Origin of the sequence: Pseudomonas sp. SJZ080 (assembly GCF_007828295.1) — a bacterium.
GTDB classification, from domain to species: Bacteria; Pseudomonadota; Gammaproteobacteria; order Pseudomonadales; family Pseudomonadaceae; genus Aquipseudomonas; species Aquipseudomonas migulae_A.
This window is the reverse complement of sequence record NZ_VIUK01000006.1, coordinates 229979-287375: the sequence shown is the minus strand read 5'-3', so window position 1 is coordinate 287375 and position 57397 is coordinate 229979. Positions and strand designations below refer to the sequence as shown.

The 57397-nt window shown below is 58.7% G+C and carries 50 protein-coding genes and 1 pseudogene (1 of these 51 only partly in view); 22 read left to right on the top strand and 29 right to left on the bottom strand.

What is annotated here, in order from left to right:
* Nucleotides 1-343: 343 nt before the first annotated feature.
* Together FBY04_RS11665 and FBY04_RS11660 are read left to right on the top strand one after the other, a co-directional pair.
* Nucleotides 344-898, top strand: a complete 555-nt coding sequence (locus FBY04_RS11665; RefSeq protein WP_256666857.1) for a hypothetical protein — start codon at nucleotides 344-346, stop codon at nucleotides 896-898.
* A 395-nt stretch (nucleotides 899-1293) separates the two neighbouring features.
* Nucleotides 1294-3154, top strand: a pseudogene (locus FBY04_RS11660) (DAHL domain-containing protein).
* Here FBY04_RS11660 and FBY04_RS11655 read toward each other — a convergent pair.
* From FBY04_RS11655 to FBY04_RS32675, 3 genes are all read right to left on the bottom strand, one after another.
* On the bottom strand, nucleotides 3114-3908 hold the full coding sequence (locus tag FBY04_RS11655; RefSeq protein ID WP_145315281.1) for a DNA adenine methylase: 795 nt from the start codon (nucleotides 3906-3908) through the stop codon (nucleotides 3114-3116). The pseudogene FBY04_RS11660 and the gene FBY04_RS11655 overlap by 41 nt on opposite strands.
* A 150-nt stretch (nucleotides 3909-4058) precedes the next feature.
* Nucleotides 4059-4601, bottom strand: a complete 543-nt coding sequence (locus FBY04_RS11650) for a lysis system i-spanin subunit Rz (RefSeq protein WP_145315280.1) — start codon at nucleotides 4599-4601, stop codon at nucleotides 4059-4061.
* Complete coding sequence (locus tag FBY04_RS32675) at nucleotides 4583-5389, bottom strand: contractile injection system protein, VgrG/Pvc8 family (protein ID WP_145315279.1); 807 nt, start codon at nucleotides 5387-5389, stop codon at nucleotides 4583-4585. The genes FBY04_RS11650 and FBY04_RS32675 overlap by 19 nt, the downstream gene beginning before the upstream one ends.
* Before the next feature lie 38 nt (nucleotides 5390-5427).
* On the opposite strand from FBY04_RS32675, the gene FBY04_RS11640 reads away from it, so the two are divergent.
* Nucleotides 5428-5697, top strand: a complete 270-nt coding sequence (locus FBY04_RS11640; protein ID WP_145315278.1) for a pyocin activator PrtN family protein — start codon at nucleotides 5428-5430, stop codon at nucleotides 5695-5697.
* A 52-nt stretch (nucleotides 5698-5749) separates the two neighbouring features.
* On the opposite strand, the gene FBY04_RS11635 is transcribed toward FBY04_RS11640, so the two are convergent.
* Both FBY04_RS11635 and FBY04_RS11630 read right to left on the bottom strand, forming a co-directional pair.
* Nucleotides 5750-6574 (bottom strand): hypothetical protein, encoded by an 825-nt coding sequence (locus tag FBY04_RS11635; protein WP_145315277.1) that lies wholly within the window; start codon nucleotides 6572-6574, stop codon nucleotides 5750-5752.
* Nucleotides 6575-7666, bottom strand: a complete 1092-nt coding sequence (locus FBY04_RS11630; protein ID WP_145315276.1) for a site-specific integrase — start codon at nucleotides 7664-7666, stop codon at nucleotides 6575-6577.
* A gap of 102 nt (nucleotides 7667-7768) precedes the next feature.
* Between FBY04_RS11630 and dusA the strand changes: the two genes are divergently transcribed.
* Nucleotides 7769-8788, top strand: a complete 1020-nt coding sequence (dusA, locus tag FBY04_RS11625; RefSeq protein ID WP_145315275.1) for a tRNA dihydrouridine(20/20a) synthase DusA — start codon at nucleotides 7769-7771, stop codon at nucleotides 8786-8788.
* Between the two features lie 178 nt (nucleotides 8789-8966).
* A complete protein-coding gene (gene tal / locus FBY04_RS11620; RefSeq protein ID WP_145315274.1) occupies nucleotides 8967-9893 on the top strand; it encodes a transaldolase in 927 nt (308 codons plus the stop codon).
* A gap of 213 nt (nucleotides 9894-10106) precedes the next feature.
* Here tal and rssC read toward each other — a convergent pair whose 3' ends face one another.
* Entirely contained in the window at nucleotides 10107-10589 is a 483-nt protein-coding gene (gene rssC / locus FBY04_RS11615) for an anti-sigma factor antagonist RssC (protein WP_007935262.1), read from the bottom strand.
* On the bottom strand, nucleotides 10589-11770 hold the full coding sequence (rssB, locus tag FBY04_RS11610) for a two-component system response regulator RssB (protein ID WP_084323765.1): 1182 nt from the start codon (nucleotides 11768-11770) through the stop codon (nucleotides 10589-10591). The genes rssC and rssB overlap by 1 nt, the downstream gene beginning before the upstream one ends.
* Nucleotides 11771-12046: 276 nt before the next feature.
* Here rssB and FBY04_RS11605 point away from each other — a divergent pair, with 276 nt between their 5' ends.
* A complete protein-coding gene (locus FBY04_RS11605; RefSeq protein WP_084323766.1) occupies nucleotides 12047-12346 on the top strand; it encodes a PilZ domain-containing protein in 300 nt (99 codons plus the stop codon).
* A 61-nt stretch (nucleotides 12347-12407) separates the two neighbouring features.
* Here the strand turns inward: FBY04_RS11605 and FBY04_RS11600 are convergent, their stop codons facing one another.
* Entirely contained in the window at nucleotides 12408-13097 is a 690-nt protein-coding gene (locus FBY04_RS11600) for a VacJ family lipoprotein (protein ID WP_145315273.1), read from the bottom strand.
* A gap of 200 nt (nucleotides 13098-13297) precedes the next feature.
* Here FBY04_RS11600 and FBY04_RS11595 point away from each other — a divergent pair, with 200 nt between their 5' ends.
* Together FBY04_RS11595 and FBY04_RS11590 are read left to right on the top strand one after the other, a co-directional pair.
* Nucleotides 13298-13918 (top strand): phosphatase, encoded by a 621-nt coding sequence (locus FBY04_RS11595; RefSeq protein ID WP_084323768.1) that lies wholly within the window; start codon nucleotides 13298-13300, stop codon nucleotides 13916-13918.
* A gap of 109 nt (nucleotides 13919-14027) precedes the next feature.
* Nucleotides 14028-14291 (top strand): DUF4404 family protein, encoded by a 264-nt coding sequence (locus FBY04_RS11590; protein WP_145315272.1) that lies wholly within the window; start codon nucleotides 14028-14030, stop codon nucleotides 14289-14291.
* A 172-nt stretch (nucleotides 14292-14463) separates the two neighbouring features.
* Here the strand turns inward: FBY04_RS11590 and queF are convergent, their stop codons facing one another.
* Both queF and FBY04_RS11580 read right to left on the bottom strand, forming a co-directional pair.
* Complete coding sequence (gene queF, locus FBY04_RS11585) at nucleotides 14464-15294, bottom strand: NADPH-dependent 7-cyano-7-deazaguanine reductase QueF (protein ID WP_084323770.1); 831 nt, start codon at nucleotides 15292-15294, stop codon at nucleotides 14464-14466.
* 111 nt (nucleotides 15295-15405) lie between these two features.
* Entirely contained in the window at nucleotides 15406-15936 is a 531-nt protein-coding gene (locus tag FBY04_RS11580; RefSeq protein WP_145315271.1) for a plastocyanin/azurin family copper-binding protein, read from the bottom strand.
* A 155-nt stretch (nucleotides 15937-16091) separates the two neighbouring features.
* Between FBY04_RS11580 and FBY04_RS11575 the strand changes: the two genes are divergently transcribed.
* Together FBY04_RS11575 and FBY04_RS11570 are read left to right on the top strand one after the other, a co-directional pair.
* Nucleotides 16092-16772, top strand: coding sequence for a heavy metal response regulator transcription factor (locus tag FBY04_RS11575; RefSeq protein ID WP_084323772.1), 681 nt, complete (start codon nucleotides 16092-16094; stop codon nucleotides 16770-16772).
* Nucleotides 16772-18121 (top strand): heavy metal sensor histidine kinase, encoded by a 1350-nt coding sequence (locus FBY04_RS11570; RefSeq protein WP_145315270.1) that lies wholly within the window; start codon nucleotides 16772-16774, stop codon nucleotides 18119-18121. Before FBY04_RS11575 ends, FBY04_RS11570 begins: the two co-directional genes overlap by 1 nt.
* Before the next feature lie 126 nt (nucleotides 18122-18247).
* Here the strand turns inward: FBY04_RS11570 and FBY04_RS11565 are convergent, their stop codons facing one another.
* From FBY04_RS11565 to FBY04_RS11555, 3 genes are all read right to left on the bottom strand, one after another.
* Nucleotides 18248-19492, bottom strand: a complete 1245-nt coding sequence (locus FBY04_RS11565; RefSeq protein WP_145315269.1) for a lipoprotein-releasing ABC transporter permease subunit — start codon at nucleotides 19490-19492, stop codon at nucleotides 18248-18250.
* A 64-nt stretch (nucleotides 19493-19556) separates the two neighbouring features.
* On the bottom strand, nucleotides 19557-20240 hold the full coding sequence (gene lolD / locus FBY04_RS11560) for a lipoprotein-releasing ABC transporter ATP-binding protein LolD (protein ID WP_178118272.1): 684 nt from the start codon (nucleotides 20238-20240) through the stop codon (nucleotides 19557-19559).
* 7 nt (nucleotides 20241-20247) lie between these two features.
* The gene (locus FBY04_RS11555; RefSeq protein WP_145315267.1) at nucleotides 20248-21498 is read right to left on the bottom strand and encodes a lipoprotein-releasing ABC transporter permease subunit; all 1251 of its coding nucleotides are present in this window, start codon (nucleotides 21496-21498) and stop codon (nucleotides 20248-20250) included.
* A gap of 94 nt (nucleotides 21499-21592) precedes the next feature.
* Between FBY04_RS11555 and FBY04_RS11550 the strand changes: the two genes are divergently transcribed.
* Both FBY04_RS11550 and FBY04_RS11545 read left to right on the top strand, forming a co-directional pair.
* Entirely contained in the window at nucleotides 21593-22171 is a 579-nt protein-coding gene (locus FBY04_RS11550; RefSeq protein ID WP_084323776.1) for a PilZ domain-containing protein, read from the top strand.
* A 14-nt stretch (nucleotides 22172-22185) separates the two neighbouring features.
* Entirely contained in the window at nucleotides 22186-22908 is a 723-nt protein-coding gene (locus FBY04_RS11545) for a glycerophosphodiester phosphodiesterase family protein (protein ID WP_084323777.1), read from the top strand.
* Nucleotides 22909-22950: 42 nt separating this feature from the next.
* Here FBY04_RS11545 and sthA read toward each other — a convergent pair whose 3' ends face one another.
* Complete coding sequence (sthA, locus tag FBY04_RS11540; protein WP_007907752.1) at nucleotides 22951-24345, bottom strand: Si-specific NAD(P)(+) transhydrogenase; 1395 nt, start codon at nucleotides 24343-24345, stop codon at nucleotides 22951-22953.
* Between the two features lie 207 nt (nucleotides 24346-24552).
* The gene (locus tag FBY04_RS11535; protein ID WP_145315266.1) at nucleotides 24553-25602 is read right to left on the bottom strand and encodes an FAD:protein FMN transferase; all 1050 of its coding nucleotides are present in this window, start codon (nucleotides 25600-25602) and stop codon (nucleotides 24553-24555) included.
* 134 nt (nucleotides 25603-25736) lie between these two features.
* On the opposite strand from FBY04_RS11535, the gene FBY04_RS11530 reads away from it, so the two are divergent.
* Nucleotides 25737-27035 carry an MFS transporter gene (locus FBY04_RS11530; protein WP_090473892.1) on the top strand — a complete coding sequence of 433 codons (1299 nt, stop codon included), beginning with the start codon at nucleotides 25737-25739 and terminating at the stop codon, nucleotides 27033-27035.
* Between the two features lie 193 nt (nucleotides 27036-27228).
* Here the strand turns inward: FBY04_RS11530 and FBY04_RS11525 are convergent, their stop codons facing one another.
* A complete protein-coding gene (locus FBY04_RS11525; RefSeq protein WP_084318574.1) occupies nucleotides 27229-28692 on the bottom strand; it encodes a glyceraldehyde-3-phosphate dehydrogenase in 1464 nt (487 codons plus the stop codon).
* Between the two features lie 364 nt (nucleotides 28693-29056).
* Here FBY04_RS11525 and mfd point away from each other — a divergent pair, with 364 nt between their 5' ends.
* The 3 genes from mfd to FBY04_RS11510 are packed head-to-tail and all read left to right on the top strand — an operon-like array spanning nucleotide 29057 to nucleotide 35788.
* Nucleotides 29057-32506, top strand: a complete 3450-nt coding sequence (gene mfd / locus FBY04_RS11520) for a transcription-repair coupling factor (protein WP_084318576.1) — start codon at nucleotides 29057-29059, stop codon at nucleotides 32504-32506.
* 10 nt (nucleotides 32507-32516) lie between these two features.
* Nucleotides 32517-33083, top strand: a complete 567-nt coding sequence (locus tag FBY04_RS11515) for a CsiV family protein (protein ID WP_145315265.1) — start codon at nucleotides 32517-32519, stop codon at nucleotides 33081-33083.
* 11 nt (nucleotides 33084-33094) lie between these two features.
* On the top strand, nucleotides 33095-35788 hold the full coding sequence (locus FBY04_RS11510; RefSeq protein ID WP_145315264.1) for a DEAD/DEAH box helicase: 2694 nt from the start codon (nucleotides 33095-33097) through the stop codon (nucleotides 35786-35788).
* Between the two features lie 143 nt (nucleotides 35789-35931).
* On the opposite strand, the gene FBY04_RS11505 is transcribed toward FBY04_RS11510, so the two are convergent.
* From FBY04_RS11505 to FBY04_RS11495, 3 genes are all read right to left on the bottom strand, one after another.
* Nucleotides 35932-36669 carry an S-methyl-5'-thioinosine phosphorylase gene (locus FBY04_RS11505; protein ID WP_084318582.1) on the bottom strand — a complete coding sequence of 246 codons (738 nt, stop codon included), beginning with the start codon at nucleotides 36667-36669 and terminating at the stop codon, nucleotides 35932-35934.
* Between the two features lie 12 nt (nucleotides 36670-36681).
* On the bottom strand, nucleotides 36682-37680 hold the full coding sequence (gene nagZ, locus FBY04_RS11500) for a beta-N-acetylhexosaminidase (protein WP_174602651.1): 999 nt from the start codon (nucleotides 37678-37680) through the stop codon (nucleotides 36682-36684).
* A gap of 170 nt (nucleotides 37681-37850) precedes the next feature.
* Complete coding sequence (locus FBY04_RS11495) at nucleotides 37851-38558, bottom strand: TetR/AcrR family transcriptional regulator (protein WP_008028474.1); 708 nt, start codon at nucleotides 38556-38558, stop codon at nucleotides 37851-37853.
* Between the two features lie 229 nt (nucleotides 38559-38787).
* Between FBY04_RS11495 and lexA the strand changes: the two genes are divergently transcribed.
* Both lexA and sulA read left to right on the top strand, forming a co-directional pair.
* Nucleotides 38788-39396: a transcriptional repressor LexA gene (gene lexA / locus FBY04_RS11490; RefSeq protein WP_145315263.1), complete on the top strand. Its 609-nt coding sequence runs from the start codon at nucleotides 38788-38790 to the stop codon at nucleotides 39394-39396.
* A 10-nt stretch (nucleotides 39397-39406) separates the two neighbouring features.
* Nucleotides 39407-39880 (top strand): SOS-induced cell division inhibitor SulA, encoded by a 474-nt coding sequence (gene sulA, locus FBY04_RS11485; protein WP_084318584.1) that lies wholly within the window; start codon nucleotides 39407-39409, stop codon nucleotides 39878-39880.
* Nucleotides 39881-39967: 87 nt separating this feature from the next.
* Here the strand turns inward: sulA and FBY04_RS11480 are convergent, their stop codons facing one another.
* The 7 genes from FBY04_RS11480 to FBY04_RS11450 form a co-directional block, all read right to left on the bottom strand.
* On the bottom strand, nucleotides 39968-40201 hold the full coding sequence (locus FBY04_RS11480) for a hypothetical protein (RefSeq protein ID WP_084318586.1): 234 nt from the start codon (nucleotides 40199-40201) through the stop codon (nucleotides 39968-39970).
* 154 nt (nucleotides 40202-40355) lie between these two features.
* Nucleotides 40356-40880 carry a DUF6586 family protein gene (locus FBY04_RS11475; protein WP_084318588.1) on the bottom strand — a complete coding sequence of 175 codons (525 nt, stop codon included), beginning with the start codon at nucleotides 40878-40880 and terminating at the stop codon, nucleotides 40356-40358.
* Between the two features lie 141 nt (nucleotides 40881-41021).
* Nucleotides 41022-43649, bottom strand: a complete 2628-nt coding sequence (gene topA, locus FBY04_RS11470; protein WP_145315262.1) for a type I DNA topoisomerase — start codon at nucleotides 43647-43649, stop codon at nucleotides 41022-41024.
* A gap of 114 nt (nucleotides 43650-43763) precedes the next feature.
* Nucleotides 43764-44000 carry a DUF1653 domain-containing protein gene (locus FBY04_RS11465; protein WP_046047845.1) on the bottom strand — a complete coding sequence of 79 codons (237 nt, stop codon included), beginning with the start codon at nucleotides 43998-44000 and terminating at the stop codon, nucleotides 43764-43766.
* A gap of 99 nt (nucleotides 44001-44099) precedes the next feature.
* Nucleotides 44100-45275 carry an acetyl-CoA C-acyltransferase FadA gene (fadA, locus tag FBY04_RS11460; protein ID WP_008028488.1) on the bottom strand — a complete coding sequence of 392 codons (1176 nt, stop codon included), beginning with the start codon at nucleotides 45273-45275 and terminating at the stop codon, nucleotides 44100-44102.
* Nucleotides 45276-45304: 29 nt separating this feature from the next.
* Nucleotides 45305-47452: a fatty acid oxidation complex subunit alpha FadB gene (gene fadB / locus FBY04_RS11455; protein WP_084318593.1), complete on the bottom strand. Its 2148-nt coding sequence runs from the start codon at nucleotides 47450-47452 to the stop codon at nucleotides 45305-45307.
* Nucleotides 47453-48061: 609 nt separating this feature from the next.
* Entirely contained in the window at nucleotides 48062-48499 is a 438-nt protein-coding gene (locus FBY04_RS11450) for a hypothetical protein (RefSeq protein ID WP_017337555.1), read from the bottom strand.
* 103 nt (nucleotides 48500-48602) lie between these two features.
* Here FBY04_RS11450 and FBY04_RS11445 point away from each other — a divergent pair, with 103 nt between their 5' ends.
* Nucleotides 48603-49043 (top strand): universal stress protein, encoded by a 441-nt coding sequence (locus FBY04_RS11445; protein ID WP_008028495.1) that lies wholly within the window; start codon nucleotides 48603-48605, stop codon nucleotides 49041-49043.
* Nucleotides 49044-49209: 166 nt separating this feature from the next.
* Here FBY04_RS11445 and FBY04_RS11440 read toward each other — a convergent pair whose 3' ends face one another.
* Nucleotides 49210-51138 (bottom strand): ATP-binding cassette domain-containing protein, encoded by a 1929-nt coding sequence (locus FBY04_RS11440; RefSeq protein ID WP_084318595.1) that lies wholly within the window; start codon nucleotides 51136-51138, stop codon nucleotides 49210-49212.
* A gap of 213 nt (nucleotides 51139-51351) precedes the next feature.
* On the opposite strand from FBY04_RS11440, the gene FBY04_RS11435 reads away from it, so the two are divergent.
* Nucleotides 51352-53280, top strand: coding sequence for a transglycosylase SLT domain-containing protein (locus FBY04_RS11435; RefSeq protein WP_084318596.1), 1929 nt, complete (start codon nucleotides 51352-51354; stop codon nucleotides 53278-53280).
* A gap of 176 nt (nucleotides 53281-53456) precedes the next feature.
* On the opposite strand, the gene FBY04_RS11430 is transcribed toward FBY04_RS11435, so the two are convergent.
* The gene (locus FBY04_RS11430; protein ID WP_145315261.1) at nucleotides 53457-55253 is read right to left on the bottom strand and encodes an ABC transporter transmembrane domain-containing protein; all 1797 of its coding nucleotides are present in this window, start codon (nucleotides 55251-55253) and stop codon (nucleotides 53457-53459) included.
* 253 nt (nucleotides 55254-55506) lie between these two features.
* Here FBY04_RS11430 and FBY04_RS11425 point away from each other — a divergent pair, with 253 nt between their 5' ends.
* Nucleotides 55507-55686 carry a PA1571 family protein gene (locus FBY04_RS11425; RefSeq protein ID WP_145315260.1) on the top strand — a complete coding sequence of 60 codons (180 nt, stop codon included), beginning with the start codon at nucleotides 55507-55509 and terminating at the stop codon, nucleotides 55684-55686.
* Between the two features lie 186 nt (nucleotides 55687-55872).
* On the opposite strand, the gene pdxB is transcribed toward FBY04_RS11425, so the two are convergent.
* Nucleotides 55873-57015, bottom strand: coding sequence for a 4-phosphoerythronate dehydrogenase PdxB (gene pdxB / locus FBY04_RS11420; protein WP_145315259.1), 1143 nt, complete (start codon nucleotides 57013-57015; stop codon nucleotides 55873-55875).
* A gap of 250 nt (nucleotides 57016-57265) precedes the next feature.
* Between pdxB and FBY04_RS11415 the strand changes: the two genes are divergently transcribed.
* Nucleotides 57266-57397: the start of an MATE family efflux transporter gene (locus FBY04_RS11415; RefSeq protein ID WP_145315258.1), read on the top strand. 1272 nt of this gene lie beyond the right edge of the window; only the first 132 of its 1404 coding nucleotides appear in the window; it begins with the start codon at nucleotides 57266-57268; its stop codon lies off the right edge, out of view.

The following is a 57397-nucleotide window of genomic DNA, read 5'->3' as shown; positions in this document are numbered from 1 at the left end:
AAATTGTGATCGATAGAAATGCCCTTAGCGTGCGCCGTTGGGCCAATGGCGTTGATGACCCAGCACCGCCTTGACCTCCAGCGCCTGCTCGTCGCCTTATCCTAGCCTGAGTCCCGTAGCTATATTACTGTGCATACAACCAGTTTTTTTGTACAGCGAACCCGTTCCAATGAATTTCGACCAGGCTAAGGCGCTAAGACTTCAGCAGTGGCGCTCGACCCTCGACGACCACGACTTTAGAATGCAGAACCCCGAGGCCCACCGACAGACCCTTCATTCAATGAGCGCCACCCTTGTCACCGAGGGGTTGATCGATGAGCTCCAACGGTTCGACCTGAACTAGATGGCAAACGCTGCCTACTGGCACGCCTTGGAGGAATTGCAGACCGCGTCGGGCCGCTACTGCGGCGCCTCTGCCTACGACGTCATGCTGCACGGAAGCACCGAGCTGTTCGGCAAGATTGGGCGTTCGATTTTCTATGCCGCGAGCTCGCTTGCCGACGGTGCGCGAACGTCCTACGACGGGAAGATTTACCGCGATGCAGTTGGAGCGAACTTGGTGTTTAGCCCGTCCGGGGCTGTGGCGAGAATCATCGGGCTTACCTTGACCCTGCCGGATGGGCAGCAGTACGACCTTATAGAAACTGGAAGAACAGTCGAAGGCGTCACCTTCGAGCCGATCGAGGATCCGAACCTCTACCGTGCACTGGTGGACGTCGCCCAAGTTGCCCTGGAGTGCCGCGATCTGCGCGCTTTCGAGAGAGTGCGGCCGCTTATCGACCTGGCCAGGTTCCACACCTGCCCTACTTGCCTTGATCGTTTTGATTGGTGTGAAGACTGCGAGACATGCCTTGGCAGGTTTTTTTTAACGAAGCCGGCGGTCACTGGTCTACTCTGAATGCACAACAGGAGACCCGACCATGTGCAGATGCCTTTCCCAGTACCGGGCATTCACGACTTCGTCGCGGCGCTCAGCACCCCCAACGCCTCAGCGACCAACGCAAGAACACATATGCGCAGATGACTTTTTGGAAGCATCTCGCGATTTAGGTTGCTGCAGTTAAAACTACCAAAGCTGGCACTTATGCGACACGCGGCTAGAGTCTTAGAACACATTATGCATGCATAATCGGCGTATTTTCCATTTTCAGGGAGTAGAGAAATGAGCACTGTCATAATCTTGGCTAACTGTTGCAATTGCGCAAAAAAGTTCGACTAACCCCCCTCACGCCAAATTACAAGCGCTTTATTCAATACAACTTTCCCATACGGCCTCAAAAAAAGAAGAATGCAATGAGAATTAGTAGCAGTTACAAATGGATTGCCGTAATAGTTACAACCCTTATTATCCTTACAACACTTACATTCTTACTTATAAAAAACATACTCACATGACGACTCCAAATATTTTGAATCTCGCGACTTCGTTCGCCAATTAAAGCAGTTAGATGCCACTTGGGGCGTCAAGATTCTAAGAGCAAAAATCGACATGAACAGTAGCTTGTTTCTGGGTGCGCCTGCCGAATCAAGTAATCGTTGGGACCAACTGGATAAACTAAATAATTCTGGCCCCTTGCTAGCCCTATGGAAAGATCGCCGACAAGAATACTTAGACGCCGTGCAAAACAAAACAAAACTAGTTGAACAATTTAAAGAGCATAACATGACACTGCGCACGGCCCTGGACGCCCTACCCAAGGCAGAAGATAGTATTCAAGAATTGCTGAAGGATATCGACAACAAACAACCGTTGAAAAACTTAACAACTTCCTCAAATATATTAAATCTTACGCTAGCCACACTTGAATACACCATCTACGTGTCCAATGATAAAGCCACGGAAATTGAAGATCAACTGACAATTATAAAGCAATATATGAGTGAGCTCCCGCCCGAGCGCCGTCAACCTTACGATACCTTCGTCGCGCACGTGAATTCAATCGTTCGAGAGCAACCCATCGTGAATGACTTGCTTGACCGAATCAGTGTTATTCCCGTTGCACAGCAGCTGGACGGGATCAATGAGTTACTCAACGAGACCCAACGGCGAACGGAAGCAAAAGACCGCCAATACCACATTTACTTGGCAGTATTTGCCAGCATTATGGCATTTCTGTTGGTGTACCTCGCCAGCCGTTTGGTTCGTAGTTATACAGTAATCAACAAGATGAACAGCGAATTGCAAACGGCCAACGAACGTCTTGAACAACGAGTCGAGGAACGCACCCGAGAACTGATTGAGGCCGAGCGAGAACTAATCGATGCTGCACGAATGGCCGGTATGGCAGAAATCGCTACCAATGTTCTGCATAACGTCGGCAATGTGTTGAATAGCGTTAACGTCTCTGCTGAGGTGATAACCCGCAAATTGTCTACCAGCAAAACATTAGGTCTCGGTAGAGCAGTGAACATGATGAACGATCATGCTGAGGATCTCGGACAATTCATCACGCTCGATGAAAAAGGCAAACTGCTTCCCAGTTACCTCAACCAACTGGTCAACTCCATCGCTGCCGAGCAATCGGCCATAGTCGAAGAATTGACATTGCTGAGCAAAAGTATCGACCACATTAAGGATGTCGTTTCCACCCAGCAGGCCTATGCCGGCGCTGCACGGCTCGTCGAGCCATTGAAAGTCATCGATCTGTTTGAAGATGCCTTGCGCATGAACTCCGGCGCTTTGAGCCGACACCATGTGACAGTAACCAAGGATTATCAGGATGCACCGATCATAATTGGCGACAAGCACCGACTGCTCCTGATCTTGATAAACCTGATAAGCAACGCCAAGTATGCAATGTCCAAGGTAACAGAGCATCAGCGTGAGATGACCTTGAGCGTCAGCGTTATCGATAATTCAACGTTGCGCTTCAGCGTCAAAGATCAAGGCGAAGGAATCGCCGCCGAGAATCTGTCCCGCATCTTCAATCATGGCTTCACGACCCGCAAAGAAGGCCACGGTTTTGGCCTGCACAGCTGTGCTCTCGCTGCCGTGGAAATGAACGGACACCTGAACGTCCACAGCGATGGACCTGGCCACGGGGCCGTTTTCACTCTAGATATTCCCTTGGTGCTAGCCGGCAACTCTAGCACTGACCAGCCGGCGTCAGGAGTCAGAACAACCCTCCCAACGCTGCCGGTTCCCAGTTCATGATAACCAGTTCACCACTCACCTCGGCTTTGCCCTGGCGCTGGTTGGTATTGCTGTAGCGGATGTCCAAGGTCTCGAAGTGAAAGCCGTCAAATACCCGGCGAATGTCGGGATGATCGTTGATGCTGACCATTACCTTGCCTTTGCAGCGGCGCATAAAATCGGCCATCCGTTCGTAATTCACAAACGGAAAGTCCACCCCATAACCTGCCGTCTGCCAGTAAGGCGGATCCATGTAGTGGAAGGTATGAGCGCGATCGTAGCGTTCAGCGCATTCAAGCCAGGGCAGGTTTTCGACGTAAGTGCCGGACAGGCGCTGCCACGCAGCCGAGAGATTTTCCTCAATCCGCAGCAGGTTGATGGCCGGGCCAGTGGTCGCGGTGCCGAACGTCTGCCCTGTGACCTTGCCGGCGAAGGCATGATGCTGCAGGTAAAAGAATCGTGCGGCGCGCTGGATATCGGTGAGGGTTTCAGGGCGGGTCATCTTCTGCCACTCGAACACCTGCCGCGAGCTGATCGCCCATTTGAACTGACGCACGAACTCTTCGAGATGGTTCTGCACGACGCGGTACAGCGTAACCAGCTCGCCGTTGATGTCGTTGAGAACTTCAACCGGTGCTGCCTGGGGCCGCATGAAGTAGAGCGCACCGCCGCCGGCAAAGACTTCGACGTAGCATTCGTGAGGTGGGAAGAGCGGGATGAGACGGTCGGCCAGGCGGCGTTTGCCGCCCATCCAAGGGATGATGGGTGTAGACATTGAGAGCAAGACCTTTACTGTATGGATAAACAGGTGCTAGGCTCGCCGCGCTTCGTGCACGGAGTAAGAGCCTTGGCTGGACTTGCAGGGGCAATCTGCAGGGACGGCGGCCGGGATGGATGTTGACGCATCTACTCCGGTCGCTCTTTTTCACTTCGGTGTTGAGACTTCTTTGGCATAGGCCTGGCAGGCCGCCAAGGCGATCAATCCTCGATCGCCGGCGTCGGTGATGCCGATAATTCGTTGAGCATGTGCTGGGTCAAGTTGGGCTCTTGTGGGGCCATGAACCACGCTGCCGGTTGCGGTGGCGGCCGGCACTGAGCAGCCGCTGGCTGACTCGGTGGCGTCGAGTAGGACTGACAGGCGCACATCAGCAGTGGCAAGGCGGTCGCGCAGGCGACCTTGATCACGTTGGGCATCGCTAAGGGCTCGATAATGGGTTTGTTCGCTGGCTGAAAGTCGTTGCTCGAGCGCCAGGCGTTTGTCTTGCTCGACACGTTGTTGTGCCGCTGCGGTTATGGCCAATTGGTTGAGGGTTTCCGCCTGCAGGCGATCTTGTTGTTCGAGTTGCTGGCCGTAGCGCCAGTCTTGAACCTGCCAGGTGATCGCGGCAGAGCCACCGACCAGCACGGCCAACAACACGCCTACCGCGAGCAGCCGATACGGCGCGGGGATCAGGTCGACGAGACGCATAGCACTGCCCTCGCCCGCTCCCACAGCTGCAATCGATCCACCAGACCATTGAGTCCGCCATTGATCTTGCGCGTGATCGCCTCGAATTCATCCCGATCCGCCAGGGCGTTCAGCTCCCGAATCCACCAGAACCACGCGGCCGACTCGGCAGCCCATTGCGGCAACTCCAGCAGCTCAGGTGTGCGCAGCAGTCGCTCATCACCAAACAGCGCCAGGCTGCAGCGCTGGTAGTTATTCCGGCCGGTGATCTGGATCAGGCCGCGACCGCGATAGCGCTGGCCATCGCCGTCCGCTTCGGAGGTGTTGCCCAGTTTCATTGCTAGATTGCCGCCCTTCTTGTCTTGGTGTTTGGTGGCCACCTTGCCGTGCGTGTTGCGATCGCCCAAACGAAACTGCCAGCGGCTGACGTCCTTGCGGGTGATGGTGATCGCGCCAAACTCCTTGCCGCTTGCGCTTTGCCCACCCTGACGCGGCATCACCAACAGCTTGCCGTCCGCAACCTTGGCCGTGCAGTCGTATTGCTTAGCCAGGCACGTGATGAAATTGAAATCAGATTCGCTGAGCTGGTCCGCCCGGGCGACCTTGGTGGCCACCGGACAGCCCGGCTCCCAGCCATTGCGCGCTGCGATATCGCTCACGATCTTCGACAGCGGCACGTCCTCCCACGACCCGCTGCGAATGGTCTTGCCACTGCCGCGCATGTCGCTGGCCTTGCCCTTGATTGAAATCGTGTCTGGCGGACCCGACACCGTGATCTCGTCGACCACGTAGGGGCCCTGCGAGCGCATTCAAATTACTCTCCGACAGACGCTAACCAGGAGGTCGCATGAACACCCTTTTCCTGCTGATGGCCCAGTACAACGGGCAAGCGGTTATCCCCCTGGATCGCGTGTGTGCCGATTACATGAATCTAACCGTGGAGAAATTCAAGCAGAAGCGCCTGGCAGGCGAGATTGATGTTCCGGTGGTTCGTCTGGGTGCCAATAGTCAGAAGGCTGGGCTGGGCATCCACCTGAAAGACCTTGCCGATTACATTGATCGACAGCGCGAAAAGGCCACTCGTGAGCAGAATCAATTGATGGGCAGGGTGGCTTAAGGGGCCTACAAAAAACAAGGAGAGCTCACGCTCTCCTTGTATGCGCAACGTTCTAACTGTACAGAACGCCCTCCGGATTGAGCTTCATCCACCACTCACACAATTTTTTCTCTTTCGTGGCGAATGCCCCTTCCAACAGGGCCAGCATCAAATACTGAGCGTCGAGGACATCGTGCCTAATGCGTTCTCTCATCTTAGGGGGCATAACGGGGGGGATACCGCCTGGGTATTTAACCTTGAGATCCAGAACAAACAGCAATCCGACCTGAAGCCATCTGAAGGTGATCCAATCACGGTCAATCCTAGCGGCGTTCTCAGATGAAAAAAACGGAGATTGCGCTACCAGAACTTCTGCCCCACGCCGCACAAAATCGAAATCACATATTTTGTCCTGAGCCGCACGCTTTAGAGCTATGTAGTCCTTCTCATGCGCGGACTCAAACTCTGGAAATAGGATCGGAATACTGTCGATGAGCGTCAACAGCTGATCGGTATCCTCGTCAATCTCATCCTTTTTCCCCTCTCGGAGCTTGATCAGGTCCGGAGGGATGGAATAACTCGGATCCCGGTACAACGCCGTATAAGAGTGATCGATATTCCGAACATGGCTACTGGGCAAACCGCAGGCTGCATTGTTTTCCAATTCATGCCGCATCAGAACGCCCGGATTTGGAATCAATTCAAACGGCCTTGCCACATCCGGGAACCTTGCAAACCACCCAGCCCTTTCGGTATCGGTGCCTTTCACCAACTCATACAGCAACGCGTCAGTCATCAGCAAACCATGCGCCGATGCCAACTCGGTCATCCTTGTCCTGGATACCGCCTGTAAATAGGACTTATCAACAACGAGCTTCGAGTTCAGCGCTTTAGACATTTACACCAAAATCCTTTTCAACCAGGCCCAATTCAAATACATATCACCGTTTCCACGAAGGTGGGTATAACGACGAAGCGAATTCCAATCTCGGTGTCCCGAAACGCTCGACACCCTGGGAATGTCCCAGTCCATCTCAAACAGACGACTCACCCCTTCATGCCGCAGGTCATGAAAATGCAGATCCTCAATGCCCAACAGCGGACAGGCACGGGTGAAGGATGCCGACACTGACTTACCGTTGTAGGGAAAGATTTCATCGGCCGTTTTCGGCATAGCTTGAATAATGGCCCAAGCCTCATCGGGCAAATGGCACCACACGTTATTGCCAATTTTCTGCCCCGGGTTCTTCATGTCTCGCACTAGGACAGCCTGACGGGTGCAGTCGAGATCATCCCAGCGGATCCGTGTGATTTCCTCCTGCCGACGCGTCGAGAAAATCGCAAAGGCGATGATCTTCGGCATGTCGATCTGGGCCTTGCGGCGCGTCTGCATCTCGAAGTAATGCACCATGAGCTTGTCCAGCTCTGCCAACGTCGGCCGACGGTTGCGCTCTTTGCTTTTGCTCACCATACCGAGCTTGCGCAATACCTTGCGCGCGTCGGGCATGGCCAGCGGATCGACCTCATAGCCCCACGCCGGCCGCGCCACGGACAGCACCGCACCCAGGTGCGACAGATCGTTACCGACCGTCTGCGCCTGGACACCACCGCCCTCCTTGCTCATTCGCCATTGCGCGAACTCCACCAGCTTCTGGCTGGTCAACGACGAGTCGTCGAGCTCGCCCAACCAGGTGTCCTTGACCGCAGTAAGCGTCGCGCTTTTGGTTTTGCCCAGCGGGCGAATCTTTTCGTACTCGTCCAGGTATTGCTCGATCATCTTCTTGATCGTCACACCCTTGCGGTTCGCGCGCTCGATACCACCGGGCTCTGCCAGCTCCGTCTCGCGACGCTTGATCCAGGCCTGAGCGACCTGCTTGCGGTCGAAGGTCTGGCTTTCCTGATAAACTGTCTTCCCATCCCGATTGATCCGTATCTGCGCCGTATAGGCCGTCGAGTTGTCCTTGCGCTTGCGTGATGTGATCGTGCCCATTTCCAGTTGCTACATTGCTGATCTCGCTTGCTACATTGTAGCAACCGACTTCGAAAAACAAGGAAAAATGGGTAAAAACCGCTGTATAAAAGACCAGTATCAATGAATTTCGAAAAACCTGAAGCGCCCGTAAACACTAGCCCCGCCAGCTCAGAGCCGTCTCGTCGCTTCAGCGTGGCGCCGATGATGGATTGGACAGACCGCCACTGCCGTTTCTTCCTGCGCCTGCTCTCCAAGCACGCCCTCCTCTATACCGAAATGGTCACCACAGGCGCGCTGCTCAATGGCGATCACGACCGCTTCCTGCGTCACAACGAAGCCGAACACCCGCTCGCCCTGCAACTCGGTGGCAGCGTCCCGCTGGACCTGGCCGCTTGCGCGCGCATGGCGCAGGAGCATGGTTACGACGAGGTGAATCTGAATGTCGGCTGCCCGAGTGATCGGGTGCAGAACAATATGATTGGCGCGGTGTTGATGGGGCATCCGCAGTTGGTCGCTGATTGTGTGAAGGCGATGCGCGATGCGGTGTCGATTCCTGTGACCGTGAAGCACCGGATCGGGATCAACGGGCGGGACAGTTACGAGGAGTTGTGTGATTTCGTCGGCACGGTTCGCGATGCCGGGTGCACCAGTTTTACGGTGCATGCGCGGATCGCGATTCTGGAGGGGTTGTCGCCTAAGGAGAACCGCGACATCCCCCCCCTTCGCTATGACGTGGCGGCGCAGTTGAAGAAGGATTTTCCGGAGCTGGAGATTATTCTCAACGGCGGGATCAAGACGCTGGAGGCCTGTCACGAGCATTTGCAGACGTTCGACGGTGTGATGCTCGGGCGTGAGGCCTATCACAACCCTTATGTGATGGCTGAAGTGGATCAGCAATTGTTCGGCAGCACCGCGCCGGTGATTAGCCGGGCCGAGGCGCTGGCGCAGCTGCGGCCTTATATAGCGGCGCATATTGATGCAGGCGGCTCGATGCACCACATCACTCGGCATGTGCTGGGGCTGGGTACCGGGTTTCCGGGGGCGCGCAAGTTTCGGCAGTTGTTGTCGGTGGATATCCATAAGGCTAAAGAGCCTTTGGTGTTGCTGGATCAGGCGGCGGAGTTGCTTGAAGGACGCTAACGGTCACCCCGGTTGAACCTGCGCCCGGATTTGGCATCGTATTTACGGACACCGCGCCCCGCCATTCAAACAGCCGTTTTCAGGTTGTTGCCGCTGGGGACTTCGATACGTACATGCGCCCTTGAGTGGCTGTCAGCGCTCGGGTAATGTCATTAGACCCATAGGACAGAGCACGCCCATGACTTCCAAGCTGGAACAACTCAAACAGATGACCACCGTGGTTGCCGACACCGGCGACTTCGAAGCAATCGCTCGCGTAAAACCGGTGGACGCTACCACCAACCCTTCCCTGCTGCTCAAAGCGGCGGCCATCCCAGGTTATGCCGAGTTGCTGAACGCTTGCGTCAGCGACTGCAAGGGCGATGTGGGCCTGGCCAGCGACCGCTTTGGCGTCGCGGTAGGGCAAGAGATCCTGAAAGTGATTCCGGGCCGTATTTCCACTGAAGTGGATGCGCGCCTGTCGTTCGACACTGACGCCGTATTGAAGCGTGCACACCGTCTGATCGAGCTGTACGACAAGGCCGGCATTGGTCGCGACCGCGTACTGATCAAGATCGCTTCCACCTGGGAAGGCATCCGCGCTGCCGAGATTCTGGAAAAAGAAGGCATCCAGACCAACCTGACGTTGCTGTTCTCGTTCGCGCAAGCGGCGGCGTGTGCCGATGCGGGTGTGTTCCTGATTTCGCCGTTCGTGGGCCGGATCTACGACTGGTACAAGAAGGCCAATGGCAACGACTACACCGGCTCAGATGATCCGGGCGTGCAGTCGGTGACACGCATTTACAACTACTACAAGGCCAATGACTACAAGACCGTGGTCATGGGCGCGAGCTTCCGTAATCTGAATCAGATCGAGCAGTTGGCTGGTTGCGACCGCTTGACCATCAGCCCGGACTTGATCGATAAGCTGGCGGCGGACACGGGTAAACTGGAGCGTAAACTCGCTCCGGGGCATACCGGTGAGGCGCGTTTGAGCCTGAATGAAGCGCAGTTCCGTTGGTTGTCGAACGAAGATGCGATGGCGACCGAGAAACTGGCTGAGGGGATTCGTCAGTTTGCTCGCGACCAGGAGAAGCTCGAGGCGCTGCTGCAGGCCAAGCTGTGATCTAGTTCAAAGCAGCGCAAAAAGGGCGAACCTTGATGGGTTCGCCCTTTTTTGTGTGCGTGTGTTTGGTGTTGGCTTCGTGCTTGGGAATTGGGGGCTATGGCCGCCATCGCCAGCAAGCCGGCTCCTACAATTTCTCCACCGAATTATCACGTGTAGGAGCCGGCTTGCTGGCGATGAGGCCAGTGCAGCCACATCATCAATTCCAGGGAATCAGTGACGCTCCAGCGCATTCACCAGATCATGGAACGCTTCACGATTCGAATCGTTCAGCCCCATCAGGATTTTGTGCGCTTCAAGCACTTTGATCCGCACCACTTCCTCGGACTGATCCTGGTCTGGCAGGTCGGTCAGGCACTCAGGGCACGGGATCGGGCGGTCAACGATGTTGAACACCTGCTCGAAGCCCATGGACTGCAGCAGACGGGTGATGTCTTCGTGGGTGGTGACGACGGTCGGCAGCAGGCCGACCTTTTGCCGCGACAGGATCGACAGTTTGGCCAGCAGGCCAAGGGTGGTGCTGTCGATGCTGCGGGTTTCGGTCAGGTCGATCACGATCGCGTTGAAGTTCAACGCCGTGAAGATCCGCTCAATAGTCGCATCCAACGCCGAACACAAAGTCAGGCGAACTTCACCGACGAACTTCAGGACGAAGGTCCCGTCCTGCTCGGCGAACTGGATTCTACCGGTACTCATCAAAGATTCCTGCTCAACACCAACAGGGCGATATCATCCGGCATCTCCCCTAGCGTGGCCAATCCAAAAACCTGCCGCAACCCATCCAGGGTGCCGCCCGCTGCCTTGACCCGTTGGGGCAAAGCCGCTTCTTTTTCTTTGAGTGTAGGTTCTGGCAAAAGGTCCAGAATGCCATCAGACATCAGCGTCAGGCTGAACGTCGGCGGCAGTTCCAGCACGTGGTCTTCGTAGGTGGCTTCATTGAAGAGACCCACCGGCAGGCCACGCCCTTCCAGATAACGGACACTGTCTGGCGTGTACAACACAGGCAACGGCAAATGACCGCCGATGCTATAGGTCAACAAACCTGTCTCCTCGTCGATGACTCCACCGACCATTGTGACGTGTTTACCCAGCTTACAACTGATCAGCCCCCGGTTGATATGACCAAGGACCTCCGAAGGCTTGAATTCCGGCAAGGTGCCGTTGCGCTTGGATTCGAACAGCAAGCGCGTGGTCATGAATTTCAGCAGCACGGTAACGAAGGCTGAAGAGGCGCCATGACCGGAAACGTCCGCCAGGTAGAACGCTACCCGACGCTCGTCGACCCGAAAATAGTCGACAAAATCACCCGACAGGTACAGCGACGGGATGATCTGGTGAGCAAACTGGAACTCATCGATGGTCCACGGGCTGACCGGCAGCATGTTCATCTGCACCTGGCGACCGGCGTTCTGGTCTTCCTGGAGCAGGTTCAGGCTGGCTTCGAGCTCGCGATTGGCCTTTTCCAGCTTCTCGCGGTAGCGCTGGTTTTCCAGCAGCAGGCGCGCGCGATCCAGGGCCCGGCGCACGGAGTGCTCGAGCACAGCCAGATCTTCGAGAGGCTTGATCAGGTAATCCGCTGCGCCCAGGCGCAAGGCCTCGACCGCGTCGTTCATCACGCCGGCACCCGACACCACAATCACAGGGGTTTGCGGTGATCGCTCGGTGACCTGGCGGATGAGTTCGAGTCCGCCCATCTGCGGCATGCGCAGATCGCAGATGACCAAGTCGGGCTTGTCTTGCTCGAATACCTGAAGACCCTGCTGGCCATTGCTGGCCTGCAAGACGCTGAAACCACTGTCTTCCAAATAGGCGGCGAGGCTCGCGCGCACTACTTCGTCATCATCGATTATCAGCAGCGTGGCACTGGTTTTTGGCATGTGGGCAAACGGCGCCAGAATTAGGTTGGCGTAGCAGGCTGGGCAATTGACCCCGCACACACTACTGGATTCGCTTTCTAGCCTCCCTGCTGCACCGCTTTCGGGCATTCACCTTACTTGCAGGCACACCAGAGGTGCCCTTCTAAGGCGCAGACGGTACTCCCATCCGCGGGGCGTTTCAAGCTCACGCCGATGGTCGCTTGACGTCTTTACTTGTCAAATCACCGGGAGTTATAAGAACAGGCAAAACCGTAACCCAATGGAAGGATCAAGGCCATGAGTCAAACCGATCGGGACTACAGCGAAAAGCGTGATTTCATCCGCATGCGGGTTGATGCCGATGTAGCGCTGATTCACGAAGGAGACGAGGTTGCAGCCGTCTGTATCGACCTTTCCAGCAGTGGCATGCAGGTTGAGGCACCTCGTTTGTTCAGGGTCGGTGACCGCCTTAGCGTACGGATCGATTCCGATCACGCAGCACTCAAAGGCCTCGAGGCCGACACTGAAGTGGTGTGGGTGAAAGAACAGGACGGCGGCAGTCAGAAACTCGGCCTTACAATCCTGAAGATGAAATAACCCGGATCCAAAACCAAAGAAGGCGGCCAACTGGCCGCCTTCTTCGTTTTATCGGTCGATATCAGAAATCGTCTTCGACCTGACCGTCTTTGACTTTGAATTCGCGGTTCTGCAAGTACGCATTGCGGATGAAGGTGTACTTGTCGCCAGTGATGAGCTTCTCGGCGGACAGCAGGCTGGCGCGGGTGTCGACGATATTCAGGCCGAAGATCGAGTTACGCACCGGCACATCGTGAATGTACGGGTATGGGCCGGTGTAGCCATCAATGTACTTCGCCGGAGCATCACGCAGAGTGCTCGGGCCCAGAAACGGCAACATCACGTACGGACCGCTTCCTACGCCCCAGTAACCCAGCGTCTGACCGAAGTCTTCGTCGCTACGGTTCAGGCCCATTTTAGTGCCCACGTCGAAGAAGCCCAACAAGCCGAAGGTGGTGTTGAAGATCAGGCGCGCGGTATCGACCCCGGCGGCGGCCGGTTTGGCCTGCAAGATGTTGTTGGCAAGGTTGGTGACATCACCGACGTTGCGGAACATGTTGTGGATGCCGTCTTCGAGAAACTGCGGGGTGACGAACTGGTAGCCCTGCGCCAAAGGCTTCAGCGCATAGGTGTCGACCACATCGTTGAATTTGTAGATCGGACGGTTGATGCTTTCCCAAGGGTCGTCTTCCGAAGCTGCCTGAGCAACGAACGGAGCCAGTAACACACTGGCGCACACAAAAAGCTGAGCGAGATGATTGCTCCAGCGCATAGAAAACTCCTTGGTTTGTACTGGCGCGGGCGTCTTGGCCCGGGCATTAAGCTCGCTAGTATAAGGTGGAAAAGCAGCTTTAGGCAGTAGCATGCGTGATGGCCTACGGATGATTCTCCCTGACTGTGAGCGATTCACATCAATGTCATCCAACTGTCACCGGCAACGCATAGCCTTGTCGCTATTTCAGGGACGTTGACATGCCGCACGCCGAAGCCTTGCCCCTCACCGCCCCCAGCCTGACCGCCGTCCTGTTCGGCCTCAGCGGTTGCCTGGTGGATTTCGGCGCCCGCACGCGCCGGCACGACGCTCATTCTGCCGAGCACGCCGAGGTCACGCCGGGGGCTCTGGACAGTTTGCACAGCTTGCAACGCCAGCAGATTCCCTGCGCCTGGCTCGACGAACTCGCCCCTGCCCTTTGCCATTCCCTGGCCACCGCTTTGCCGGAATGGATCAAACCTTCGCAACACCCCGCAACAATCAATCCCTGGCCCGCGCCGAATGCGTGCTGGCAAGCCTTGATGGCGCTGAATGTCGAGCGCCTGGATGGCTGCGTGCTGGTCAGCGGCGAACCGCGATTGCTGCAGTCGGGCCTGAATGCCGGGCTGTGGACGATTGGCCTGGCCTCCTGCGGCTCACTCTGCGGGCTGGCGCCCAGCGAATGGCAAGCCTTGAGCCAAAAGGAACGCGAACACCTGCGCGGCAAGGCAACGGTGCAACTGTTCAGCCTGGGCGTGCACTCGGTGATCGATCACCTCGGCGAGCTCGACACCTGTCTGGCCGACATCAGCCTTCGTCGCCTCAAGGGTGAAAAGCCCTGACCCGGATCATGCAGGTTTCGCGCGAGTGGATTAATCTAAAGGTCAGCCATAGACCTTTGGCGCGCTGCTACGGTCTATGCCAGTGCCTATCGATAAAAGGAAGAACGCCATGCCTGCCCGCGAACTGCAAGAACAGCTCAATACTCTGCGCGAGCAACTGGAACAGAATCCGCCGCTGACGGAAGCCGAGCGCGAAGACCTGCATGAATTGATGAAACAGATCGAACTCGAAATCGAGCTTGAAACCAAAACCCAGGACTCCAGCCTCTCCGACAATGTGAATCTGGCCGTAGAGCGCTTCGAAATTGAGCACCCTACCCTCGCCGGCACACTGCGCAACATCGTGCAGGCCTTGGGCAATATGGGAATCTGAACCCACCGGATACAGAAAAGCCCCGCTAGTGATAGCGGGGCTTTTTCATATCTGCGGTTTGCAACGCAATCCCTTGTGGGAGCGGGCTTGCTCGCGAATGCGGTTTATCAGGCACCATCAATGCTGACTGATCAATCGCATTCGCGAGCAAGCCCGCTCCCACATTGGATCTTCATTGGCGGACCAGGCGGTGGTTCGGCAATTGAACGGTTTCAGTGCTGCGATACGGGTTGATGTCCAACCCGCCACGCCGCACGTAGCGCGCATACACCGTCAGCTTCTCCGGTTTCAGCAAGCGTTGCAGGTCGAGAAAAATCCGCTCCACGCACTGCTCATGGAAGTCCGAGTGCTGGCGGAAACTCACGATGTATTCCAGCAAACTCGCATGATCCAGCGCCGCGCCACGGTATTCCACCGCTACGCTGCCCCAGTCCGGCTGACTGGTGACCGGGCAATTGGACTTGAGCAAATGACTGTGCACGCTCTCCTCGACGATGCGCGACTCGTCGCAACGCAGCAGCTCCGGCCGCGGATGCTCATAGTTGCTGACGCTGATCTCCAGATCGTCGATGCAAACGCCCGGCAACGCCACGACGCCTTCGGCTTCAACGTCTTTCAGGCTGCGAATCCGCACGCCAACCGGTTTGCCAGCCGCAGCCGACAGGTCTTTCACCAGCGTCGCTTCAAGGCTCGCGGTGTCGGTAAACGGCGTCTGGTTCAGCGAGTTCAGGTACAGCTTGAACGACTTGGATTCGATGATGTTCGGCGAATCCGCCGGGATGCTGAATTCGCCGATCGCCACCACGGGTTTGCCGGACGGCAACAGCCACGACAGCTCGAAGCAGTTCCAGAAGTCCACGCCCTTGTACGGCAGGGTTTCTGCCGTCAGGCCCAGCTCGGCCCATTTCGCGGTGCGCGGGATCGGGAACAACAAGGACGGCGTGTATGTGGCGATGTATTCGCTGGATTTGCCCAGCGGCGAGTGTTCGGCTGCGGGATGCATGGTGGAAACCTGACTGAAGAATCAGCGGATTCTACCAGCCTTTGTGCCCGTCTTTGAGTGCTTCGTGTCCGGCGGGGCTTTTGCGCCCCTTTAAAAGATCGCAGCCTCGTTTCACTCGACAGCGCCTACGGTCAACTTGCCGACCATCCCAGCCTGATAGTGGCCTGGAATATTGCAGGCAAACTCCAGGCTGGTAGCCTTGGTGAAGGTCCAGGTCAATTCGGCGGTTTTGCCCGGTTCAACGAGGACGCTATTGGGGTCGTCGTGCTTCATCATTCCGTGATCCATGCCAGCCATCGACCCGTGGTCCATTTCCTTCATGCCTGTAGGCGTAAGCATGCCGCTCTGCTGCATCTTCAACATTTCCTGCTGATGTTTTGCATGCATCGCCGCGTCGCCGAGGTTGAGTTCGTGCAGCAATTGGCCTTTATTCACCAGCACAAAGCGAACCGTCTCACCCGCCTTGATATCGAGGGCCTTGGGGGTGAACGACATGTCGCCCATCACCACTTCGATGCTGCGATCAGCCTTGTCGGCCGTGGCCGGTTGACCGAAGTCGAAGGTCTGTGCCGGCGATGCCCACGCCGGCGAGTTCAGCGCCAGCAGGCACGCGGCCAGCAGCAGAGGTTTGCGCAAAAACATAGTCGTACTCCAACAAGATAAGGTTCAGCCTGTGAAAAACTTTAAACTAAAGGCACTGCCCCCAACCTGACGACCAGATTACAACTTTGTCAGGCTGGCCTGTACTGACGCTGCCCACGGTATAAAGCGTTCGTTCCAATAACCTAGAGTCGCCCATGAAACTGCTGATCGTCGAAGACCAACCGAAAACCGGCCATTACTTGCGCCAAGGCCTGGCCGAGGCCGGGTTCAACACCGATCTGGTGGCCGACGGCAGCACCGGCCAACAATTGGCGCTGAGTGGTGAATATGCGCTGCTGATCCTCGATGTGATGCTGCCGGGGCGCGATGGCTGGCAAATCCTGCAAGCCGTGCGTAGCGCCGGCCTCGATACGCCGGTACTTTTTCTGACAGCGCGAGATGCGGTGGAGGACAGGGTCCACGGACTCGAACTCGGCGCCGACGATTACCTGGTCAAGCCGTTCGCCTTCTCCGAACTGTTGGCCCGGGTCCGAAGCCTGTTGCGCCGTGGCAGCGCCTCGACTCAGGAAACCAGCCTGCAACTGGCCGATTTGCGCCTGGATCTGATCCGCCGCCGCGTCGAACGCAGCGGTCAGCGCATCGACCTGACCGCCAAGGAATTCGCCCTGCTGGAAATGCTCCTGCGACGTCAGGGCGAAGTGCTGCCCAAGTCGCTGATCGCTTCCCAGGTCTGGGACATGAATTTCGACAGCGACACCAATGTCATCGAAGTTGCCATCCGCCGGCTGCGCCTGAAGATCGACGACGAGTTCCCAAACAAGTTGATCCACACCGTGCGCGGCATGGGTTATGTCCTTGAAGAGCGGCCTGCCTGATGCGCCGACTGTCCTTGAGCAGCCGCCTGGCGCTGCTCTTTGCCGCTTGCACCGCCGTGGTTTCGCTGTTTGCGGGCGTATTGTTCAGTCGGGCCAGCGAGGCGCACTTCGTTGAGCTGGACCAGCAATTGCTGAACGGCAAGTTGATTGGCTTGCGTCGAGCGCTTCACGATCTTCAATCCAGCGAAAGCGAAGTCAGACTGGCGGATGAATTGAACCGTCAGGCTGATTTGTCCTTGCGCATTTCTGGTAGCGACGGCAAGCGCTGGTACGACAGCACCGCGAGCCTGCCCGATAAACTTCCGCAAAAACCGGGTTTATCGACCCTCAATGACAACGACACCGACTACCGCGTCCTGAATGCGCCGTTGTTTGTGGACAAACCTGACTCACCGCAATTGACCCTGCTGCTGGACATCACCCATCACCAGCATTTTCTGCAACGCATGCAACACCTGATCTGGCTCACCGTGGGGTTGTCCGCCCTGGCCACGGCACTGCTCGGTGCCTGGGCGGCGCGTAGCGGGTTGCGTCCATTGCGCCGCATGAGTGCGGTCGCCTGCGGTGTTTCGGCGCAATCGCTCAACGCTCGCCTGCCCGAAGACGACATGCCGCCAGAACTCGCGGAAATGGCCCACCACTTCAACGCCATGCTTGGACGCCTCGACGACTCGTTTCAGCGGCTCTCGGCGTTTTCCGCCGACATCGCCCATGAACTGCGCACGCCGCTGTCGAACCTGCTGACCCACACCCAGGTCACCCTCACCCGCCCAAGGCCCATCGAGGATTACCGCGAAGCGCTGCACAGCAACCTCGAAGAACTGCAATGGATGGCGCAATTGGTCAACGACATGTTGTACCTGGCCAAGGCTGACCATGGCTTGTTGATGCCAAAGAGAGAACCGCTGGAACTGGCGGACGAAGTGAATGTGTTGCTGGAGTTTTTTGCGCCACTGGCCGAAGACGCTCGGGTGACGTTGAGTCGCGAAGGTCATGCGCGCATGGAGGGTGACCGGAGCATGTTGCGGCGAGCGCTTTCGAATTTGCTGGATAACGCGTTGCGATTTACACCGGCAGAGGGCGAGGTACGGGTGCGGATTATCGAGCAGTCTGGAGGTTTGAGTCTGACGATTGAGAACAGCGGCGAAGGCATTGACGGGGCATTGCTGCCGCGCTTGTTTGATCGCTTCTACCGGGCGGATCCGGCCCGACAGGAAGGCAGCAGTGAACATGCGGGGTTGGGATTGGCGATTACCCAGTCGATCGTTCGTGCCCATGGTGGGCAGATTCGTTGCGAATCGGAGAGTGGGTGGACGCGGTTTGTGATTGAGTTGCCGAAAGGGGATTGAGGCCAGCAGGTTCGACCCCTTCGCGAGCAAGCCCGCTCCCACATTGTATCTGGGTCGATCACAATATTTGTGACCGTCACAGATCCAATGTGGGAGCGGGCTTGCTCGCGAACGCGGTATCAGGACCTACGAATACCGCAACGCGTGAGCCGGTTCGATCTTCGCCGCACGCCAAGCCGGGTAAACCGTGGCAAGGAAGCTCAACACAAACCCCGCCGAGCAGATCAACAACACATCTGCGCCCTGCAATTCCGAAGGCAGGTTGCTGACGAAATACACATCGGAACTGAAGATGTGCTGCCCGCTCACCCGCTCCACCCAGCCGACCAGCTCACTGACGTTCAGCGCGGCAATCACGCCGAGCACGCCGCCGATCAACGTGCCGACCACCCCGATCAGCGTGCCCTGAACCATGAAGATCGCCATGATCTGGCGCGGCGTGGCGCCGATGGTGCGCAGGATCGCGATGTCCGCGCCCTTGTCATTCACCACCATGATCAGGGTGGCGATGATGTTGAACGCCGCCACCGCAACGATCATCAGCAACAATAGGCCGATCATGGTTTTTTCCATTTTCATCGCGCTGAACAGACTGCCCTGGGTGTGGGTCCAGTCGTCAGCCTTGTAAGCCGCGCCCAAGCCGCCAGCAATGTCGCTGGAAACCTGCGGCGCCGCATACAGATCCTTCACCGCCAGGCGCACGCTCTGCACCTGATTCGGCTCCCAATGCTGCATTTGCGCAGCATCGGCAACATGGATCAGCGCCATCGAGCCATCCAGCTCGGCACCCACCTTGAACACGCCCACCACGTTCAGTCGCTGCATGCGCGGGGTAATTCCGCCCGGCGCGTTGCTGACTTCCGGCACGATCAGGGTGATCTTGTCGCCGACATTCAAGCGGAAACGCCGCGCCGTGATCTCGCCGATCACTACGCCGAACTCGCCCGGCTTCAAGGCATCGAGACGCCCCTGAACGATGTGCTGGGCAACGATCGAGACCTTGCCCTCGAGCGCCGGATCGACACCGCTGACCTGGATCGGCTGCATCGTGCCTTTATAGGAGAGCATGCCTTCCATCTCGGTGAAGGGCACGGCGGCGGTCACTTCCGGGTTTTTCATCGCGGCGGCCGCCACCGGCTGCCAATCGTCGATCGGGTTGACGCCGACGATGGTCGCGTGGGGCACCATACCGAGGATGCGCGAGCTCATTTCGCGCTGGAACCCGTTCATCACCGACAACACCACGATCATCGCCAGGACACCGAGGGCGAGGCCGATCATCGAGGTCATCGAGATGAACGAAACAAAGCGATTGCGGCGCTTGGCGCGGGTATAGCGCGTGCCGATAAAGATCGATAACGGTCTGAACATTCGCTGGGGCACCGTATAAAAACAAAAAGACCCGACGTCTTTTCTGACATCGGGTTTCGACCAATCAGATAGGCGTCAGGCAACCTTCCTGCAAATGCAGGACGCGATCCATCTGGCGAGCCAGGCTCATGTCGTGGGTCACCACCAGGAACGCCGTGCGCATCGAGGTGCTGAGTTCCAACATCAAATCCTGAATGCCCTGAGCGGTGTGGGAGTCGAGGTTGCCGGTCGGCTCGTCGAGCATCACCAAGCCAGGCTTGTTTACCAGGGCGCGGGCGATGGCCACACGCTGGCGCTCGCCTCCGGACAATTCCGCCGGTTTGTGTTCTAGGCGATGGCCCAGCCCTACCCGCTCAAGCAATGCCGTCGCACGCTGGCGCGCTTCCGGGATTGCGGTCTTACCGATAAGCAGTGGCATGCAGACGTTTTCCAGCGCGGTGAACTCCGGCAGCAAGTGGTGGAACTGGTAAACGAAACCCAGCGACCGGTTGCGCAGCAGGCCACGATTCTTCTCGCTCAATGCCGACAGCTCTTCGCCGTCAAGCCAGACGCTGCCCTTGGTTGGCGTATCGAGACCACCCAACAGGTTGAGCAAGGTACTTTTGCCCGACCCCGAGGTGCCGACAATCGCTACGCGCTCACCCGGATGCAGCTCCAGCTGCAGACCGGCCAACACTTCAACCGACTCCGGGCCTTCCTCGTAGGATTTGCCCAGGTTGCGGCAGCTCAAGATTGCTTTATCACTCATGCCCGACTCACTCATAACGTAGCGCCTCCGCAGGCTGGGTGCGCGCGGCACGCCAGGCTGGATACAGGGTGGCGAGGAAACTCAGGACCAACGCGGCGGCGCAGACCATCAACACATCCTGGCTCTGCACTTGCGACGGCAGGTAATCGATGAAGTACACGTCGGCGTTGAGGAATTTGTGGCCGATCAAGCCTTCGAGGGCCGAGATCGCGGCGCTGACGTTCAGCGCGGCGAAGATCCCGACCACGGCGCCGATCAGCGTGCCGAACACGCCAATGACAGTGCCCTGCACCATGAAGATCGCCATGATCGAACGCGGCGTGGCGCCGAGGGTACGCAAAATCGCGATATCGCCCTTCTTGTCGTTCACCACCATCACCAGCGTGGAAATGATGTTGAACGCAGCGACGGCAACGATCAGCAGCAACAGCAAGCCGATCATGGCTTTTTCCATGCGGATCGCCTGATACAGATTGCCGTGGGTGCGGGTCCAGTCGCGGGCGTAGAAATGGTCCTCGCCGAGCTGCTGGGCGATGTTCCACGCAGTGCGTGGCGCCTGGAACAGGTCGTCGAACTTCAGGCGGATGCCCTGCACCTGATCCGGCTTCCAGCGGTGCAGCTTCGCCAGGTCCTGCAGGTTGGTGACGCCCAGGTATCCGTCGATCTCGCCGGCACCGACATGGAAGATGCCGACCACGGTGAAGCGTTTCATGCGCGGGAACATGCCGGCCGGGGTCACGGTGACTTCCGGCGCGACGAAGGTCAGCTTGTCGCCGATGGCCGCGCCGAGCTTGGCGGCCGCCTTGTCACCGATGACGATGCCGAAACTGCCGGGCGCGAGGTCATCGAGTTTTCCCTGCAGCATGAACTTGTCAATGATCGACACCTGGCGTTCGAGCGCCGGGTCGATGGCATTGAGCAGCACTTTGGAGACCTTGCCGTTGTTGGTCAGCAAACCCTGCATCTGGGTAAACGGCGCCACAGCCGTCACCTGCGGGTTCTGCCTGACCTTGGCGGCGAGGTCCTGCCAGTCGCTGATCGGCTCGCCGGACTCGATGGTCGCGTGGGGCACCATGCCCAACACGCGAGTGCGCATTTCATGATCGAAGCCGTTCATGACCGACAGCACGACGATCATCACGATCACGCCAAGGGCAAGACCGATCATTGAAGTCAGGGAAATGAACGACACAAAATGATTGCGACGCTTTGCACGGGTATAACGCGTGCCAATAAATACGAAGAGAGGTCTGAACATGTCGGGGCTTGTTCGGAGGGAAAAGGAACGTCCTTGTGGCGGGGGTCGATAACCAGCTTTACACTCAGACCACCGCCGCTACCATGGGTTCGCCATGTCGACATTAGATGAAGAAGATCGCCGCGAATACTACCGTATCGAGGACACGATCGCACTGGAAATTCGGCCCCTGTCCGCTCCCGAAGCCGCAGGCCAGGAAGTGTTGCAGGATGCTTCCCCACTCTTCAACCTGCTCAGCGAATTGCACCTGAGCGAATTCGAATCGCAACACCTGTTGCGCCAGATCAGCGAGCGCGACCGCAACCTCGCGGCGTTCCTGAAATCCCAGAACAAACGTATCGACCTGCTCAGCCAGGTGATCGCCATCACCGTGCTCGGGCAGATCGGCGAGCCGCAGCCCGTGATCATCTCCGAGGGTGGTGTCGACTTCCAGCACCCGACACCGATTGCCGCGGGCACGCACCTGTCGGTGAAACTGGTGCTGATGCCGCAAGCCCTCGGTTTGTTGCTGCGCGCGCGCGTTACCCATTGCGATCGCAAGGGTGAAGGCTACGACGTCGGCACCGAGTTCGAACATCCGACCGATGCCCAGCGTCAACTGCTGGCCCGCTACATTTTGCAGAAGCAGGCCCAGGAACGACGTCTGGCCCGCGAAAACGAATCAGGCATTTAATTTAAGGAAGAACCGTGACCCTCATCTACGGCCATCGCGGCGCCAAGGGCGAAGCACCGGAAAACACCCTGACCAGCTTTCAGGAATGCCTCAAGCACGGCGTACGTCGCTGCGAACTGGACCTGCATCTGTCCAAGGACAACGAGTTGATGGTCATTCACGACCCGACGCTCAAGCGCACCACTGACCGACGCGGCAAGGTGGTCGAGCACACGGCGGCAGAGCTGGTGACCTACGACGCACGCAAGGGCGGCCCGGGCTGGATCAAGCCGTGCCCGATTCCGACGCTGGAAGAATTGTTCGAGAAATGCGACTTCGAGCACTGGCAGCTGGAAGTCAAAAGCGCTTCACGCACCCGCGCCGCGACGACAGTACTGGCGATTCGCGAAATGGCTCAGCGTTTCGGCATGCTCGACAAGGTCACCATCACCTCGAGTTCGCGAGAAGTGTTGAAAGCGGCTTTGGACCTGGTGCCGGACGTGTCCCGCGGACTGGTGGCCGAATACGCCTGGCTCGACCCGCTGAAGGTCGCGCAAAGCTATGGCTGTGAGATTCTGGCGCTGAACTGGACCCTGTGTACGCCGGAACGCCTGCAGAAGGCGCAGCGTCAGGGGCTGCATGTGTCGGTATGGACAGTCAACGAGCCCGCGCTGATGCGCAGACTCGCCGACTTCGGCGTTGACAGCCTGATTACAGACTTTCCCGGTTTGGCCACTGCCACGCTCGAGAATTGCTGAAATCGGTCTCCCCGGCCGGCTCAGGCCACCGGCCGGAGCCGCTCAAAAAAGCCGGTTGAGGCCATCGTACGCCGCTACCCGATAGGCTTCGGCCATGGTCGGGTAGTTGAACGTGGTGTTGACGAAGTACTTCAGCGTGTTCAGTTCACCCGGCTGGCTCATGATCGCCTGACCGATGTGCACGATCTCCGACGCCTGATAACCGAAGCAGTGAACACCCAGCACTTCCAGCGTCTCGCGATGGAACAGAATCTTCAGCATGCCCTGAGGCTCGCCGGCAATCTGCGCACGCGCCATGCTCTTGAAGAATGCCTTGCCGACTTCGTAAGGCACCTTGGCCTGCGTCAGCTCCTGCTCGTTCTTGCCGATCGAGCTGATCTCCGGAATGGTGTAGATGCCGGTCGGCACGTCGTTGACGAAGCGCCAGCTGTTGTTATCGACGATGCTGCCAGCGGCCGAACGGCCCTGGTCGTGCGCGGCACTGGCCAGGCTCGGCCAGCCAATCACGTCACCGGCGCCATAAATGTTCGGCACGCAGGTGCGATAAGCCTCGTCGACTTCGATCTGGCCACGGCTGTTGACCTTCACGCCGATGTTTTCCAGACCCAGCTGATCAGTGTTGCCGGTTCGGCCGTTGCACCAGAGCAAGGCGTCGGCCTTGATCTTCTTGCCGGACTTGAGGTGCAGGATCACGCCGTTGTCCACGCCTTCGACGCGGTCGTAGTCTTCGTTGTGGCGAACCGTGATGTTGTTGTTGCTGAAGTGGTAGCTCAGCGCCTGGGAAATTTCCGAGTCGAGGAAGCTCAGCAACTGGCCACGGTTGTCCACCAGCTCAACCAGCACGCCCAGGCCGCTGAAGATCGAGGCGTATTCACAACCGATCACGCCAGCGCCGTAAACGATGAGTTTGCGCGGGGTATGGCCGAGGCTGAGGATGGTGTCGCTATCGTAGATACGCGGGTGATGGAAATCGATGTCCGCCGGGCGATAAGGACGCGAGCCGGTGGCGATGATGATGTGCTTGGCCACCAGTTTTTCGACCACGCCGTTGGCGCAGACCACTTCGATGGTCTGCTCGTCGGCGAAGCTGCCGGTACCGAAGAATACGTCGACGCGGTTACGGGCGTAGTAGCCGGTACGCGAAGCGACTTGTTTGGAAATGACTTTCTCGGCGCTTTTCAGCACGTCCGGGAACGAGAACCAGCGCGGCTCACCAATGGCCCGGAACATCGGGTTGGTGTTGAACTGCATGATCTGCCGGACCGAGTGACGCAGTGCCTTGGACGGGATGGTGCCCAGGTGGGTGCAGTTGCCGCCGACCTGGCGACGGCTATCAACCATCGCCACCTTGCGCCCTGCTTTGGCGGCGTTCATTGCCGCGCCTTCTCCCGCCGGGCCGGAACCCAGCACCACCACGTCGTAGTTGTAGACAGCCATGCGTACTCCTCAGAACAGGCCGCGGCGCCCTCGGCACCTGCGGCTAAATCACGCCGATCTGCGGCGTGAAGGAACAATTTGGGGCCAGTGCAGAACCCGGACACAGTCTATAGAAGCGTCAACGCCGCGCACATTAACCCTTGGTCGCGTCGTAGGCTACTTTTGCCTGCACTACAACGCCAGTCTTCAATGCGCAAATCGCCGTAATCATTCGGTTTTTCCGCCACTGAGGCGTTCAAAAGCCTGATTGGTTCGTGTGACGAAACCTGTATCGGCACGAATCACAAAGAATGCACCGATATTGTGAGTTTCGGCATAGTCCCAACCCCGCTCAGGACCGAGAATCAGCAACAGCGTCGATAGGCCATCGGCCATTAACGCTGAAGGATGAATCACCGTGACTGACGCCAGGGCGTGCGCGACCGGCGCACCGGTGCGGGCGTCGAAGGTGTGGGAATAGCGCTTGCCGTCCTGCTGAAAATAATTGCGATAGTCACCAGAGGTGGACAATCCGTAGCCGTCGACTGCGATGATTTTTTGCGTCACCTGTTCGTCGTCCCGAGGTTCTTCCAGCGCGATCTTCCAGGCTGAGCCATCGAGCTTTTTGCCCGTCGCCTTGAGCTCGCCAGTGACTTCGACCAGGTAACTGTCGATGCCCAATACCTCTAGCCTCCCGGCAATCCGGTCGACAGCATAGCCAGCGGCGAGACTGTTGAAGTCGACTTCCACCGGCGCATCCTTACACAACCGATCGCCGTCAATGCTCAAGTGACCATGCCCAACACGCTGTCGCATCAGGGCCAAGGCGTCGGCGGTCGGCACTTTTTCTTCCCGGGACTGGGGTCCGAATCCCCACAGGTTGAGCAACGGCTCTACCGTCAAGTCGAAGGAGCCGTCGCTTTGGGATGACAACTGCTCACCCACACGGATCAATTCGAGCACAGGGCCAGGCATGACCTGACAATGACCGGCCGGCAGTGCGTTGAAGCGTACGGTGTCCGAGTCGCTGCGATAGGTCGAGAATTGTCGATCCACTTCGGCGAGGATGTTTTCTACGTCGACCTGCACCGCTTTCGGCCCCGGCGTGGAGGCATGTCTGACGTATTGAATGGAATAGCGACTGCCCATGGTCGGGCCGTCAAAGCGCTCCAGGCTCTCGCCGCTGCCGCAACCGGACAAAACGCCGGCCAACACCACAAGTCCACCCCACCGTCCAGTTAACAAATCTTCATCTCCCCTCAAAACCACGCCCGCCATTATGGGCCTCAGAGCGCATGGGAGCGAGGTCTGCCAGTGCCCGCCAGCAAGACGCAAAACCTGTGGGAGCGAGACCGTCTCGCGCCCATCGGTTCAGCGTTTCAAACAAGATTTATCAGCGTGAGTACCTACAAATGCCTTCCAATACGAGCAAAGGCAAAGCGATTTTTCGCGTTGTCAGCGGCAATTTTCTCGAGATGTTCGACTTTATGGTCTACGGCTTTTACGCCACGGCCATCGCCAAAACCTTCTTCCCTGCCGACAGCGCTTTCGCTTCGTTGATGCTATCGCTGGCCACGTTTGGTGCCGGGTTCCTCATGCGTCCGCTCGGTGCGATTTTCCTCGGCGCCTACATCGACCGTCATGGTCGTCGCAAAGGGCTGATCATCACCCTCGCGATGATGGCTGCCGGTACGGTGTTGATTGCCTGTGTGCCGGGTTACGCCACGCTGGGCGTGGCCGCGCCGCTAATCGTGCTATTCGGCCGACTGCTGCAAGGTTTCTCGGCCGGCGTGGAGCTGGGCGGTGTATCGGTGTATCTCGCGGAGATTTCCACACCGGGTCGCAAAGGCTTCTTCGTCAGCTGGCAGTCCGCCAGCCAGCAAGCGGCGGTGGTTTTCGCCGGCCTGCTGGGGGTTGCCTTGAATCACTGGCTCAGCCCGGAAGAAATGGGTGACTGGGGCTGGCGCGTACCCTTCCTGATCGGATGCATGATCGTGCCGGTGATCTTCGTGATTCGTCGTTCGCTGGAAGAAACGCCTGAGTTCCAGGCACGTAAACACCGCCCTACCCTGCGGGAAATCGTCCGCTCGATCGGTCAGAACTTTGGCATTGTCATCGCCGGTATGGCGCTGGTGGTGATGACGACCGTTTCGTTTTACCTGATCACCGCCTACACCCCGACCTTTGGCAAAGCCGAACTGCATTTGTCGGATCTGGATGCGTTGCTGGTGACGGTGTGTATCGGTCTGTCGAACTTCTTCTGGTTGCCAGTGATGGGCGCTGTGTCCGACAAGATCGGGCGAAAACCCCTGCTTCTCGCTGCGACCATCCTGGCGATTCTCACCGCCTACCCCGCCCTGTCGTGGCTGGTGGCGAACCCGAGTTTCAGCCATTTGCTGATTGTCGAATTGTGGCTGTCGTTCCTGTATGGCTCATACAACGGTGCCATGGTCGTGGCGCTGACCGAGATCATGCCGGTGGAAGTTCGCACGACCGGCTTCTCTTTGGCCTACAGCCTGGCGACGGCGACCTTCGGTGGATTTACACCGGCAGCCTGTACGTACCTGATTCATGTGCTGGACAATAAGGCTGCGCCGGGGATCTGGCTCAGTGGTGCAGCAGTGCTGGGGTTGATTGCGACGCTGGTGCTGTTCAAAGGCAATCGGCATGAACTGCGGACGGCGCAAGCAGCCGTTGTCGGCGGCGCCTGACAGATCGCTTTCGCGAGCGACCCCGCTCCACAGGGTTCTTTGGTGCTCACACCATTGTGATCACGCAGAGGCCCACTGTGTGCGGGCTTACTCGCGAAGAGGCCAGCACAAGCAACACATCTGCAACTGACTAAACCCGCACAAACAAAAACGCCCCGACCAAAGTCGGGGCGTTTTCATTGTCAGCTAAGGCTTAGCGCGGGAACGCTGGCGGGTTTACACCGGCCATGTCTTCCATCACGCGAACCACCTGGCAGCTGTAACCGAACTCGTTGTCGTACCAAACGTACAGAACAACGCGGTTGTCTTGGGTGATGGTTGCTTCAGCATCCACAACACCTGCGTGGCGCGAGCCAACGAAGTCGGTGGAAACCACTTCCTGCGAATTGACGAAGTCGATTTGCTTGTGCAGATCGGAGTGCAGCGCCATGTAACGCAGGTAGTCGTTCATCTCTTCGCGGGTTGCGGCTTTCTCAAGGTTCAGGTTGAGAATGGCCATCGACACGTTTGGCGTCGGAACACGGATCGCGTTACCGGTCAGCTTGCCGGCCAGCTCAGGCAGGGCCTTGGCAGCAGCGGTGGCAGCACCGGTCTCGGTGATCACCATGTTCAGCGCGGCGCTACGGCCACGGCGATCGCCCTTGTGGAAGTTGTCGATCAGGTTCTGGTCGTTGGTGTACGAGTGAACGGTTTCGACGTGACCGTTGATGATGCCGAACTTGTCATTCACAGCCTTGAGCACCGGCACGATGGCGTTGGTGGTGCAGGAGGCGGCGGACACGATCTTGTCTTCAGCGGTGATTTCACCGTGGTTGATGCCGTGAACGATGTTCTTCAGTTTGCCTTTGCCAGGCGCGGTCAGAACAACGCGGTCGATACCCGGGCACGCCAGGTGCTGACCCAGGCCATCGGCGTCACGCCATACACCGGTGTTGTCCACCAGCAGCGCGTCTTTGATGCCGTACTGGGTGTAATCCACCTCGGTCGGGTTCTTCGCGTAGATCACCTGGATCAGGTTACCGTTGGCGGTAATGGTGTTGTTTTCTTCGTCGATGACGATGGTGCCGTTGAACGGACCGTGTACCGAATCGCGACGCAACAGGCTGGCGCGCTTGACCAGGTCGTTCTCGGCGCCTTTACGCACCACGATGGCACGCAGGCGCAGGCCGTCGCCGCCACCGGTTTTTTCGATCAGGATGCGCGCCAGCAGACGGCCGATACGACCGAAGCCGTACAAGACAACGTCGGTGCCTTTGCGAGCGGAGGCATTTTGCTGGCCAACTACGTCCGCCAGTTCTTCACGGACGAACTGCTCGGCAGTGCGGCCATTGCCTTCGACGCGGAATTTGAACGCCAACTTGCCCAGGTCTACCGAAGCCGCGCCGAGCTTGAGCTCGCTCATGGCTTTAAGCAGAGGGAATGTTTCGTGGACGGAGAGTTCGCTATCGTCGGAAGAACGATGGCGAGCAAAGCGGTGAGCTTTGAGAATCGCGATGACAGACTGGTTGATCAGGCTGCGGCCATAGATCGAGCTCACCACGTTATTATTGCGGTAGAGCTGACCGATAAGCGGAATCATCGCTTCTGCGAGTGCTTCACGGTCGATCCATTCACCAAGACACTGGTCGGGCTTCTGAGTCACGGGAACCTTCCACATGTAGGGGCAGAAAAAAGGGGCTACATTATGCCGCCGAGTGCTCCCCGTAGCAATGCGCGCCTGTCGTGCGAGCCGTAACAAATTTCCGTTCAAAAAAATCACGCGCCGCTAAAGCCCAGTAAAACCGCGGCTTTCAGCGCAGTCAATTTTTTGGAGACAGCGCCGTCTTATCCGTAACCCTCCGTAACACTCGACCGTTTTGCCACTACATAATCAGTGATTCCCAGTAAAAAACTGCCCGGATTTTGTCTTTACCACTACATTTCGCCGAACCTGCGTAATAGACACAGTCAGCAACTGACAGGCGGCACTCGGGGCCGCTACAATTACCGACTTTGTCGCAACGCTTGGAGCTCAACCTTCCGTGCCCGTTCTGCGTCTACCGCTTCTCCCTGCCGCGGCAGGTAAACAGCACTGGGGCAACCTGCCCGGTGCCGCCCTGAGCCTGGCTATCGCCGAGGCTGCCAGCGCTGCCAAGCGCTTTACCCTGCTGCTGACCGCCGACAGCCAAAGTGCCGAACGGCTGGAACAGGAGCTGAGTTTCTTCGCCCCGGATTTGCCGGTGCTGCATTTCCCGGACTGGGAAACCCTGCCCTACGATCTGTTCTCGCCGCACCAGGACATCATTTCCCAGCGCATCGCTGCCCTTTACCGGTTGCCGGAGCTGAGCCATGGCGTGCTGGTGGTGCCGATCACCACAGCCCTGCATCGCCTGGCACCGACCAAGTTCCTGCTCGGCAGCAGCCTTGTGCTGGACGTCGGCCAGAAGCTCGATGTCGAGCAGATGCGCACCCGGCTCGAGGCCAGCGGTTATCGCTACGTCGACACCGTGTACGAGCACGGCGAATTCACCGTCCGCGGCTCATTGATCGATCTGTTCCCGATGGGCAGCAAACTGCCCTTCCGGATCGACCTGTTCGACGACGAAATCGAAACGTTGCGTACATTCGATCCGGAAAACCAGCGCTCCATCGACAAGGTGGACACGGTTCGTCTGTTGCCGGCTCGCGAGTTTCCACTGCAAAAAGACGCGGTCACCCGTTTCAAGGCACGCTTTCGCGAGCGCTTCGATGTCGACTTCCGTCGCTGCCCGATCTTCCAGGATCTGAGCAGCGGGATTACGCCGGCGGGTATCGAGTACTACCTGCCGCTGTTCTTCGACGAAACCTCGACGCTGTTCGATTACCTGCCCCAGGACACGCAGGTGTTTTCCCTGCCGGGCATCGAGCAGGCGGCGGAGAATTTCTGGAACGACGTGCGCAATCGGTATGAAGAGCGCCGCGTCGATCCCTCTCGTCCTTTATTACCACCGGCCGAGCTATTCCTGCCGGTGGAAGATTGCTTTGCCCGCCTGAAGAACTGGCCGCGTGTGGTGGCCAGTCAGCAGGATGTTGAAACCGGTGTCGGCCGCGAGCGCTTCCCGGCGCGGGAGCTGCCGAACCTGGCCATCGAGGCCAAGGCAACGCAACCACTGGCGGCGCTGGCGGGTTTCCTCGACGAGTTCCCCGGTCGCGTGCTGTTCACCGCCGAGTCCGCGGGCCGTCGTGAAGTGCTGCTGGAACTGCTGGAGCGCCTGAAGCTGCGACCGAAAACCGTCGACAGCTGGCCGGACTTCGTCGCGAGCAAGGAACGCCTGGCGATTACCATTGCGCCGCTCGACGAAGGCTTGGTGCTTGACGATCCGGCCTTGGCGCTGGTGGCTGAAAGCCCGCTGTTCGGTCAGCGCGTCATGCAGCGCCGTCGCCGCGAAAAACGCGCCGACGCCAACAACGACGCCGTGATCAAAAACCTCACCGAGCTGCGTGAAGGCGCGCCGGTGGTACACATCGATCACGGCGTCGGCCGCTACCTCGGGTTGGCGACGCTGGAAATCGACGATCAGGCCGCTGAGTTCCTGACCCTGCAATACGCCGAAGGCGCCAAGCTTTACGTGCCGGTCGCCAACCTGCATCTGATCGCCCGGTATACCGGCAGCGACGATGCCTTGGCTCCGCTGCACCGTCTCGGCTCGGAAACCTGGCAAAAAGCCAAACGCAAGGCCGCCGAACAGGTGCGCGACGTGGCGGCCGAATTGCTCGACATTTATGCCCGCCGCGCCGCTCGCGAAGGTTATGCCTTCGAAGATCCGAAAGCCGATTACGCCACCTTCAGCGCCGGTTTCCCGTTCGAAGAAACCCCGGACCAGCAAACCACCATCGACGCAGTGCGCGCCGACATGCTCGCGCCGAAACCGATGGACCGACTGGTCTGCGGCGACGTCGGTTTCGGCAAGACCGAAGTGGCGATGCGCGCAGCGTTCATTGCCGTGCACGGCGGTCGCCAAGTGGCGATCCTGGTGCCGACCACCCTGCTCGCCCAGCAGCACTACAACAGTTTCCGCGACCGCTTCGCCGACTGGCCGGTGACCGTGGAAGTGATGAGCCGTTTCAAGTCGACCAAGGAAGTGAACGCCGCCGTGGCGGACCTCGCCGAAGGCAAGATCGACATCGTCATCGGCACGCACAAACTGCTGCAAGATGATGTGAAGATCAAAAACCTCGGGCTGGTGATCATCGACGAAGAGCACCGCTTCGGCGTCCGTCAGAAAGAACAGCTCAAGGCGCTGCGCAGCGAAGTCGACATCCTCACCCTGACCGCCACGCCGATTCCGCGCACGCTGAACATGGCGGTGTCGGGCATGCGCGACCTGTCGATCATCGCCACGCCGCCGGCCCGTCGCCTGTCGGTGCGGACCTTCGTCATGGAGCAGAACAAGAGCACGGTCAAAGAGGCCCTGCTGCGTGAACTGCTGCGTGGCGGTCAGGTTTACTACCTGCACAATGACGTGAAAACCATCGAGAAATGCGCCGCAGACCTCGCCGAACTGGTGCCGGAAGCACGGATCGGCATCGGCCACGGGCAAATGCGCGAACGCGAACTCGAACAAGTGATGAGCGACTTCTACCACAAGCGCTTCAACGTGCTGATCGCCTCGACCATCATCGAGACCGGCATCGACGTGCCGAGTGCCAACACCATCATCATCGAGCGTGCCGACAAATTCGGCCTGGCGCAGCTGCACCAGTTGCGCGGCCGCGTCGGTCGCAGTCACCACCAGGCTTACGCGTACCTGCTGACACCGCCGCGTCAGCAAATCACTCCGGATGCAGAAAAGCGCCTGGAAGCAATTGCCAATACCCAGGACCTCGGCGCGGGTTTCGTGCTCGCCACCAACGACCTGGAAATCCGTGGCGCCGGCGAACTGCTCGGCGACGGTCAGAGCGGGCAGATCCAGGCCGTCGGTTTCACCCTGTACATGGAGATGCTCGAGCGCGCGGTGAAGTCGATCCGCAAGGGTGAACAGCCGAATCTCGATCAGCCGCTGGGCGGTGGTCCGGAAGTCAATTTGCGCGTACCGGCGCTGATTCCCGAAAGCTACTTGCCGGACGTGCATGCCCGACTGATTCTGTACAAACGCATTGCCTCGGCCACTGATGAGGAAGGCCTCAAGGACTTGCAAGTCGAGATGATCGATCGTTTCGGTCTGCTGCCGGAGCCGACCAAGAACCTGATGCGCATCACGGCGCTGAAGTTGCAGGCCGAAGTGCTGGGCATCAAGAAAGTCGACGGCGGCCCGCAAGGTGGTCGAATCGAGTTCGCGGCGCAGACACCGGTCGATCCGCTGACACTGATCAAACTGATTCAGGGCCAGCCTAAACGCTACAAATTCGAGGGCGCCACGATGTTTAAATTCATGGTCCCGATGGAGCGCCCGGAAGAGCGCTTTAATACTGTAGAGGCACTGCTTGAATGCCTCATTCCGAAAACTGCTTGAAGGACGCCGCATGCGCCTGTTTCGCTCACTGACTTTGCTGATGACCCTGGCCGCCCCCACGGCGTTTGCCGATGACCTGTATCAGATTGAAATGATTCTGGTCCGGCAGAACGCTGTGCCTGCCATTGTCAGCAAAGCCGCGCCGGAAGACTGGGCTGCCGGTGCCCAACCCATCAGCAAGGACAGCCTGCGCACGCCGAGCCTGAATAGCGAAGTGGAAAAACTCACCGCCAGCAACGAATACACGGTGTTGCTGCACAAAGCCTGGCAACAGAACCTCGGCGAAGAAGCCAGTAAGATTGCAATCAGCGATGGCAAGGAACAGTTCGGCCAGTTCCCGATCGAGGGCACGCTGAATCTGAAACTGGGGCGCTTCACCGACGTTGACGCCGACTTCTGGGTCAACCAGATCGACGCCAACGGCATGGTCACCGCCAGCGAACGCCTCAAACAGGAAAGCCACACCAAGAACGGCCAGTTGAACTTCCTCGACAACGGTCACCTCGGCCTGCTGATCAAGATCACCTCGCTCACCGCCCCTGCGCCTCGGCCAGTCCCCGATGAAATACCGGACTGATTGAAGTCCTTATGCCTGCGACCCTGAGCAAACCCCTGGCACCTTCATGGGTCAGCCGATTCAAGGAACAAAGTCTGGAGCGTGGCCGCCGCTACGCCCTGGAAAACCGCGTCAGGATCGTCGAGGTCGGCGACGCCACGATCACAGCAGCTTGCGAAGGCTCTGGCGGTAACGTTTACCGTCAGACCATTCGCCTGCGAGAGTCGGCTAAATCCACTTTGCTGATGGTCGATGCCACGTGTACCTGCCCGGTCCGCAGCAACTGCAAACATTGCGCAGCGGTGCTGCTGAAGGTGCAGGAAACCCTCGCCTACCCCGCCGCCGCGCAAGACGCCGAACTGCTGGAAAAACTGCAGGCGGTACTGGAAAACCGCAGCCCGAAAGCGCCGCCGCAAGTGCTGGTGGACAATGTGCAGCCGGTGCCGCGCCTGTGGCTGGCGAGCATCGAGTTCAGCGCCTTCGAACCGCGTAACGGCAAAATGCAGCGCTACATCCAGCATCGTGCGGCGCTGTCCTTCAGTTATCTCGATGAATACGTTTCCGGGCAGAAGAACGCCGACGTCCTGATTCGTCAGGAGACGCAGACATTACGGATTAAACGCCACCCGGAAGTCGAACAGGCCTACAGGGAACAACTGCGAATCCTCGGCTTCAAGGTCGCCACTCGTCAAAGTAAAGCCCTGCCGGAAAGTGCCGGTGAACTCTACGAGATGGTCAACGACAGCGCCTGGCTGACCTTCACCCTCAATGAGCTGCCGAAGCTGCGCACTCAAGGCTGGGAGTTGCAGATCGATGAGGATTTCGGCTTCGACCTGACCGCCGTGGACGACTGGTACGCCACCGTCGAGCAGGCGCCGGAGCGCGACTGGTTCGATCTGGAGCTGGGAATCATCGTCAACGGCGAGCGCCTGAGCCTGCTGCCCATCCTGCTGAACCTGATGCGCTCCCACACCGAAATCCTCAACCCGGAACGCCTCGCCCGACGTCGCGACGACGAATTGATTTTGGTGAACATCCCCAACCGCCCGAACTCCGAGCATGGGCCGTTGCAAGTCGCCCTGCCATTTGGCCGCTTGAAACCGGTACTGGCGACCCTCGGCGAGTTCTACCTGCAAGAACCCGGCGAGACTACGCTGCGCCTGAGCAAGGCCGACGCCACGCGCCTGAATCCGCTGGAAGACCTGCCGTTGCTCTGGGAAGGTGGCGAGCAGATCCGCACGTTTGCCCAGCGCCTGCGGGACATCAAGGATTACACCGCGACCGCACCGGAAGGCTTGAACGCTACATTGCGCCCGTATCAGCTGGAAGGTTTGAGCTGGATGCAATCGCTGCGGCAACTCGAAGTCGGCGGGATTCTCGCGGACGACATGGGGCTGGGCAAAACCCTACAGACCCTGGCGCACGTTCTCAGCGAGAAAAACGCTGGTCGCCTTGATCGACCTTGCATGGTGGTGATGCCCACCAGCCTGATCCCGAACTGGCTCGACGAAGCAGCTCACTTCACGCCACAACTCAAAGTGCTGGCACTGTATGGCGCCAGTCGAAAGAAACATTTCGACACGCTGACCGATTACGACCTGATCCTGACCACCTATGCACTGCTGCCCAAAGACGTCGATCGCCTGGCCGCACAGCCGTTGCACGTCCTGGTGCTGGACGAAGCGCAGTACATAAAAAACCCCAACAGCAAGGCCGCCCAGGCTGCGCGCGAGCTGAATGCACGCCAGCGCCTTTGCCTGAGTGGCACGCCGCTGGAAAACCACTTGGGCGAACTGTGGTCGCTGTTTCACTTCCTGCTGCCCGGCTGGCTCGGCGATGTGAAGAGCTTCAACCGCGATTACCGCGTGCCGATTGAAAAGCGCGCCAGCGAGGTGCGACTTCAGCACTTGAATGGTCGGATCAAACCGTTTCTGTTGCGCAGGACCAAAGAGCAGGTGGCGACGGAGTTGCCGCCGAAGACCGAGATCATCCACTGGGTCGAGCTTAACGAAGCCCAACGCGATGTGTACGAGACCATGCGCCTGGCCATGGACAAGAAGGTGCGCGACGAAATCACCCGCAAGGGCGTGGCGCGCAGCCAGATCATCATTCTTGAGGCGCTGCTGAAGCTGCGTCAGGTGTGCTGCGATTTGCGCCTGGTCAACGACGCCGCGCTGCCGGCTCGCGGAAGCACCTCGGGCAAGCTCGATAGCCTCATGGAAATGCTGGAGGAGTTGTTCGAGGAAGGTCGACGGATTCTGCTGTTTTCGCAGTTCACTTCGATGCTGGCGTTAATCGAGGTCGAGTTGAAAAAACGCGGTGTTGAATATGCGTTGTTGACTGGGCAAACCCGTGACCGACGTTCTCCGGTGAAAGAATTCCAGAGCGGAAAGCGTCAGATCTTTCTGATCAGTTTGAAGGCAGGTGGTGTTGGCCTGAACCTGACCGAGGCGGACACGGTGATCCACTACGACCCGTGGTGGAACCCGGCGACGGAAAACCAGGCAACTGACCGTGCGTACCGCATTGGCCAGGAGAAACCGGTGTTCGTCTACAAGATGATTGCCCGAGGCACGGTGGAAGAGAAAATTCAGCACCTGCAGAAGGAAAAATCCGACCTGGCGGCAGGCGTGCTGGATGGGCGCAAGACCGGGGACTGGAAGTTGCAGAGTGATGATATTGAGGCGTTGTTTGCGCCGCTGCCGGAAAAGCTTGAGAAACGTTGAGATCCTCGGTGCCTGATCGGCCGCTTTCGCGAGCAAGCCCGCTCCCACATTAGATTTATGTTGTTCCCTTTAACGTGGGAAAACACAGATCCAATGTGGGAGCGGGCTTGCTCGCGAAGGGGTCAACCCGATGCAACTGATGTTCAGCCCTTCAACACCCGCGCCAACGTCGACTTGACCTTCCCCATCCCGTCATGCAAAGCCTGCTCGATCTCAGCCATGGTGATTACCGCCGTCGACTTGCCCGCCGCCGGGTTCACCACTAGCGCCAGGCAGGCATAATCCAGCTCCAGCTCACGCGCCAATGCTGCCTCCGGCATGCCGGTCATGCCGACGATGTCGCAGCCGTCACGCTCCAGGCGCGCAATCTCCGCCACCGTTTCCAGTCGTGGCCCCTGCGTGCAGGCATACACGCCATGACTGCTGTAGCCAACGCCTTCAGCCGCCAGCGCCGCGATCAATTGCTGGCGCAGCGCTTCGCTGTAGGGATAGCTGAAGTCGATGTGGGTGACGTGCTCCAGGTCATCGGCAAAATAGGTGTGTTCGCGGCCGCTGGTGTAGTCGATCAGCTGATGGGGCACGCAAAAATGTCCGGTGCCCATGGCGGCATGAATCCCGCCTACCGCATTGACCGCCAGGATCGCTTCGGCCCCGGCCTGTTTCAACGCCCAGAGGTTGGCGCGGTAGTTCACCTGATGCGGCGGAAAACGGTGCGGGTGCCCGTGACGTGCGAGGAACAACACTTCCTTGCCGGCGTATTCACCGATCTGCACGTCGGCCGAAGGTGCGCCATAAGGAGTGTCCACCGCCAATGATTGACGAATGCTCAGGCCTTCGAGTTGAGTCAGGCCGGTGCCACCAATAATCGCGTAAACCGTCATAACGTGAAGTCCTTATTCAATCAGTTGAGCGTCTTTGAGCGCGCCAATGGCTGTCAGCCAGCGCGGATCCTGGCGGTATTCAGTGCTGGCGTACGACTGGCCGCGCATGCGCGCAATGCGCTCGGACGGCTTGACCTTCAGACGCTGGGCGGCACTCAAGGCGAGTTCCGCAGCGGCGCGGTCGTTGCACACCAGCCCCATGTCACACCCGGCAGACAACGCGGCTTCGATACGGCTGGCGGCATCACCGACCACATGGGCGCCGGCCATCGACAGGTCGTCGCTGAAGATGACGCCATCGAACTGCAATTCGCCGCGCAGAATGTCCTGCAACCAGCGACGGGAGAAGCCGGCGGGCTGGGAGTCGACTTGCGGGTAAATGACGTGGGCCGGCATGACAGCGGCCAATTGCTTGCTCAAGCGGGCGAACGGCACCAGATCGTTGGCGCGGATCTCGTCGAGGCTGCGTTCGTCATTCGGGATCGCGACGTGGGAATCCGCCTCGGCCCAGCCGTGGCCGGGGAAATGCTTGCCGGTGGCAGCCATTCCCGCGCTGTTCATCCCACGGATAAATGCACCCGCCAGCAGCGCCGCGCGTTCCGGATCACCCTCGAACGAACGGGTGCCGACCACCGCGCTGCGCTGGTAATCCAGGTCCAGTACCGGGGCAAAGCTCAGGTCGAGACCGACGGCCAACACTTCGGTGGCCATGATCCAGCCGCACTGTTCGGCAAGGTATTCGGCATTCGGATTGTCAGCGATGGCACGCATGGCCGGCAGCCGTACAAAACCCTGACGCAAGCGCTGCACGCGACCGCCCTCCTGATCCACTGCCAGCAGCAGATCGGGGCGAATGGCGCGAATCGAGGCACTCAGTTCGCGCACCTGACGCGGGTGCTCGATGTTACGGGCAAAAATGATCAGGCCGCCCACTTCGGGCTGGCGCAACAATTGGCGATCCTCGGCCGTCAGCCAGGTACCGGCGACGTCCACCATCAACGAGCCTTGCAGGCCAGCAGTCATAGAGATTCCTTGATAACGATAAACCCGGCTCGCACGCATTCGCCGCCCTGGGCTGTGCCCGGCAGGTCGGCGATAAATATGGGGAGCGGGTTCAGAACGAGAGTCGGCATGGGCGGCTAGCTTAGCGGATGTCAGCTGCCGCGCCCACCCGTGTGCGGTTAAACCTTGGCGGCAACCTGTGTCGACTTGCTGCGCGGACGCAACTGCGCGGTGGCCATGGCCGTGTCGGTCACGCCGGTTTCGGCACGCATGCCAGCCGCCAGGAACGGCACCATCAGGCGCATTACTTGCTCGATGGAGGTGTTGACGCCGAAATCGGTTTCGGCAATCGCGCGCAAAGCCTTGATACCGGACATGCTGAACGCCGCAGCCCCCAGCATGAAGTGCACACGCCAGAACAGCTCGATCGGCGGAATGCGCGGCGCGGCTTCGTTGACCAGCATCATGTAGCGGCGGAATACCTTGCCGTACATGTCTTCGAGATACCGACGCAGGTGACCCTGGCTCTGGCTGAATGCCAGCCCCAGTAATCGCATGAAGATGGAGAGATCGTTGCCGCTGCGTGGCTGCACTACGAGGGCCTGTTCGACGAGGATTTCCAGCAGCTCTTCAAGTGTCGGCTTGTTCTCGGGCTTGGCCTGGCGCCGCTCCAGCTCTTTATCGAGGCTCAGGCAGAACGGTCCGAGAAAACGCGAGAAGACGGCTTGAATCAGCGCCTTCTTCGAGCCGAAGTGATAATTCACAGCCGCCAGGTTGACCCCGGCTTTGCTGGTAATCAAACGCAGTGAGGTTTCAGCAAAACCTTTTTCCGCGAACAACTGCTCTGCAGCATCGAGAATGCGTTCAACGGTTTCCGACTGGGCCATGGCTACTCCGCCTGACAAACACTTGTTTGAAACATACGTTTCAACCCTGGCCTTGTCAAGCCTGCCGGTTCGTTTCGGGAATGGTCAGTCAGCTATTTAACCATACATCTGCGCGGTGTTAATCAGCACACGGATTGACCGTCCGGCGGCCGGTAAAAAAAGGGGCATTGCCAAGACGCTTTCACTGTATATAATCCCAGTCACTGTATAAAAAGACAGAGCGATCAATATGCTAAAGCTGACGCCACGCCAAGCCGAGATTCTGACCTTCATCAAACGCTGCCTGGAAGATAACGGCTACCCGCCGACCCGCGCGGAAATCGCTCAGGAACTGGGTTTCAAGTCGCCCAACGCGGCAGAAGAGCATCTCAAGGCGCTGGCCCGCAAAGGCGCGATCGAGATGACGCCAGGCGCCTCCCGGGGCATCCGCATCCCTGGCTTCGAAGCCAAGGCAGACGAGTCCACCCTGCCAATCATTGGCCGGGTCGCTGCCGGTGCGCCAATCCTTGCCCAGCAGCACATCGAAGAGTCCTGCAACATCAATCCTGCGTTCTTCCACCCTCGCGCCGACTATTTACTGCGCGTTCACGGCATGAGCATGAAGGATGTCGGGATTTTCGATGGCGACCTGCTGGCCGTCCATACCACCCGCGAAGCCCGCAACGGCCAGATCGTGGTGGCGCGTATTGGCGACGAAGTGACAGTCAAACGCTTCAAGCGTGACGGCAGCAAAGTCTGGCTGATTGCCGAAAACCCTGAATTCGCCCCTATCGAAGTGAACCTGAAAGATCAGGAACTGGTGATCGAAGGCTTGAGTGTCGGCGTCATTCGCCGCTAAAGGAGGCTTTATGCAGTTCCCACACACATCACAGCAAGCCCAACTGCCGTTGTTCGAAGCTTTCATGGTGCAGCCGATGGCACCGATTCTGAAAGACGTGGTCGAGTCGCCCTGGAGCGCCGAACCTGAAGTTTTCAGCGAACTGTCACTGCGTGGTGCGGCCGGGAATTGCCTGAGTCTTCTGGCACCGATCCTCAGGGAGTTGAGCGAGGATCAGGATGCGCGCTGGCTGACACTGATCGCCCCGCCCGCCAGCCTGACACAAACCTGGCTGCGAGAAGCAGGCCTGAATCGTGAACGTATTCTGCTGCTGCAACCACGCGGCACCCAGAGTGCACAACAGCTGACTTGCGAAGCCTTGCGCCTGGGCCGTAGCCACACTGTAGTCAGCTGGCTCAACCCATTGAACACCGCTTCACGGCAACAGTTGATCAGCGCCGCCCGGACCGGGGATGCGCAAAGCCTGAATATTCGACTGGGCTGAACGAGGAGCGCGCTGAGCAACGCGGGGCTTCTCCAGGGATAGAGAAGCCGATCAAAAGCGGTATCCGCTAAATGCGACGAACGGGGATCAATGAAGGACCCGAGCACTCTCATCGGTATTGAAATCGCCCTCAACCAGGCGACCGGCCATCTGAACACCCACGCTCAACATCGCCTTGGCGACTTCCACGTGCTGGCCTTGCAGGAACACCTTGGCATCCTCGGAGAAATCCAAAGTAACCAGAGAACCCTCGTCCTCAGCCCTGCGCAGCTCGATTCGGCCGTCTGGTAACTCGACAATTTCTAGAAAGGACGTTGGCATAAAGGTCTGTTCTCCACGAAAGGCGGGGATTATATAGGCATCGGCCTGGCTTCGCTCGGGATCTTGACCAGATGCCACTACGAAGAGAAATTTCTGACAGCATGCTGATCCCGGAACGAACAGTCTCGCGACCGTCCGTCGGACACTCAATACTTCAGCACTCGTTCAAGCCTTCGCGAAACCGAATCGCCAGACCTTTGAGGTTCTGACGCCAACTCTCCAGTTCTTCCCGGCTCAACTCTTCGGGCGCGTCTTCTTCATCCAGGTTAACGGCCTGGATCAACGGCTGTGTTACGTCGCCCTTGGGTTTGTGCGGTGCGCGAGGCGGCTGAAACAGCGCCGCATGCGCTGACAATAGCTTGGCCAGCCAGGTTTCGGGGTTCTGTGCCAGCTCGACCATCTCGGCCATTTCAGGAATGGCGATGGCCTCAAGCACTTCCCGGGTCAGCAGCATTTCCGCGCGAGGTGCGTTGGCCTGCGGCAAGCGATAGAAACCAGCGATTTCGTGGCACAGCCCCAGCAACGCACCGTACAGGTGAAACAACGCTGATTCACGCCCGGCTTGAATCAGCGCGAGGGAATTCATCGCCCGCCCCTCTTCGGCCTTCGCGAGCGCCTCAAGCGACAGGCCGGCGAAATAAATCTTCTGGTTGGTACGGGTATAGAGTTCGTGGGCCATGACGGCAGCCTCCACAACGAAATAATTGCTTCACGCAGGTCAGACAGTGTCGTGGATCACCTGAGCTCACCGCAAGCCCAAAACAAAAAGGCCGCATGAAAACCCGAGGGTTGTCATGCGGCCTTTGAGTGTCAGCGCCTTTTAAGCCTTGGCTGCCGGACGCTTGTCTTCAACTGTCCACTTGCCACCGTCGTAGTACGCCTTCCACCCGGTCGGCTTACCATCGACTTCGGTCTGAACGTACTGCTCTTTGGTTTTTCGGCTGTAACGGATCACCGCCGGGAGGCCGTCCGGGTCTTTCTTCGGCGCTTCACAGAGGAAATGATACTTCGGATCGATCTCATCCTTGTGCGGCACGATTTCCATGACCAGCGGAGCGCGTGTCTCGCGGTTTTTCGGGAACTGGCTCGCCGCCAGGAACAGGCCGGAAGCACCATCGCGTAGGATGTAGGTGTCGTTGACCTTTTCGCATTTCAGCTCAGGCATCTTCACCGGGTCCATCTTCGGTGGCGCCGCGTCACCGCTCTTCAGCAGTTTGCGGGTGTTCTTGCACGTCGCGTTGGTGCAACCGAAGAACTTGCCGAAACGGCCAGTCTTGAGTTGCATCTCGCTGCCACACTTGTCGCATTCCAGGCTCGGACCTTCATAGCCCTTGATGCGATAGGTGCCCTCTTCGATTTCGTAGCCATTGCAATCCGGGTTGTTGCCGCAGATGTGCAACTTGCGCTTCTCGTCGAGCAGGTAAGCGTCCATCGCGGTGTTGCAGATCGGGCAACGATGCTTGCCGCGCAGAACCAGCGACTCCGACTCACCCTCGTCGTCCGCCGCGATTTCATCGCCCGGCACCAGGTTGACGGTGGCCTTGCAGCGCTCTTTTGGCGGCAGGCTGTAACCCGAGCAACCGAGGAATACGCCGGTCGATGCAGTACGAATCTGCATCGGGCGGCCGCACGTGGTGCATGGAATGTCCGTCATGACCGGCTGATTGGCACGCATGCCACTTTCCGGGCTTTCGGCTACTTCGAGCTTCTTCTTGAAGTCGCCGTAGAACTCGTCCAGCACGTTTTTCCAGTCGCGTTCGCCCTGAGCCACATCATCGAGGTTCTCTTCCATGCCGGCGGTGAAGCCATAGTCCATGAGATTGGAGAAGCTCTCGGACAGACGCTCGGTGACGATGTCACCCATCTTTTCCGAATAGAAGCGACGGTTGTGCAGCGCCACGTAGCCGCGGTCCTGGATAGTCGAAATGATCGCAGCGTAGGTCGAAGGACGACCGATACCGCGTTTTTCCATTTCCTTGACCAGGCTCGCTTCCGAATAACGCGCCGGCGGCTTGGTGAAGTGCTGGGTCGGATCAAGCTTGATCAGCTTCATCGCGTCGCCCTGGGCCATGTCTGGCAGTACGTCGTCATCGCCTGGCTTGGCGATTTGCGGCATGACGCGGGTGTAGCCGTCGAACTTCAGGATGCGGCCCTTGGCGCGCAGCTCGAAATCGCCGGCACCGACGGTGACCGTGGTCGACAGGTATTGGGCCGGCAGCATCTGGCAAGCGAGGAACTGGCGCCAGATCAGCTCGTAGAGCCGCTCTGCATCACGCTCCATGCCCGACAGCTTGCTTGGTTCGGTGTTGGCGTCGGACGGACGAATCGCTTCGTGAGCCTCTTGTGCGCCTTCCTTGCTGCTGTAGACGTTCGGGGTTTCCGGCAGGTACTTCTTGCCGAATTCGCCTTCAATATAAGTACGCGCCATCGTCACGGCATCGGCCGAGAGGTTGGTGGAGTCGGTACGCATATAAGTGATGTAGCCGGCTTCGTACAAACGCTGGGCCATCATCATGGTTTTCTTCACACCGAAGCCCAGGCGGTTGCTCGCAGCCTGTTGCAGGGTGGATGTGATGAACGGCGCCGACGGTTTGCTGCTGGTCGGCTTGTCTTCGCGCTTGACGATGCTGTAGCTGGAAGCCTTGAGCTTCTCCAGCGCAGCCATGGCCTGGGCTTCGTTCAGCGGCTTGAAGGCCTCGCCCTTCTCGCGAGCCACGTCGAAGCGCACGGTGGCGCCCTTCGCGGTACCGAGGTCAGCGTGGACTTCCCAGTACTCTTCCGGGTTGAACGCACGGATTTCGCGTTCACGCTCGACCACCAGCTTCACGGCAACCGATTGCACACGACCGGCGGACAGACCACGGGCGATCTTGGCCCACAGCAGCGGCGAAACCATGTATCCCACCACGCGGTCGAGGAAACGACGCGCCTGTTGAGCGTTGACGCGATCGATGTCCAGCTCGCCCGGCTTGGAGAAGGCTTCCTGAATCGCCTTCTTGGTGATTTCGTTGAACACCACGCGCTTGTAGCGGCTGTCGTTACCACCGATGGCTTCGCGCAGGTGCCAGGCAATGGCTTCCCCCTCGCGATCCAAGTCGGTTGCGAGATAGATGGTGTCAGCATCCTTGGCGAGCCGGCGCAGCTCTTCGATGACCTTTTCCTTGCCCGGGAGGATCTCGTACTTGGCTTTCCAGCCATGATCGGGATCGACACCCATGCGCGAGACCAGCTGCTTGCGCGCTTTCTCTTTTGGCGTGAGCACCGGACCTTCACCCGCGGCGGCCTTGCCGCGCTTGGCGGCTGGCTCTTTGCTGGCGCTAGCCGAACCGCTGGTGGGCAGGTCTCGGATATGGCCGATACTCGACTTCACCACGTATTGGTTACCCAGATACTTGTTGATGGTCTTGGCCTTAGCCGGGGATTCCACAATGACCAGCGATTTGCCCATGGATCAGAAAATTCCTGAATTCTAGAAGTGAAAGGCGGTTGGCGCCTGACGCGGCACCGCTATATATAGTGGCTACAAGGTGAGGTCAAGCGCAGGGTTTTGCGCGCACTCAGCTTATGGCTTCGAAAAAAGGCTCGGTTCGGCCTGCACCAAAGCAAAGCGTGGCACCTGTTCGCCGTCAACCTCGACCGACTCCAGGAACATGCTCAAGGGACGCACCCAAAAGCCGTAATCGCCATACAGGGCTTGGTAGAAGACTACTTCTTCTTCGGTTTCCGAATGCCGCGCAATACTGAAAACGCGGTACTGCGGACCTTTGTAATGTTGGTAGAGCCCAGGTTGTATCGGCATGGTTTGGCCCTCACTCAAATCTTTTCAAAATAAAAACAAAAATAAATCCGGAAAAACAAAAACCGGGGCACTTGGCCCCGGCTTCCATCAACGAAACGCTTAGACGCGTTCGAAGACGGTGGAGATGCCTTGGCCGAGACCAATGCACATGGTGGCTACCCCGAAGGTGCCGCCATTTTGCTTCATCACGTTCAGCAGGGTGCCGGAGATACGCGCACCGGAGCAACCGAACGGGTGACCCAAGGCAATCGCGCCGCCGTGCAGGTTAACCTTCTCGTTCATCTTGTCGAGCACTTTCAGATCTTTCAGCACTGGCAGGGCCTGTGCGGCGAAAGCTTCGTTGAGCTCGAAGAAGTCGATATCGTTAATGCCAAGGCCCGCGCGCTTCAGTGCTTTCTGTGTTGCCGGTACTGGACCATAGCCCATGATCGCCGGATCCACACCTGCCACTGCCATCGAGCGAATCACCGCCAGAGGCTGAATGCCCAGATCTTGTGCACGCTGCGCCGACATCACGATCATGCACGAAGCACCATCAGTGATCTGCGACGAAGTACCGGCTGTCACGGTGCCGCCCTTCGGGTTGAACGCTGGCTTCAATGCCGCCAGGCTTTCCAGGGTGGTTTCCGGACGAATGGTTTCGTCGTAGTCGAACAGTTTCAGGAAACCGTTCTCGTCGTAACCCTGCATCGGGATGATTTCGTCCTTGAACTTGCCTTCCACGGTCGCCTTGTGGGCGAGTTGGTGGGAGCGCACGCCGAAAGCGTCCTGTTGTTCGCGAGTGATGCCGTGCATTTTGCCCAGCATTTCAGCAGTCAGGCCCATCATGCCCGAGGCTTTCGCCGCGTACAGCGACATGTGCGGGTTCGGATCGACACCGTGCATCATGCTCACGTGGCCCATGTGCTCGACGCCACCCACCACGAACACGTCACCGTTACCGGTCATGATCGCTTGCGCAGCCGTGTGCAGTGCACTCATCGACGAGCCGCACAGACGGCTGACAGTCTGACCGGCAGCGGTGTGCGGGATCTGAGTCATCAGCGACGCCATGCGGGCGATGTTCCAGCCCTGCTCCAGGGTCTGGTTCACACAGCCCCAGATCACGTCTTCGACTTCGTTCGGGTCGACCTTGACGTTGCGTTCCAGCAATTTGCTGATCAGGTGCGCCGACATGTCTTCGGCGCGGGTGTTGCGGTGCATGCCGCCCTTGGAGCGGCCCATCGGAGTACGACCGAAGTCGACAATCACGACGTCTCTAGGATTCAAGCTCATATATTCACTCTCACTCTAGTTGGGGGCGCTTAACCGAAGAAGCTCTGGCCGTTTTTGGCCATTTCACGCAGCTTCGCGGTCGGGTGGTACAGCGCGCCCAAATCAGCGTACTGGTCAGCCAGGGCAACGAACTCTGCCACACCGATCGAATCGATGTAACGCAGCGCACCGCCACGGAATGGAGGGAAACCAATACCGTAGACCAGACCCATGTCGGCTTCGGCAGCGGTTTCGACGATGCCGTCTTCCAGGCAGCGCACGGTTTCCAGGCACAGCGGGATCATCATCCAGTTGATGATGTCTTCGTCAGTGACTTCGCGCTGTTCGAAAACGATCGGCTTGAGCACTTCCAGCACCGACGGATCGGCGACTTTCTTCTGCTTGCCCTTCTTGTCGGTCTCGTAGGCGTAGAAGCCCTTGCCATTCTTCTGGCCCAGGCGCTTGGCTTCGTAGAGCACATCGACAGCCGAACGACGGTCGTCTTTCATGCGGTCCGGGAAGCCTTCAGCCATCACGTCACGACCGTGGTGGCCGGTGTCGATGCCGACCACGTCCATCAGGTACGCCGGGCCCATCGGCCAGCCGAATTTTTCCATGACCTTGTCGATACGGACGAAGTCCACACCGGCGCTGACCAGCTTGGCGAAACCGCCGAAGTACGGGAACAGTACGCGGTTGACCAGGAAGCCCGGGCAGTCGTTGACGACGATCGGGTTCTTGCCCATTTTCTTGGCGTAGGCAACGGTGGTGGCAACGGCCAGCTCGCTGGACTTCTCGCCACGAATCACTTCCACCAGCGGCATCATGTGCACCGGGTTGAAGAAGTGCATGCCGACGAAATTTTCCGGACGCTTGAGGGCCTTGGCCAGCAAGGTGATGGAAATGGTCGAGGTGTTGGACGCGAGGATGGTGTCCTCTTTGACCTTGTCTTCGACTTCGGCCAGAACAGCTTGCTTGACCTTCGGGTTCTCGACGACTGCTTCAACCACCAGATCCACGTGACCGAAGTCGCCGTAGGACAGGGTTGGACGAATGCCATTGAGCACTTCAGCCATTTTCGCCGCGGTCATGCGACCTTTGTCAACGCGACCGACCAGCAGCTTGGCGGCTTCAGCCAGGCCTTGCTCGATGCCGTGCTCGTTGATGTCCTTCATCAGGATCGGCGTACCTTTGGAGGCCGACTGATAGGCGATACCGCCCCCCATGATGCCGGCGCCCAATACGGCAGCCTGCTTCACGTCCTTGGCGATTTCGTCGTAGGCCTTGGCCTTTTTCTTCAGTTCCTGATCGTTCAGGAACAGACCGATCAAGCTCTGCGCGGCAGAGGTCTTGGCCAGTTTGACGAAACCGGCGGCTTCGACTTCCAGCGCTTTGTCGCGACCGAAGTTCGCGGCTTTCTGGATGGTCTTGATCGCTTCAACCGGTGCCGGGTAGTTCGGCCCGGCCTGACCGGCCACGAAACCTTTGGCGGTTTCGAAAGCCATCATTTGTTCGATGGCGTTCAGTTTCAGCTTTTCCAGCTTCGGCTGACGCTTGGCTTTGTAATCAAACTCGCCGGAAATGGCGCGTTTGAGCAGTTCCAGAGCGGCTTCCTGCAGTTTCTCAGGAGCAACCACCGCATCGACGGCGCCCACTTTCAGCGCGTCTTCAGGACGGTTTTCCTTACCGGCGGCAATCCACTCGATCGCGTTGTCGGCACCGATGAGGCGCGGCAGGCGCACGGTGCCGCCGAAGCCCGGGTAGATGCCCAGCTTGACTTCCGGCAGACCGATCTTGGCCTTGGTGGACATGACGCGGTAGTCCGCCGCCAGGCACATTTCCAGACCGCCACCCAGGGCGATGCCGTTGATCGCGGCGACAGTCGGGACGTTGAGGTCTTCGAAATCGCTGAAAATCCTGTTGGCTTCGAGGTTGCCTGCAACAAGCTCTGCATCCGGCAGCTTGAAGTTCTCGACAAATTCGGTGATGTCGGCACCGACGATGAACACGTCCTTGCCGCTGCTGACGATCACACCCTTGATCGAAGCATCTGCCTTGATGGTGTCTACGGCCTGACGCAGTTCGTTCAGGGTTAGACGGTTGAACTTGTTGACGGACTCACCCTTGAGGTCGAATTTCAATTCGACGATGCCACTTTCAAGAGCCTTAACCGTGATGGCTTTACCTTCGTAAATCATCAACTGATCTCCACGATATGGAAGCTGAACAGTACACGTCGGACGCAGGCGAATGGCTCGGCAGGGACGTTTATCGTCGATGCTACGCCAATCCACCCGGCACACCCGCCAACGCGATAGTCGGGATTCTGTAGGAGCGATCTGAAATACAAACGCTCAATTCATACGCCCGTTTGATTTGGGTACGCCACCTTCACGGAATTTCCGGCAATTGTCAATCGCCCAAAATAGGGGTTGAAACGCGACTTTCCGGTCATTTCCGTACCACGAGTCCCTACAACACACAGATGCATGTGAGGTCATTCATAGAATCAATAGTTAGAAAAGTCGCCCTAATTCGCGGCAGCCTTTGTTTAACGGGCTACGCTGGGCGGGTGAATGAGGAAAAAATTTGAACGCGTCGGCGAATGCCCGGCGTAAGATCAGCCCACAACGAATTACCGGCCTGCCTGGCCAACTCCAGCCCGATGATGAATGTCGGGCTTTTTATTGCCTGCGAATCGACCAACGTCCTGTATGAGCCGGCTTGCTGGCGATGAACGACACGCGGTTTACCTCGTTAACCGCGTTGCCTGGATCGCCCGCAAGCCGGCTCCTGCAGGATCGGGTTCAAGCGAGTGCTTTGAGGGTGGCATCGATTTGTTGCAAAACCGTCGCTTCGCCCTTCTCGCCCCAATACAACGTGATCATCTGCTTGTCCGCTTCGACCTTGTAGACGTTGGCCGGCAATTTTTCGAAATGATTGAGCAGCGTTTGATCCTCGCAGACCTCCTGCCACTGATTCACCCACACACCTGGCGACTTCTGCCAGTAACTCCAGCACGCCGGCTGATTGCCGCGACGTGGTCGATGGTATTGCGCGCAGGGGCTCGGTGGCTCCTGGCTGAGCCAGTGCGGCCACTCCTGAGGCGCCAGTTGCATGGCCAGCCCGATACGCCGCGCCTCCATGCGCAGGGCCATGCGCCCACTCTGACCACGGGACGGTCGCAGCCATGCCAGCGGGCTCAGCACCACCAACAGGATTGACACCACTATCCAGACCGTCATATCTGTACTCCCGATTCTTGATGAGCGCTTTGGGTCACTTTGAAAACAATGCGCTTGAAACCAGCCATACTTACCAATATTGCATCCTCAGGAGGAGCACCTCATGCCCTACAACCACATTCTGGTCGCTGTAGACCTGACCGAAGAGTGCGACCCTGTCATCCACCGTGCTCGCGAGTTGTCAGTGAGCAATGGCGCGAAGTTGTCCCTGGTGCACATTGTCGAGCCCATGGCCATGGCTTTCGGCGGCGACGTTCCGATGGACCTGTCACAACTGCAACAACAGCAGTTCGATCAGGCCAAGGAGCGACTGGACCGATTGATCGTGAAATACCCCGAGCTCTCCAAGGAATACAGCCACCTGACCTACGGCCAGCCGCGCCAGGAGATTCATCACCTGGCCAAAGAGCAGACCTGCGACCTGATCGTGGTGGGCAGCCATGGCCGGCATGGCCTGGCATTGCTGCTGGGCTCCACCGCTAATGACGTACTGCACGGCGCACCTTGCGACGTACTTGCCGTGCGCCTGCAAAACAAAAGCTGATAACCGATCCTTGTAGGAGTCGGCTTGCTGGCGATCACGGTGCATCAGTAGACATCAATGCCAGCTGACAAACCGCGATCGCCAGCAAGCCGGCTCCTACAAGGGATCGCATACGAAAAGCCCGGCGCTCATCACTGAGCGCCGGGCTTTTTTATTGCAGGATCAATCAGGCATCCAGCTCAGCCCAACGCTCGACCATGACGTCGAGCTCAGCCTGCAACTGCTCCAACTGAGCGATCACCGCAGCGGTCTCGGCGGCTGGACGCTGATAGAAGCCGGCATCGGCCATCTGGGCCTCAACGACTGCAATCTGCTGTTCCATGGCCTCGATCTGAGCCGGCAACATTTCCAGCTCACGCTGCAATTTGTAGCTGAGTTTTTTCTTCGCCACCGGCGCTTCGACCACTGCCGCCACTGCCGCTACGGGCGCAGCCTCAGCCGTCACGACCGCCGACGTCAGGTCGGCCTTGCCGGACTTGCTCTCGGTCACGCCCAGCAGGCGCGGCGAGCCGCCTTGACGCAGCCAGTCCTGGTAACCACCGACGTATTCGCGAACCTTGCCTTCACCTTCGAAAACCAGGGTGCTGGTCACCACGTTGTCGAGGAATGCCCGGTCGTGGCTGACCATCAGCACGGTGCCGTTGAAGGTCAGCAGGACCTCTTCCAGCAGCTCGAGTGTTTCCACGTCGAGGTCGTTGGTCGGTTCGTCGAGGACCAGCAGGTTCGCGGGTTTGCTGAACAGTTTCGCCAGCAACAGACGCGCACGCTCACCACCCGACAGCGCCTTGACCGGCGTGCGGGCACGCTGCGGGCTGAACAGGAAGTCGCCGAGATAGCTCAGCACGTGACGGCTCTGACCGTCGATATCGATGAAGTCGCGACCTTCGGCCACGTTGTCGATCACGGTCTTTTCCAGGTCCAACTGATGGCGCAACTGGTCGAAGTACGCCACGTCGATGCGTGTGCCCTCTTCCACTTTGCCGCTGGTAGGTTGCAGGCCGCTGAGCATCAGTTTCAGCAGCGTAGTCTTGCCGGTACCGTTGGCGCCGAGCAGACCGATGCGGTCGCCACGCGTCAGGACCATCGAGAAATCCTTGATCAGGAACGGACCGCCCGGGTGAGCGAAACTCACGTTCTCGAGGACCATCACCTGCTTGCCGGACTTGTCAGCGGTGTCCAGCTGAATGTTGGCCTTGCCGGTGCGCTCACGACGTTCGCTGCGCTCGACGCGCAACGCTTTCAAGGCACGCACGCGACCTTCGTTACGGGTCCGACGGGCTTTGATGCCCTGACGGATCCAGACTTCTTCCTGGGCCAGTTTTTTGTCGAACAGCGCGTTGGCGGTTTCTTCAGCGGCCAGCGAGGCTTCCTTGTGCACGAGGAAACTGGCGTAGTCGCCATTCCAGTCGATCAGGCCGCCGCGATCCAGTTCGAGGATGCGGGTCGCGAGGTTCTGCAGGAAGGAACGGTCGTGCGTGATGAACAGCACGGCGCCCTGGAAATCCTTCAGCGCTTCTTCGAGCCAGGCAATGGCACCGATGTCCAGGTGGTTGGTCGGTTCGTCGAGCAGCAGCAGATCCGGTTCGGACACCAGCGCCTGCGCCAGCAGGACGCGGCGACGCCAGCCGCCGGACAATTCGGCGAGGGTCTTGTCGGCCGGCAACTGCAGGCGGCTCAACGTGCTGTCGACCAGTTGCTGCAAGCGCCAGCCGTCACGGGCTTCGAGGTCGTGCTGGACGTGCATCAGTTTGTCCAGGTCGGCATCGGTGACGATGTTCTGGCTCAGGTGGTGATACTGCGCGAGCAGCTCGCCGACACCGTCCAGGCCTTCAGCCACCACGTCGAACACGGTCCGCTCGTCGGCTACCGGCAATTCTTGCGGCAATTCGCCAATCTTGAGGCCGGGGGCGCGCCAAACGGAGCCCTCATCGGGCTTCTGGTCGCCCTTGACGAGCTTCATCATGCTGGACTTGCCAGTGCCGTTGCGGCCGATGATGCACACCCGCTCACCACGGGCGATCTGCCAGGACACCTTGTCCAACAACGGCATAGCGCCGAAAGCAAGGGACACATCGCTGAATTTGAGCAGGGTCATGAGCTTCTCCAAAAACCGGGCGCGCATTCTACCTGACTTGAGGCTTCAGAAGGCCGGCAATTTCACCTTCGTGGCACTCTGCATGACAAATGTTGCGAACTGATGCTGACAGCCCCGCAAAGCTTTCACCCGCTGCTGGCAAAAGGCTAAGCTACAATTAATTCTGTGTTGGCATCGTCAACGCTTGTCATGATTTCTCTGTTCGGACGTCTCATGCGCAGTCGCCTTTTTGGTCTTTTATCCTGTTTTCTTCTTACTGCCACAGCCATCCAAACAGCACAGGCGGTAGACCTGTCTACCCAGCGTCAATACTACGATGAAGCCAAGCGTGCCTTGGCCAAGGGTGATACGGGTCCTTACTTCCGTTACAGCCAGGCCCTTAGTGATTACCCGTTGGAGCCTTATCTTGCGTATGACGAACTGACCGCACGTCTTAAAACCGCTAGCAATGCCGAAATCGAGAAATTCCTCGCCGAACACGGTGACCTGCCGCAAGCCAACTGGATGAAGCTTCGCTGGTTGCGCTGGCTGGCCGATCGCGGCGACTGGGCGACCTTCGTCAAGTACTACGACCCCAAGCTCAATTTCACCGAACTGGACTGCCTGAACGCGCAGAATCAGATCGCGCGCAACCAGAAGACTGAAGGTTATGCCAACGCCGAAAAACTCTGGCTAACGGGTAAATCGCTGCCCGGGGCGTGTGATGGCTTGTTCGGGATCTGGGCCGCCGAAGGTCAACTGACCGAACAGAAACGCTGGGAGCGCGCGAAACTTGCCGCCCAGTCGCGCAACTATCCGTTGGCCAACAGCCTGGTCAACGGCCTCACCACCCTCGCCCCGCGCGGTCGCTTGTTGGTGGATGTGGCGCAGAAGCCAGAACTGCTCAATCAGCCATCGCGCTTCACCCCGGCCGATGAGCCGATGTCCGACATCGTCAGCCTCGGTTTGCGCCGCCTGGCCAAGCAAGACCCGGACAAGGCGATGGAATTGCTCGACGGTTATGCCAGCAGCATGCATTTCTCCCGTGATGAAAAAGTCGCGATCGCCCGGGAAATCGGTCTGACCCTCGCTCGCCGCTTTGATAGCCGGGCGCTGGACGTGATGACCAAGTACGACCCTGAATTGCGCGACAACACCGTGTCCGAATGGCGCTTGCGCCTGCTGTTGCGCCTGGCCCGCTGGGACGATGCCTATCAGTTGACCCGCCGCCTGCCGCAGGACCTGGCGACCACCAACCGCTGGCGCTACTGGCAGGCCCGTAGCCTGGAACTGGCGCAGCCACAGAACCCCGAGGCGCAGACGCTTTACAAAGGCCTCGCCCGTGAGCGTGATTTCTACGGTTTCCTCGCCGCCGACCGTTCGCAGCTGCCCTACTCGCTGAACAATAAACCGCTGGTGCTCAGCCAGGCGCTGATCAACAAGGTTCGCAACACACCAGGCGTGCGTCGCGCCCTGGAATTCCACGCACGCGGGCAGATCGTTGATGGTCGTCGCGAGTGGTATCACGTCAGCCGCCATTTCAACCGTGACGAAATGGTCGCCCAGGCAAAACTGGCTTATGACCTGAAATGGTATTTCCCGGCGATCCGCACCATCAGCCAGGCTCAGTACTGGGACGACCTCGACATCCGCTTCCCGATGGCTCACCGCGAAACCCTCGTGCGTGAAGCCAAGACCCGTGGCTTGCATTCGAGCTGGGTGTTTGCCATCACCCGCCAGGAAAGCGCGTTCATGGCCGACGCCCGCTCCGGAGTGGGCGCCAGCGGCCTGATGCAACTGATGCCGGGCACCGCCAAGGAAACCGCACGCAAGTTCAGCATTCCATTGGCCTCGCCACAGCAAGTGTTCGATCCGGACAAGAATATCCAGCTCGGCGCCGCGTACCTCAGCCAGGTACACAGCCAGTTCAACGGCAACCGCGTTCTCGCCTCCGCCGCCTACAACGCCGGCCCGGGACGCGTGCGTCAGTGGCTGCGCGGCGCAGATCACCTGAGCTTCGACGTCTGGGTGGAAAGCATCCCGTTCGACGAAACCCGCCAGTACGTGCAGAACGTATTGTCGTACTCGGTGATCTACGGCCAGAAACTCAACTCACCACAGCCGTTGGTGGATTGGCATGAGCGGTATTTTGATGATCAATAAGCCTGTCTGAGGCGAAAACGAAAATGCCCGCATTGAGAAATGCGGGCATTTTTTTTGGGGGCCACTTCATTTTCAGCGTCGACACGACCCACTGTAGGAGCCGGCTTGCTGGCGATCGCGGTGCATCAGTCGACCCAATGCCAACTGACAATCCGCGATCGCCAGCAAGCCGGCTCCTACAGGTTTGGTGCTATCTCACCGACTGGGGTCGAGACATCGTGCCCATCATTGAACTGCAACGCCGCCAGCCGCGCGTACAGCGCATTGCTCGCAATCAACTCCTGATGCGTGCCCACCGCCACCAGTTTTCCCTGATCCATCACCGCAATCCGGTCGGCGTTTTTCACCGTGGCCAGCCGGTGAGCGATGACCAGGGTGGTGCGGTTTTTCATCAGGCTGGGCAGGGCTTGCTGGATCAGGTGTTCGCTTTGGGCATCGAGGGCGCTGGTGGCTTCGTCGAGCAGCAGGATGGGTGCGTCCACCAGCAGCGCACGGGCGATGGCCAGGCGTTGGCGCTGGCCACCGGACAAACCGAGGCCTGCGTCCCCCAGATGAGTCTGATAACCGTGGGGCATCGCCTCGATAAAGTCGTGGGCGTAGGCGATTTTCGCCGCTTCCTGAACCTGTTCCAGCGTCGCCGTCGGGTTGCCGTAGCGGATGTTCTCTTCGATGCTGCCGAAGAACAGCGCCGGGGTTTGGGAGACCAGGGCGAAACAGCGGCGCAAGTCCAATGGATCGAGCTGAGTCAGCGGCACACCGTCGAGCAGAATGCGGCCTTCGGCCGGGTCGTAAAAACGCAGCAACAAGTCATATACCGTCGACTTGCCCGCACCGGAAGGCCCGACCAGCGCCAGGGTTTCGCCGGCCTTGATGGTCAGATTCAAGCCATCGATGGCATAGCTTTCAGGACGCGACGGGTAGGAAAAACGCACGTCTTGCAGCACCAGGTTCCCCGCCACCCGCTCCGGCAATGTCACCAGCCCCGTCGTCGGTGACTGGATGATGTTTTCCGAGCGCAGCAACTCGGCAATCCGCTCGGCGGCCCCCGCAGCGCGTTGCAACTCGCCGATCACTTCGCTCAACGTGCCGAACGCGCTGCCGACGATCAAGCTGTAGAACACAAACGCGGCCAGTTCCCCTGCGGAAATCCGTCCGGCCATCACATCCATGCCGCCGACCCACAGCATCACGCCGACCGCGCCCAGCACCAGCACGATCACCAGGGTAATCAGCCAGGCACGCTGGAAAATCCGTTTACGGGCGGTGTTGAACGCCTGCTCCACGGTCACGGCAAATCGCTGTTCGTCCTGGACCTGATGGTTATAGGCCTGCACGGTTTTGATCTGGCCGAGGGTTTCCGACACGTAGCTGCCGATATCGGCAATCCGGTCCTGGCTCAGGCGCGACAGGCTGCGCACCCGCCGGCCGAAAATCAGGATCGGTGCAATCACCAGCGGCAATGCCACAACGACGATGCTGGTGAGTTTGGGATTGGTGATAAACAGCAACACAATCCCGCCGATCACCATCAGCAGATTGCGCAGAAACAGCGACAGCGACGAGCCGATCACCGATTGCAGCAAGGTGGTGTCGGCGGTCAGGCGCGACTGGATTTCGGAGCTGCGGTTGTCTTCGTAAAACCCCGGATGCAGGTAAACCAGATGGTTGAACACCTGACGGCGGATGTCGGCCACCACCCGCTCGCCGATCCACGACACCAGGTAAAAACGCGCAAACGTGCCGAGCGCCAGGCCCAGCACCAACAGCATGAACAGACCGATAGTCTGGTTGAGCAAGTGCGGTGACTGGGTCATGAACCCTTGATCCACCAACAGCCGAATCCCCTGCCCCATGGACAAGGTGATGCCCGCTGTGACAATCAGTGCGAGCAACGCACCCAAGGCCTGCCAGCGATAGGGCACGAGAAAACGACTGGCCAGGCGAATCGCACGACGGTGACGGGCAGATAGCATCGGGGGTTTCCAATTCACGTTAAGGGACCGGCTATACCGCTCAATGGGGGGGAACTCTGTAAATCACAATGAGTCAGGTTAATTATGTCCGCAACGTCCAGCCCCTAGACGCTATTGGTCTAAAGTCCGGGTGGCAACGTTACGGTATTTCTGGTGGACTGGTATTGCCGCTCCGAGAAGACCGCAGGAGTTGTCACAGCCCGGTCACCTGGCGGTTCTACAGTAAGCACACAACCTGATGAGGAGACAGGCCATGTCCTTGCAACACAGCAGCGATGACAAGATTCAAGTGATCCGTACACAGCCAGATCAGTCTCTGGGTTGCTCAATCATTGACAAAGATGGCCGCGAAGTACCGATCACTGAAGACATGATCCAGGACGCCTGCCGCGAACTGGAGAAGCGATTGGTCAAGCCTGCCAAACAAGATTGATATAGCCACCGTCTTCTTGACCCGGCCCTGATGGCCGGGTTTTTTGTGGGTGCTGATCCAGAATTGTGGTGCGGCCATTCGCGGGCAAGCCCGCTCCCACATTGGATCTCCGGTGAATACAGTTGCTGTTTCCAACGGAGATCCAATGTGGGAGCGGGCTTGCTCGCGATTGGGCCAACCGGTTTTTCAGACAGCCGAAGCGCCCAACGCCGCCACGATCTTCAGCAACTCAGGCGAATCCCCCTCGACCCGCACCTGCAGCCCATCAATCTCCCGCCGCGATGGATAGTGCTTACGCAGCGCATCAAACGCCGCACGCTGCTCACTCACACTGCCTACAAGACTGCGACGGAAATCCGCGTCGTCTCGGCGCGGGTCGTACACGCCCCGGCACAGCATCGCCAACGCCCAGGCCGGATCGCTGTCAGCGTGCAAGGTCACTTGCGACAACCAGGGCGCCGGCAGCAAGTCACTCAGACTGATCTGCGCCGGTTGCCCGAGAAAATCGCAATACGCCTGATAGATCTGCGCCGTTCCACGCTGTTTGCCGTCGAGGCTGTAACCGGCAATATGCGGTGTCGCCAGCACGCAGAGTTCGGCCAGTGCCACGTCGACTTCGGGCTCGCCTTCCCAGACATCCAGCACCGCTTGCAGGTCTTCGCGTTGCAGCAGCACTTCGCACAGGGCGGCGTTATCCACAACAGGGCCACGGCTGGCATTGATCAGCCAGGTGCCGGGCTTGAGCTGGTTCAAACGGTTTTTGTCGAACAGATGCCAGGTCGTTCCGGCGCCGTGTTTCTTCAGCGGTGTGTGCAGGCTGATGACATCACACTGCTCGATGATCTGCTCGAGGCTGACGAAATCCCCGCCTTCGGCGGCTTGCCGTGGCGGATCGCAGACCAGCACGTTCCAGCCCAGCCCTTGCAGGACCTTGACCAGTCGACCGCCCACTTCCCCTGCCCCCACCACGCCGTAAGTGCGCCGGGTGAGGTCGGCGCCTTCAATTTCGGCGAGGGTCAGCAAACTGCCCAGCACATAATCGACCACGCCACGGGCATTGCAGCCGGGGGCGCTGGACCAGGTGATACCGGCCTGCTGGAAGTAATCGAGGTCCAGGTGATCCGTGCCGATGGTGCAGGTGCCGACGAACCGCACCTTGCTGCCTTCGAGCAGCGAGCGATTGACGTTGGTCACCGAACGCACCAGCAGCACATCGGCCTGTTCGACGGTGGCGCGGTCGATGGAACGTCCCGGTACCCGGCGGATTTCGCCGAAACCTTCGAAGAAGGCATCGAGCAGCGGAATATTTTCGTCGGCAACAATCAGCATGGGCAGGCTCCTTTGGCGGATCGGCAGTGTAGGCGGAGATGACGTCCAGCGCCTAGCATCTATCCCGCGTAGGAGCTGCCGAAGGCTGCGATCCTTTGACTTTGTTTTAAAGGATCGCAGCCTTCGGCAGCTCCTGCACGGTAACTGTGGATTTGAGCTTACAAAACGCTAACACAGGACTTTTCCTGACCACTGCGTCAAGGCGTAGAATGCGCCGCCTCGCGCCTCAAAATCTCTGGACGTTTCGCCCTTGAATTCCGTAACTGACCGCCCCGCCGCCATTTCCCTCAACCGCCCGGCCCGGGTTCGCCTGGAGCTGAAAAACCTGCTCGGTCTGGCGCTGCCGATCATGATCGCGCAGCTTGCCACCACCGCAATGGGC

Bases quoted from the DNA above. Each gene is read 5' to 3' on its own strand.
- FBY04_RS11665 (WP_256666857.1), top strand. From the start codon at position 344: ATGGCAAACGCTGCCTACTGGCACGCCTTGGAGGAATTGCAGACCGCG.
- FBY04_RS11655 (WP_145315281.1), bottom strand. From the start codon at position 3,908: ATGTCTACACCCATCATCCCTTGGATGGGCGGCAAACGCCGCCTGGCC.
- FBY04_RS11650 (WP_145315280.1), bottom strand. From the start codon at position 4,601: ATGCGTCTCGTCGACCTGATCCCCGCGCCGTATCGGCTGCTCGCGGTA.
- FBY04_RS32675 (WP_145315279.1), bottom strand. From the start codon at position 5,389: ATGCGCTCGCAGGGCCCCTACGTGGTCGACGAGATCACGGTGTCGGGT.
- FBY04_RS11640 (WP_145315278.1), top strand. From the start codon at position 5,428: ATGAACACCCTTTTCCTGCTGATGGCCCAGTACAACGGGCAAGCGGTT.
- FBY04_RS11635 (WP_145315277.1), bottom strand. From the start codon at position 6,574: ATGTCTAAAGCGCTGAACTCGAAGCTCGTTGTTGATAAGTCCTATTTA.
- FBY04_RS11630 (WP_145315276.1), bottom strand. From the start codon at position 7,666: ATGGGCACGATCACATCACGCAAGCGCAAGGACAACTCGACGGCCTAT.
- dusA (WP_145315275.1), top strand. From the start codon at position 7,769: ATGAATTTCGAAAAACCTGAAGCGCCCGTAAACACTAGCCCCGCCAGC.
- tal (WP_145315274.1), top strand. From the start codon at position 8,967: ATGACTTCCAAGCTGGAACAACTCAAACAGATGACCACCGTGGTTGCC.
- rssC (WP_007935262.1), bottom strand. From the start codon at position 10,589: ATGAGTACCGGTAGAATCCAGTTCGCCGAGCAGGACGGGACCTTCGTC.
- rssB (WP_084323765.1), bottom strand. From the start codon at position 11,770: ATGCCAAAAACCAGTGCCACGCTGCTGATAATCGATGATGACGAAGTA.
- FBY04_RS11605 (WP_084323766.1), top strand. From the start codon at position 12,047: ATGAGTCAAACCGATCGGGACTACAGCGAAAAGCGTGATTTCATCCGC.
- FBY04_RS11600 (WP_145315273.1), bottom strand. From the start codon at position 13,097: ATGCGCTGGAGCAATCATCTCGCTCAGCTTTTTGTGTGCGCCAGTGTG.
- FBY04_RS11595 (WP_084323768.1), top strand. From the start codon at position 13,298: ATGCCGCACGCCGAAGCCTTGCCCCTCACCGCCCCCAGCCTGACCGCC.
- FBY04_RS11590 (WP_145315272.1), top strand. From the start codon at position 14,028: ATGCCTGCCCGCGAACTGCAAGAACAGCTCAATACTCTGCGCGAGCAA.
- queF (WP_084323770.1), bottom strand. From the start codon at position 15,294: ATGCATCCCGCAGCCGAACACTCGCCGCTGGGCAAATCCAGCGAATAC.
- FBY04_RS11580 (WP_145315271.1), bottom strand. From the start codon at position 15,936: ATGTTTTTGCGCAAACCTCTGCTGCTGGCCGCGTGCCTGCTGGCGCTG.
- FBY04_RS11575 (WP_084323772.1), top strand. From the start codon at position 16,092: ATGAAACTGCTGATCGTCGAAGACCAACCGAAAACCGGCCATTACTTG.
- FBY04_RS11570 (WP_145315270.1), top strand. From the start codon at position 16,772: ATGCGCCGACTGTCCTTGAGCAGCCGCCTGGCGCTGCTCTTTGCCGCT.
- FBY04_RS11565 (WP_145315269.1), bottom strand. From the start codon at position 19,492: ATGTTCAGACCGTTATCGATCTTTATCGGCACGCGCTATACCCGCGCC.
- lolD (WP_178118272.1), bottom strand. From the start codon at position 20,240: ATGAGTGATAAAGCAATCTTGAGCTGCCGCAACCTGGGCAAATCCTAC.
- FBY04_RS11555 (WP_145315267.1), bottom strand. From the start codon at position 21,498: ATGTTCAGACCTCTCTTCGTATTTATTGGCACGCGTTATACCCGTGCA.
- FBY04_RS11550 (WP_084323776.1), top strand. From the start codon at position 21,593: ATGTCGACATTAGATGAAGAAGATCGCCGCGAATACTACCGTATCGAG.
- sthA (WP_007907752.1), bottom strand. From the start codon at position 24,345: ATGGCTGTCTACAACTACGACGTGGTGGTGCTGGGTTCCGGCCCGGCG.
- FBY04_RS11535 (WP_145315266.1), bottom strand. From the start codon at position 25,602: ATGGCGGGCGTGGTTTTGAGGGGAGATGAAGATTTGTTAACTGGACGG.
- FBY04_RS11530 (WP_090473892.1), top strand. From the start codon at position 25,737: ATGCCTTCCAATACGAGCAAAGGCAAAGCGATTTTTCGCGTTGTCAGC.
- FBY04_RS11525 (WP_084318574.1), bottom strand. From the start codon at position 28,692: ATGTGGAAGGTTCCCGTGACTCAGAAGCCCGACCAGTGTCTTGGTGAA.
- FBY04_RS11515 (WP_145315265.1), top strand. From the start codon at position 32,517: ATGCGCCTGTTTCGCTCACTGACTTTGCTGATGACCCTGGCCGCCCCC.
- FBY04_RS11510 (WP_145315264.1), top strand. From the start codon at position 33,095: ATGCCTGCGACCCTGAGCAAACCCCTGGCACCTTCATGGGTCAGCCGA.
- FBY04_RS11505 (WP_084318582.1), bottom strand. From the start codon at position 36,669: ATGACGGTTTACGCGATTATTGGTGGCACCGGCCTGACTCAACTCGAA.
- FBY04_RS11495 (WP_008028474.1), bottom strand. From the start codon at position 38,558: ATGGCCCAGTCGGAAACCGTTGAACGCATTCTCGATGCTGCAGAGCAG.
- lexA (WP_145315263.1), top strand. From the start codon at position 38,788: ATGCTAAAGCTGACGCCACGCCAAGCCGAGATTCTGACCTTCATCAAA.
- sulA (WP_084318584.1), top strand. From the start codon at position 39,407: ATGCAGTTCCCACACACATCACAGCAAGCCCAACTGCCGTTGTTCGAA.
- FBY04_RS11480 (WP_084318586.1), bottom strand. From the start codon at position 40,201: ATGCCAACGTCCTTTCTAGAAATTGTCGAGTTACCAGACGGCCGAATC.
- FBY04_RS11475 (WP_084318588.1), bottom strand. From the start codon at position 40,880: ATGGCCCACGAACTCTATACCCGTACCAACCAGAAGATTTATTTCGCC.
- topA (WP_145315262.1), bottom strand. From the start codon at position 43,649: ATGGGCAAATCGCTGGTCATTGTGGAATCCCCGGCTAAGGCCAAGACC.
- FBY04_RS11465 (WP_046047845.1), bottom strand. From the start codon at position 44,000: ATGCCGATACAACCTGGGCTCTACCAACATTACAAAGGTCCGCAGTAC.
- fadA (WP_008028488.1), bottom strand. From the start codon at position 45,275: ATGAGCTTGAATCCTAGAGACGTCGTGATTGTCGACTTCGGTCGTACT.
- fadB (WP_084318593.1), bottom strand. From the start codon at position 47,452: ATGATTTACGAAGGTAAAGCCATCACGGTTAAGGCTCTTGAAAGTGGC.
- FBY04_RS11450 (WP_017337555.1), bottom strand. From the start codon at position 48,499: ATGACGGTCTGGATAGTGGTGTCAATCCTGTTGGTGGTGCTGAGCCCG.
- FBY04_RS11445 (WP_008028495.1), top strand. From the start codon at position 48,603: ATGCCCTACAACCACATTCTGGTCGCTGTAGACCTGACCGAAGAGTGC.
- FBY04_RS11440 (WP_084318595.1), bottom strand. From the start codon at position 51,138: ATGACCCTGCTCAAATTCAGCGATGTGTCCCTTGCTTTCGGCGCTATG.
- FBY04_RS11435 (WP_084318596.1), top strand. From the start codon at position 51,352: ATGCGCAGTCGCCTTTTTGGTCTTTTATCCTGTTTTCTTCTTACTGCC.
- FBY04_RS11430 (WP_145315261.1), bottom strand. From the start codon at position 55,253: ATGCTATCTGCCCGTCACCGTCGTGCGATTCGCCTGGCCAGTCGTTTT.
- FBY04_RS11425 (WP_145315260.1), top strand. From the start codon at position 55,507: ATGTCCTTGCAACACAGCAGCGATGACAAGATTCAAGTGATCCGTACA.
- pdxB (WP_145315259.1), bottom strand. From the start codon at position 57,015: ATGCTGATTGTTGCCGACGAAAATATTCCGCTGCTCGATGCCTTCTTC.